The organism is Streptomyces sp. NPDC021749, assembly GCF_040640655.1.
In the GTDB taxonomy this organism is placed as follows: domain Bacteria; phylum Actinomycetota; class Actinomycetes; order Streptomycetales; family Streptomycetaceae; genus Streptomyces.
Genome location: NZ_JBFACE010000012.1, coordinates 1 through 56,777 on the forward strand (window position 1 = coordinate 1; position 56,777 = coordinate 56,777).

The 56,777-nt window shown below is 73.5% G+C and carries 48 protein-coding genes and 2 pseudogenes (1 of these 50 running past the window's edge); 25 read left to right on the forward strand and 25 right to left on the reverse strand.

Features of this window, described 5'->3' with window-relative positions; translation table 11 throughout:
* Positions 1-746 precede the first annotated feature (746 nt).
* Complete coding sequence (locus AB0G35_RS14205; RefSeq protein ID WP_360948255.1) at positions 747-2,111, reverse strand: dipeptidase; 1,365 nt, start codon at positions 2,109-2,111, stop codon at positions 747-749.
* Positions 2,112-2,313: 202 nt separating this feature from the next.
* On the opposite strand from AB0G35_RS14205, the gene AB0G35_RS14210 reads away from it, so the two are divergent.
* Positions 2,314-3,519: a geranylgeranyl reductase family protein gene (locus tag AB0G35_RS14210; protein WP_360948257.1), complete on the forward strand. Its 1,206-nt coding sequence runs from the start codon at positions 2,314-2,316 to the stop codon at positions 3,517-3,519.
* A 395-nt stretch (positions 3,520-3,914) separates the two neighbouring features.
* Here AB0G35_RS14210 and AB0G35_RS14215 read toward each other — a convergent pair whose 3' ends face one another.
* The gene (locus AB0G35_RS14215) at positions 3,915-4,355 is read right to left on the reverse strand and encodes a nitroreductase family deazaflavin-dependent oxidoreductase (protein ID WP_360948259.1); all 441 of its coding nucleotides are present in this window, start codon (positions 4,353-4,355) and stop codon (positions 3,915-3,917) included.
* A 277-nt stretch (positions 4,356-4,632) separates the two neighbouring features.
* On the opposite strand from AB0G35_RS14215, the gene AB0G35_RS14220 reads away from it, so the two are divergent.
* Both AB0G35_RS14220 and AB0G35_RS14225 read left to right on the forward strand, forming a co-directional pair.
* Positions 4,633-5,340 (forward strand): TetR/AcrR family transcriptional regulator, encoded by a 708-nt coding sequence (locus AB0G35_RS14220; RefSeq protein WP_360948261.1) that lies wholly within the window; start codon positions 4,633-4,635, stop codon positions 5,338-5,340.
* Between the two features lie 363 nt (positions 5,341-5,703).
* Positions 5,704-5,796, forward strand: a pseudogene (locus tag AB0G35_RS14225) (DNA-binding response regulator); the annotation flags it as partial.
* On the opposite strand, the gene AB0G35_RS14230 reads toward AB0G35_RS14225, so the two are convergent.
* From AB0G35_RS14230 to AB0G35_RS14240, 3 genes are all read right to left on the reverse strand, one after another.
* Positions 5,757-6,074: a DUF6332 family protein gene (locus AB0G35_RS14230; protein WP_360948263.1), complete on the reverse strand. Its 318-nt coding sequence runs from the start codon at positions 6,072-6,074 to the stop codon at positions 5,757-5,759. The pseudogene AB0G35_RS14225 and the gene AB0G35_RS14230 overlap by 40 nt on opposite strands.
* Positions 6,075-6,163: 89 nt before the next feature.
* Positions 6,164-6,982: a maleylpyruvate isomerase family mycothiol-dependent enzyme gene (locus AB0G35_RS14235; RefSeq protein ID WP_360948265.1), complete on the reverse strand. Its 819-nt coding sequence runs from the start codon at positions 6,980-6,982 to the stop codon at positions 6,164-6,166.
* A gap of 244 nt (positions 6,983-7,226) precedes the next feature.
* Positions 7,227-8,489: an MFS transporter gene (locus tag AB0G35_RS14240; RefSeq protein ID WP_360948267.1), complete on the reverse strand. Its 1,263-nt coding sequence runs from the start codon at positions 8,487-8,489 to the stop codon at positions 7,227-7,229.
* A 17-nt stretch (positions 8,490-8,506) separates the two neighbouring features.
* Here AB0G35_RS14240 and AB0G35_RS14245 point away from each other — a divergent pair, with 17 nt between their 5' ends.
* Positions 8,507-9,727 (forward strand): ROK family protein, encoded by a 1,221-nt coding sequence (locus AB0G35_RS14245; protein WP_360948269.1) that lies wholly within the window; start codon positions 8,507-8,509, stop codon positions 9,725-9,727.
* 249 nt (positions 9,728-9,976) lie between these two features.
* Here AB0G35_RS14245 and AB0G35_RS14250 read toward each other — a convergent pair whose 3' ends face one another.
* The 3 genes from AB0G35_RS14250 to AB0G35_RS14260 all read right to left on the reverse strand — a co-directional run bounded on the left by AB0G35_RS14250 (position 9,977) and on the right by AB0G35_RS14260 (position 12,366).
* Positions 9,977-10,942, reverse strand: a complete 966-nt coding sequence (locus AB0G35_RS14250; protein WP_360948271.1) for a phosphotriesterase — start codon at positions 10,940-10,942, stop codon at positions 9,977-9,979.
* Positions 10,939-11,532: a DUF4865 family protein gene (locus AB0G35_RS14255; protein ID WP_360948273.1), complete on the reverse strand. Its 594-nt coding sequence runs from the start codon at positions 11,530-11,532 to the stop codon at positions 10,939-10,941. The genes AB0G35_RS14250 and AB0G35_RS14255 overlap by 4 nt, the downstream gene beginning before the upstream one ends.
* A 183-nt stretch (positions 11,533-11,715) precedes the next feature.
* Positions 11,716-12,366 (reverse strand): TetR/AcrR family transcriptional regulator, encoded by a 651-nt coding sequence (locus tag AB0G35_RS14260; protein ID WP_360948275.1) that lies wholly within the window; start codon positions 12,364-12,366, stop codon positions 11,716-11,718.
* A 248-nt stretch (positions 12,367-12,614) separates the two neighbouring features.
* Here AB0G35_RS14260 and AB0G35_RS14265 point away from each other — a divergent pair, with 248 nt between their 5' ends.
* Complete coding sequence (locus tag AB0G35_RS14265) at positions 12,615-12,953, forward strand: SHOCT domain-containing protein (RefSeq protein ID WP_360948596.1); 339 nt, start codon at positions 12,615-12,617, stop codon at positions 12,951-12,953.
* A 119-nt stretch (positions 12,954-13,072) separates the two neighbouring features.
* Here AB0G35_RS14265 and AB0G35_RS14270 read toward each other — a convergent pair whose 3' ends face one another.
* Together AB0G35_RS14270 and AB0G35_RS14275 are read right to left on the reverse strand one after the other, a co-directional pair.
* The gene (locus tag AB0G35_RS14270) at positions 13,073-13,591 is read right to left on the reverse strand and encodes an ATP-binding protein (protein ID WP_360948277.1); all 519 of its coding nucleotides are present in this window, start codon (positions 13,589-13,591) and stop codon (positions 13,073-13,075) included.
* 173 nt (positions 13,592-13,764) lie between these two features.
* Positions 13,765-14,052 (reverse strand): hypothetical protein, encoded by a 288-nt coding sequence (locus AB0G35_RS14275; RefSeq protein ID WP_360948279.1) that lies wholly within the window; start codon positions 14,050-14,052, stop codon positions 13,765-13,767.
* Between the two features lie 546 nt (positions 14,053-14,598).
* On the opposite strand from AB0G35_RS14275, the gene AB0G35_RS14280 reads away from it, so the two are divergent.
* Positions 14,599-15,696 carry a PLP-dependent cysteine synthase family protein gene (locus AB0G35_RS14280; protein WP_360948598.1) on the forward strand — a complete coding sequence of 366 codons (1,098 nt, stop codon included), beginning with the start codon at positions 14,599-14,601 and terminating at the stop codon, positions 15,694-15,696.
* Between the two features lie 276 nt (positions 15,697-15,972).
* Here AB0G35_RS14280 and AB0G35_RS14285 read toward each other — a convergent pair whose 3' ends face one another.
* Together AB0G35_RS14285 and AB0G35_RS14290 are read right to left on the reverse strand one after the other, a co-directional pair.
* A complete protein-coding gene (locus AB0G35_RS14285; RefSeq protein ID WP_360948281.1) occupies positions 15,973-16,446 on the reverse strand; it encodes an SRPBCC family protein in 474 nt (157 codons plus the stop codon).
* Between the two features lie 311 nt (positions 16,447-16,757).
* On the reverse strand, positions 16,758-17,603 hold the full coding sequence (locus AB0G35_RS14290; protein WP_360948283.1) for a DeoR/GlpR family DNA-binding transcription regulator: 846 nt from the start codon (positions 17,601-17,603) through the stop codon (positions 16,758-16,760).
* Between the two features lie 1,607 nt (positions 17,604-19,210).
* Here AB0G35_RS14290 and AB0G35_RS14295 point away from each other — a divergent pair.
* The gene (locus AB0G35_RS14295; RefSeq protein WP_360948600.1) at positions 19,211-21,502 is read left to right on the forward strand and encodes a hypothetical protein; all 2,292 of its coding nucleotides are present in this window, start codon (positions 19,211-19,213) and stop codon (positions 21,500-21,502) included.
* On the opposite strand, the gene AB0G35_RS14300 is transcribed toward AB0G35_RS14295, so the two are convergent.
* From AB0G35_RS14300 to AB0G35_RS14325, 6 genes and pseudogenes are all read right to left on the reverse strand, one after another.
* Positions 21,472-23,901 (reverse strand): right-handed parallel beta-helix repeat-containing protein, encoded by a 2,430-nt coding sequence (locus AB0G35_RS14300; protein ID WP_360948285.1) that lies wholly within the window; start codon positions 23,899-23,901, stop codon positions 21,472-21,474. The two genes, AB0G35_RS14295 and AB0G35_RS14300, sit on opposite strands and share 31 nt — an antisense overlap.
* A 176-nt stretch (positions 23,902-24,077) precedes the next feature.
* Entirely contained in the window at positions 24,078-24,680 is a 603-nt protein-coding gene (locus AB0G35_RS14305) for a hypothetical protein (protein WP_360948287.1), read from the reverse strand.
* A 165-nt stretch (positions 24,681-24,845) separates the two neighbouring features.
* Positions 24,846-25,055 (reverse strand): annotated as a pseudogene (locus tag AB0G35_RS14310) (ATP-binding protein); the annotation flags it as partial.
* 22 nt (positions 25,056-25,077) lie between these two features.
* Positions 25,078-25,437: a hypothetical protein gene (locus AB0G35_RS14315; RefSeq protein WP_360948289.1), complete on the reverse strand. Its 360-nt coding sequence runs from the start codon at positions 25,435-25,437 to the stop codon at positions 25,078-25,080.
* 144 nt (positions 25,438-25,581) lie between these two features.
* Positions 25,582-26,406: an MOSC N-terminal beta barrel domain-containing protein gene (locus AB0G35_RS14320; RefSeq protein WP_360948291.1), complete on the reverse strand. Its 825-nt coding sequence runs from the start codon at positions 26,404-26,406 to the stop codon at positions 25,582-25,584.
* Positions 26,407-26,453: 47 nt separating this feature from the next.
* Complete coding sequence (locus AB0G35_RS14325) at positions 26,454-26,915, reverse strand: DUF6643 family protein (RefSeq protein ID WP_360948293.1); 462 nt, start codon at positions 26,913-26,915, stop codon at positions 26,454-26,456.
* A gap of 257 nt (positions 26,916-27,172) precedes the next feature.
* Here AB0G35_RS14325 and AB0G35_RS14330 point away from each other — a divergent pair, with 257 nt between their 5' ends.
* A complete protein-coding gene (locus AB0G35_RS14330) occupies positions 27,173-28,525 on the forward strand; it encodes a TerD family protein (RefSeq protein ID WP_360948295.1) in 1,353 nt (450 codons plus the stop codon).
* A 21-nt stretch (positions 28,526-28,546) separates the two neighbouring features.
* On the opposite strand, the gene AB0G35_RS14335 is transcribed toward AB0G35_RS14330, so the two are convergent.
* Entirely contained in the window at positions 28,547-29,695 is a 1,149-nt protein-coding gene (locus AB0G35_RS14335; RefSeq protein WP_360948602.1) for a glycosyltransferase, read from the reverse strand.
* A gap of 148 nt (positions 29,696-29,843) precedes the next feature.
* Between AB0G35_RS14335 and AB0G35_RS14340 the strand changes: the two genes are divergently transcribed.
* From AB0G35_RS14340 to AB0G35_RS14350, 3 genes are all read left to right on the forward strand, one after another.
* Positions 29,844-30,647 carry an aspartate/glutamate racemase family protein gene (locus tag AB0G35_RS14340; protein ID WP_360948297.1) on the forward strand — a complete coding sequence of 268 codons (804 nt, stop codon included), beginning with the start codon at positions 29,844-29,846 and terminating at the stop codon, positions 30,645-30,647.
* Positions 30,648-30,700: 53 nt separating this feature from the next.
* Positions 30,701-31,339: a hypothetical protein gene (locus tag AB0G35_RS14345; RefSeq protein ID WP_360948299.1), complete on the forward strand. Its 639-nt coding sequence runs from the start codon at positions 30,701-30,703 to the stop codon at positions 31,337-31,339.
* Positions 31,340-31,461: 122 nt separating this feature from the next.
* A complete protein-coding gene (locus AB0G35_RS14350; protein WP_360948301.1) occupies positions 31,462-31,944 on the forward strand; it encodes an NUDIX domain-containing protein in 483 nt (160 codons plus the stop codon).
* A 14-nt stretch (positions 31,945-31,958) separates the two neighbouring features.
* Here the strand turns inward: AB0G35_RS14350 and AB0G35_RS14355 are convergent, their stop codons facing one another.
* Positions 31,959-32,504, reverse strand: a complete 546-nt coding sequence (locus AB0G35_RS14355) for a hypothetical protein (RefSeq protein WP_360948303.1) — start codon at positions 32,502-32,504, stop codon at positions 31,959-31,961.
* A 286-nt stretch (positions 32,505-32,790) separates the two neighbouring features.
* On the opposite strand from AB0G35_RS14355, the gene AB0G35_RS14360 reads away from it, so the two are divergent.
* From AB0G35_RS14360 to AB0G35_RS14370, 3 genes are all read left to right on the forward strand, one after another.
* Positions 32,791-33,594 (forward strand): 3-hydroxybutyrate dehydrogenase, encoded by an 804-nt coding sequence (locus AB0G35_RS14360; RefSeq protein ID WP_360948305.1) that lies wholly within the window; start codon positions 32,791-32,793, stop codon positions 33,592-33,594.
* Positions 33,595-33,660: 66 nt separating this feature from the next.
* Positions 33,661-35,586 carry a helix-turn-helix domain-containing protein gene (locus AB0G35_RS14365; protein ID WP_360948307.1) on the forward strand — a complete coding sequence of 642 codons (1,926 nt, stop codon included), beginning with the start codon at positions 33,661-33,663 and terminating at the stop codon, positions 35,584-35,586.
* 192 nt (positions 35,587-35,778) lie between these two features.
* The gene (locus AB0G35_RS14370) at positions 35,779-35,976 is read left to right on the forward strand and encodes a CsbD family protein (RefSeq protein WP_360948309.1); all 198 of its coding nucleotides are present in this window, start codon (positions 35,779-35,781) and stop codon (positions 35,974-35,976) included.
* 77 nt (positions 35,977-36,053) lie between these two features.
* On the opposite strand, the gene AB0G35_RS14375 is transcribed toward AB0G35_RS14370, so the two are convergent.
* Positions 36,054-37,445, reverse strand: coding sequence for an MFS transporter (locus AB0G35_RS14375; protein ID WP_360948311.1), 1,392 nt, complete (start codon positions 37,443-37,445; stop codon positions 36,054-36,056).
* A 455-nt stretch (positions 37,446-37,900) separates the two neighbouring features.
* On the opposite strand from AB0G35_RS14375, the gene AB0G35_RS14380 reads away from it, so the two are divergent.
* From AB0G35_RS14380 to AB0G35_RS14410, 7 genes are all read left to right on the forward strand, one after another.
* Entirely contained in the window at positions 37,901-38,569 is a 669-nt protein-coding gene (locus AB0G35_RS14380; RefSeq protein ID WP_360948313.1) for a DUF6215 domain-containing protein, read from the forward strand.
* Between the two features lie 145 nt (positions 38,570-38,714).
* Positions 38,715-39,629 carry a cyclase family protein gene (locus AB0G35_RS14385; RefSeq protein ID WP_360948604.1) on the forward strand — a complete coding sequence of 305 codons (915 nt, stop codon included), beginning with the start codon at positions 38,715-38,717 and terminating at the stop codon, positions 39,627-39,629.
* Between the two features lie 139 nt (positions 39,630-39,768).
* Positions 39,769-41,349 (forward strand): GMC family oxidoreductase, encoded by a 1,581-nt coding sequence (locus tag AB0G35_RS14390; RefSeq protein ID WP_360948315.1) that lies wholly within the window; start codon positions 39,769-39,771, stop codon positions 41,347-41,349.
* Between the two features lie 166 nt (positions 41,350-41,515).
* Entirely contained in the window at positions 41,516-42,355 is an 840-nt protein-coding gene (locus AB0G35_RS14395) for an SDR family oxidoreductase (RefSeq protein ID WP_360948317.1), read from the forward strand.
* A 34-nt stretch (positions 42,356-42,389) separates the two neighbouring features.
* Positions 42,390-43,841, forward strand: a complete 1,452-nt coding sequence (locus tag AB0G35_RS14400) for a cytochrome ubiquinol oxidase subunit I (RefSeq protein WP_360948319.1) — start codon at positions 42,390-42,392, stop codon at positions 43,839-43,841.
* Positions 43,838-44,878 carry a cytochrome d ubiquinol oxidase subunit II gene (locus AB0G35_RS14405; RefSeq protein WP_360948321.1) on the forward strand — a complete coding sequence of 347 codons (1,041 nt, stop codon included), beginning with the start codon at positions 43,838-43,840 and terminating at the stop codon, positions 44,876-44,878. The genes AB0G35_RS14400 and AB0G35_RS14405 overlap by 4 nt, the downstream gene beginning before the upstream one ends.
* 27 nt (positions 44,879-44,905) lie before the next feature.
* Positions 44,906-46,693 carry a cation:proton antiporter gene (locus tag AB0G35_RS14410; protein ID WP_360948323.1) on the forward strand — a complete coding sequence of 596 codons (1,788 nt, stop codon included), beginning with the start codon at positions 44,906-44,908 and terminating at the stop codon, positions 46,691-46,693.
* Positions 46,694-46,703: 10 nt separating this feature from the next.
* On the opposite strand, the gene AB0G35_RS14415 is transcribed toward AB0G35_RS14410, so the two are convergent.
* The 3 genes from AB0G35_RS14415 to AB0G35_RS14425 all read right to left on the reverse strand — a co-directional run bounded on the left by AB0G35_RS14415 (position 46,704) and on the right by AB0G35_RS14425 (position 50,250).
* Positions 46,704-48,539 carry a glycoside hydrolase family 15 protein gene (locus tag AB0G35_RS14415; RefSeq protein WP_360948325.1) on the reverse strand — a complete coding sequence of 612 codons (1,836 nt, stop codon included), beginning with the start codon at positions 48,537-48,539 and terminating at the stop codon, positions 46,704-46,706.
* A gap of 119 nt (positions 48,540-48,658) precedes the next feature.
* Positions 48,659-49,618 (reverse strand): DUF389 domain-containing protein, encoded by a 960-nt coding sequence (locus AB0G35_RS14420; RefSeq protein WP_360948327.1) that lies wholly within the window; start codon positions 49,616-49,618, stop codon positions 48,659-48,661.
* A gap of 101 nt (positions 49,619-49,719) precedes the next feature.
* Positions 49,720-50,250: a hypothetical protein gene (locus AB0G35_RS14425; RefSeq protein WP_360948606.1), complete on the reverse strand. Its 531-nt coding sequence runs from the start codon at positions 50,248-50,250 to the stop codon at positions 49,720-49,722.
* 401 nt (positions 50,251-50,651) lie between these two features.
* Between AB0G35_RS14425 and AB0G35_RS14430 the strand changes: the two genes are divergently transcribed.
* From AB0G35_RS14430 to AB0G35_RS14445, 4 genes are all read left to right on the forward strand, one after another.
* A complete protein-coding gene (locus AB0G35_RS14430) occupies positions 50,652-51,215 on the forward strand; it encodes a hemerythrin domain-containing protein (RefSeq protein ID WP_360948329.1) in 564 nt (187 codons plus the stop codon).
* 169 nt (positions 51,216-51,384) lie between these two features.
* Positions 51,385-53,571, forward strand: coding sequence for a SpoIIE family protein phosphatase (locus AB0G35_RS14435; protein ID WP_360948608.1), 2,187 nt, complete (start codon positions 51,385-51,387; stop codon positions 53,569-53,571).
* On the forward strand, positions 53,564-55,957 hold the full coding sequence (locus tag AB0G35_RS14440) for a nitrate reductase (RefSeq protein WP_360948331.1): 2,394 nt from the start codon (positions 53,564-53,566) through the stop codon (positions 55,955-55,957). Before AB0G35_RS14435 ends, AB0G35_RS14440 begins: the two co-directional genes overlap by 8 nt.
* A complete protein-coding gene (locus AB0G35_RS14445) occupies positions 55,954-56,451 on the forward strand; it encodes a hypothetical protein (protein WP_360948333.1) in 498 nt (165 codons plus the stop codon). The genes AB0G35_RS14440 and AB0G35_RS14445 overlap by 4 nt, the downstream gene beginning before the upstream one ends.
* A gap of 147 nt (positions 56,452-56,598) precedes the next feature.
* Here AB0G35_RS14445 and AB0G35_RS14450 read toward each other — a convergent pair whose 3' ends face one another.
* Positions 56,599-56,777, reverse strand: the end of a protein-coding gene (locus AB0G35_RS14450; protein WP_360948335.1) for a nuclear transport factor 2 family protein. The gene runs 253 nt beyond the window's last position; the window shows 179 of its 432 coding nt (coding positions 254-432); the start codon falls outside the window, past its right edge; the stop codon is at positions 56,599-56,601.

Genomic DNA, 56,777 nt, shown 5'->3' on the forward strand with positions numbered 1-56,777 from the left:
CGGTGACGGTCCTGCGGGGCCGGTTGTGTGGACGTAAAGCGAAGCAGTCCACACAACCGGCCCCTCCGGCCCGTCCCCTCCCGTTGAGGGGGTGGGAATGCGGTGGGTGGGGGTGGACGTTGGGGCCTGCAAGGGGGCGTGGGGTCCCGTAGGGGTGGGTCGAACAGATCCCGTAGGGGGTGCGAGGGCCCCCTGCTGGGCCTCAACTCGACGGGCCGGGGCGGGTATTCCCGACACTGCGCGATGCAACGACCGGCCGGGGCGGGTATTCCCGACACTGCACGACGCAACGTACGGCCGAGGCGGGGTACGGCACGACGCGACGTACGACATGAGGCGACGCACGGCACGAGGCTGACGTACGGCCGAACGACAACGCCCGCCCCCACCGGCCCCTCACCCCCCACTCACGGGAGGGGACAGACCGGAGGACGAAGTCTGGAGGGCTGTCACCGCACCCACAACAAACCCAGCCCGCCGCTGGGGGCACCTCCCACGCCCTTCAGGCAGTGGGGGAGCAACGGCGAGCAAGCCCCACGGCGAGACGGCCGACCGCGTACGCTGCGCCGCAATGCGCGGAAAGGCGAACAACCCCCACGGCGGAAAAGCCAGCTACGTACGCTGCGCCGCAACGCACGCAACGGCGAACAACCCCCACGGCGGAAAAGCCGGCCACGTATGGGCGCCGCACAGCGCAGCGGAACGGTGAGGGACCAGTACGGCGCTGCAGCCGAGTACGTGGGGCTTCAGTCGACACCGTGGGCGGCGTACCTCCGGAGGAACAGCGCCTCGGCCAGGGAGAGGCGCTGCAACTCCTCCGGCGACACGCTTTCGTTCACCGCGTGGATCTGCGCCTCCGGCTCGCTCAGCCCGATGAGGAGGATCTCCGCGTCGGGGTAGAGCCCGGCGAGGGTGTTGCACAGCGGGATGGAGCCACCCATACCCGACGTTTGCATCTCCGCCCCGTCGTACGCCTCCCGCAGCGCCGCCGCCATCGAGGCGTACGCCGGGCTGCTGGTGTCCGCGCGGAACGGCTGGCCCTGGCCGACCTGTTCGACCGCCACCCGCGCGCCCCACGGCGCGGCGTTCTCCAGATGCGCCGCCAGCAGCTTCGTGGCCGCCGCCGCGTCCGTGCCCGGCGGGACCCGCAGGCTCACCAGGGCCCGCGCGCCGGCCTGCACGGACGGGGTGGCGCCGACCACCGGCGGGCAGTCGATGCCCAGCACCGTGACCGCCGGACGGGCCCAGATCCGGTCCGCGACCGACCCGTTGCCGATCAGCTCGACGCCGTCCAGGACCTTGGCGTCCCGGCGGAACTCCTCCTCCGGATACTGCAGGCCCTCCCAGGTCGCCTCCCCGGCCAGCCCGTTCACCGTGGTCGAGCCGTCCTCGGCGCGCAGCGAGTCCAGGATCCGGATCAGGGCCGCCAGCGCGTCCGGGGCCGCCCCGCCGAACTGGCCGGAGTGCAGATTGCCCTCCAGGGTGTCGACCTGGACGCGCACCAGGGTCATCCCGCGCAGCGTCGAGGTCACCGTCGGCAGCCCGACCCGGAAGTTCCCGGTGTCGCCGATGACGATGGCGTCCGCGGCCAGCAGTTCCGGATGCGCCTCGGCGTACCGCTCCAGCCCGCCGGTGCCCTGCTCCTCGGAACCCTCCACGATCACCTTGACGTTGACCGGGACCCCGCCGTGCTCCTTCAGCGCGCGCAGCGCCGTCAGATGCATGATCAGGCCGCCCTTGCAGTCCGCGGCGCCGCGGCCGTACCAGCGGCCGTCCCGCTCGGTCAGCTCGAACGGCGGGGAGACCCAGGCGGCCTCGTCCAGCGGCGGCTGCACGTCGTAGTGGGCGTAGAGCAGGACCGTCTTCGCGCCCTCGGGGCCGGGCAGATAGCCGTAGACGGACCGGGTGCCGTCCGGGGTGTCGAGCAGTGCCACGTCCTGGAAACCGTCCGCCCGCAGCGCCGCGGCGATCCACTCGGCGGCCGCCTCGCACTCGCTCGGGGGGAACTGGGCCGGATCGGCCACCGACTTGAAGGCCACCAGCTCCGCCAGTTCGGTCCTGGCGCGGGGCTGCAGCGCGGCGACGGTCTGCGCGAGCGGGCTGTCGGACATGGAACGCTCCTTGTGGGCGCGGCGTGTGGGGACCGGCCGCCCGGCCTCGTGAGCCGGCCGGGCCGGACGCAGGGCATGGTGTCCCGGAGTGGCCCTGCGGCTGTGCATTCCACCGATCTTCCCACAGGCCCCGTGCGCAACAGCGGCCCGTAGGATGCGAGGGCGGTACGCAGCCAGCCATCGAACGGGAGCAGAAGCACAGGTGAGCAGCGAGCGGGCAGCCGAGGACAACCAGCAGGTGTGGGACGTCGTGGTGGTGGGCGCGGGGCCGGCAGGCGCCTCGGCCGCACACGCCGCGGCCTGTACGGGGCGCCGGGTGCTCCTCCTGGAGAAGGCCGAGCTGCCGCGCTACAAAACCTGCGGCGGCGGCATCATCGGCCCCTCGCGCGACTCCCTCCCACCCGGCTTCGACCTGCCGCTGCGAGACCGCGTGCACGCCGTGACGTTCTCGCTGAACGGCCGGCTGAGCCGCACCCGCCGCTCCAAGCAGATGCTTTTCGGACTGATCAACCGTCCTGAATTCGACGCCCGGCTGGTCGAGTCGGCCAAGGACGCCGGCGCCACGGTCCGTACCGGTGTGACGGTCTCCCGGGTCGAGCAGCACGGCGCCGAGGTCCCGGACCGCCGTACGGTCGCGGTGGTGCTGGGCGACGGGGAGGTGGTGCTGGCCCGCGCCGTAGTGGGCGCGGACGGCAGCGCCGGCCGGATAGGGGCACACGTCGGGGTCAAGCTCGACCAGGTCGACCTCGGTCTGGAGGCGGAGATTCCGGTGCCCGAGCCGGTCGCCGAGGACTGGGCGGGCCGGGTGCTCATCGACTGGGGCCCGCTCCCCGGCAGCTACGGCTGGGTCTTCCCCAAGGGCGACACGCTCACCGTCGGCGTCATCTCGGCGCGGGGCGAGGGCGCGGCGACCAAGCGCTACCTGGAGGACTTCATCGGCCGACTGGGGCTGGCGGGCTTCGAGCCGAGCATCTCCTCGGGCCATCTGACCCGCTGCCGCGCCGATGACTCGCCGCTCTCCCGGGGCCGGGTGCTGGTGTGCGGCGACGCGGCCGGCCTGCTGGAGCCGTGGACCCGGGAGGGCATCTCGTTCGCCCTGCGGTCGGGGCGGCTCGCGGGGGAGTGGGCGGTACGGGTCGCGGAGGCGCACGACGCGGTGGACGCCCGTCGCCAGGCGCTCAATTACGCCTTCGCGATCAAGGCGGGCCTCGGGGTGGAGATGGGCGTGGGCCGGCGCATGCTCCAGGTCTTCTCCCGCCGCCCCGGCATGATGCACGCCGCGGTCACCGGCTTCCGCCCGGCCTGGCACGCCTTCGCGAAGATCACCCGGGGGACGACCACCCTCGCCGAGATCGTCCGCACGAACGGCGTGGCCCGGCGGGCACTGGAGGCGCTGGACCGGGGGTAGGGCGGCCCGCATCGGCGTGGGCTTCCGGCCGGCCCACATCGGTGTGGGCTTCAGGCCGGCCCGCATCGGCGTGGGCTTCCGGGCCGGCCCGTCGGTCGGCCGGTCGGTCGGCTCCGTCTCAGGCTTCCGTGCCGGTCGGGCTTCGGCTTGGCTGATGGTGAGGCTTCGGCTGATCGTCAGGCTTCGATGGTCGTTGCGGTTCGGCCGATCGCCACGGTTCGGCCGATCGTTACGCTTCGATGGTCGGCACGCTCCCATGGTCGTCACGCTCCCATGGTCGTCACGCTTCCATGGTCGTCACGCTTCCATGGTCGTCACGCTTCCATGGTCGTCACGCTGGTCGTCGGTCGTCACGCTGCGCCGATGGTCGCGTTTCGGTGAGCGTCAAGTGAGCGTCAGGCCTCGGTGATCCGGAAGACGGGGTGGCGGGGGGCCGCGGCGCTGAGTTCTGCGTCGGTGGAGGCGGCGGTTACCTCGCCGAAGAACGGCTTCACCTCCCAGCCCCAGCGTTCGAGGTAGGCGCGCAGCAGCTCGGGGGTCTCGGCGGGCGGCAACTCGACCGCGGTGAACGGGCGGACCCGGCGTCCGACCCGCAGTTCGCCGCCACCCGCCGCGCGGAGGTTGCGTACCCATTCGGAGTTGCCGCGGGCCGAGACCAGATAGCGGCCGTTCCCGTACGTCATCGGGTTGACCGGCACGCGGCGCCATTCACCGCTCTTACGGCCCCGGACCGCCAGGTCCGCCGAGCCGGCGAGGCTGATGCCGCGGCGCGCGAGCCAGCCGATGATCCCGTTGAGACGGGCGGCGAGGCGGCTGGGCTTGAGGTAGGGGGACATGGGGTGGGCTCCTCGGGTTCGGGGGCTGTCTGGTGGTCTGCGGGGCCTCGGTTGTTCGCGGGGCTCTGGTGGTCTGCGGAGCTTCGTTGTCCGCGGGCTGTGGTCGTCTACGGGGCTTGGGTCGTCGGGATACGTGTCGTGTAGGGCGCCGTCCGAGCGCCGATCTGATTCGAGAGCAGTGCTCTCGCTCGTGAACAGTGTGCACGTTATCGCCGCGCCAAAGCAAGAGCAGTGCTCTCGTTTTTGTGCGGCGCTCTGAAGATGGCACACTGCTCACATGACTGCGATCCGAGGAGCCAGGGAACGGGCCCGTAGCGAGATCACCGAAGCCATCAAGGCGGAGGCGCGCGCCCAGCTCGCCGCCGAGGGGGCCGCGAAGCTCTCCCTCCGGGCCGTCGCCCGCGAACTGGGTATGGCCTCCTCCGCGTTGTACCGCTACTTCCCCAGCCGCGACGACCTGCTCACCGCGCTGATCGTCGACGCCTACAACGCGATCGGCGAGGCCGCGGAGCGGGCCGGGGACCGCCGCGGTACCGCGGCCGCGACGCCCGTGGAACGCTGGGCCGCGATCTGTACGGGCGTCCGCGAGTGGGCGCTGGCCCATCCGCACGAGTACGCGCTGATCTACGGCTCACCCGTTCCCGGCTACCACGCCCCGCGCACCACCACGGAGTCCGCCGCCCGGGTGGGTCTGGCGCTGATCGGCGTGGTCCGCGATGCCCATGCCGCCGGTGCCCTGAAGGAGCCCGCCGAACCGCTGCCCGACCCGGTCGTGTCCGATGCCCTGGCGCTCGGTGCCGATCTCGGCGTCGAGCTGCCCGGTGCGGTACTGGCCCGGCTGGTCGGGGCCTGGGCGCAGCTCTTCGGGCTGCTGAGCTTCGAGCTGTTCGGCCAGTTCCGGAACGTCATCGAGGCCCGCACGGAGTTCTTCGATCAGGCCGTCCTCCAGCTGGCCCGCAGCGTCGGCCTGACCACGCCACACTGAATCCGGCCGCCCCCTCCCGGGCTGAAACCGGCCCGCCAATGCCGGCACCACCCCGTACCCACCCCGCACCATGCCCGCACCGCGGCCCGCCGTGCCGCTGCGGTCGTGCCGCCGGGGTCGGCTGGTCGCGCCGCCGTACCGTGCTCTTGGCCGTACCGCGCCCCCCGGCGTTCCGCTGTTCGTCGTTCCCTCCCCCTACCGGCCCGTTGTTCGTCGTTCCCCGTTATGTTTTTCGCGGTCCTGCAAGAGGGCCGCTGGCCTCCGGGTCCGGCATGACTGTTGCCCCCTGTCGATCGGATGACCTGGGGGGTGGTGTCACTGGGCCCGGGCGGTGCCGTCGGAGACGCTGATCAGAGGTCCGGCCGCACCATGGTCAAACTGGGCGCCCGCGACCGCGCCCAACTCGTCGTTCTGGCCTACGAGTCGGGGCTCGTCCGGCCCGGCTGGCTGGGCTGATACGGCCGCCACACGACGTCCTGGGCGCTCGGCCGTCCGCCGGACGCGACGTACGGCCGTCGCAACACCCGCACCACCTGGCCAACGCACAGCACCCCGCCCACCACGGCACTGACCGCGAGCCACGGCCCCTTCCACGCGCCGGCCAGACCGGCCCACAGCACCGGACTACCCAGCACCAGGAACCCGGTGGCACCCAGGAACCCGCCGCTGACCAGCGCGAACATGATCTCGACGGTGATCGCGTCACGCTCGGCGCGGCTACGGGTGGGCGACATCCCGTCAGTTTCCCACCCGCATCCTGCCGCCCGTCACCCCGGACACCCTCTCCGGACACCCCCTTCCGATACCCCTCCAGATCCCCCCTTCAGATACCTCCCTGCTCGCGCCACAGCTCGGCCAGTGCCTGGTCGCCCGTGACCGTGAGGGCGTCCCACGGCAGGCGGTTCCACAGGGCGAGGTACAGCTCTTCGGCGGGGCCCTCGATCGTGCAGTCGGCGGGCTTGACGTCGGCCGGCGGCCCGTCCACCGAGGTGCCCGATGCCGCTGCTGATGCGGACGCCGGTGCCGGTGCGGATGCCGGTGCCGGTGTCGTACGGATCGCGCGCGGCGGGGCGTCGGAGAGGTGCACGGTCCAGTCGGCGCCGGGCACGTTCGTGGCGCGCACCCGCATGGTCCGCGGTATGTCCGTGCGCAGCTTGCTGCGCTCCAGGGAGTGAATGCCCGTCAGGAGTTCGTCGACGCCGTCGGCGGCGAAGGCGGACGGCAGGGGCGTGAGGGAGGCGCCTGCCGCCTGCTGGGCGTCGACGCGGTGCACCGACGTCTCGTGTGCCTGCCGGCGGGCCCAGAACGCCAGCGGGGAGTCCGACGGCAGGAGGGTCCAGGCCGCCAGGTCCCGCGGGGCGCCGTGCAGCGCCAGGACGAGCTGGTGGTGGCCCTCGCGGAGCCAGGGCACGATTTCGTCGTCGGTCAGCTCCGGTGCCTCCGCGGGCCGGCTGCGCTCCTGCAGTCCCTGCGTCACGATTTCCGCCGCCCAGCGGTGGACCCGCCCTATATGGACGACCAGGTCCCGCATCCGCCACTCCGGGCAGGCCGGAATGGCCGCGTCCGGGCCGGCTTCCTGGGCGGCGTCGGCGAGCAGACCGCCGTCCAGACGCAGCGTTTCGACGAACTCAGTGATCTCCATGCCCACGAGTGTGCCAGCCGCCACTGACAACGCACCGGCGCGGGTCCACCGCCCCGAGCAGCCAGGAGAGGGAGGGCTCCCGGCTGGTCGGCGCACGCCCGGGCGCCGCATGCCCCGGCGCCGCCGCATGCCCCGGCCGCCGCATGCCCCGGCCGGCGCACGCCAGGCCGGGGGCGTCTGGCCGGGGGCGTTCGGCAGGGGCGCGGCCCCCGGCCGGCGCGGTGCAGGACCGGTGGAGAGTGCGCTAGCGGTCCGGGCGGTGCGTCTGCCGGGTCGCGTAGGCGATTCCGGCCGCGACCGCGGCGAGCAGGGCGACCGTCGTGAGGGCGATCGGCAGCGTGCTGGTCTCGGCGAGGAACCCGATGGCGGGCGGGCCGAGCAGCATGCCGCCGTAGCCGACCGTGGAGGACGCCGCGACCCCGTCGGCGCCGCCGGCCTCACCGGCCCGGGCGATGGCGATCGGGAAGATGTTGGCGAGCCCGATCCCGGCGACGGCGAAGCCGAGGCAGGCCGCCCAGGCGGTGGGGGCGAGCGCGCCGAGCAGCATGCCGGCGGCCGCCGTCGTACCGCCCGCCATCAGCGACCGGGTGGCCCCGAACCGCTGCACCACCGCGGTCCCCGACAGCCGCCCCGCGGTCATCGCCAGCGCGAACACCGCGTAGCCGGCGGCCGCGAGCCCCGGCCCGGCGGAGAGGTCCTGGGAGAGGTGCAGCGCACCCCAGTCCGCCATCGCGCCCTCCCCGTAGGCGGTGCAGAGCGCGATCAGCCCGAAGACGAGGACAAGACGGCGCCCCCGGGGCGGGTGGGCGCCCCGTCGGTGGTCCGCGGACGCCGGCATCCGCTCGGGGGCGACGGGGGCCGGGTGGGTGTGCAGCACCCGTCCCGCGACGGCCGTCACCAGCAGGCCGATCGCGGCGAGCAGCAGCAGGTGCACGGTGGGGGAGAGGCGGCCCGCGATCAGCCCTCCCAGGCCCGCGCCGAGCATGCCGCCGAGGCTGAAGGCCGCGTGGAAGCTCGGCATCACGGGGCGGCGCAGCGCCTCGATCAGGTCCACGGCGGCGCTGTTCATGGCGACGTTGAGCGAGCCGTAGGCGGCGCCGAAGACCAGGAGGACGAGCCCCAGCGCGGTGGCTGAGTGGGTGAGTGGCGGGAGCACGATGCTCAGCGCCATGGCGGCCCCGGAGGCGGTCGTCACGGCATGGCTGCCGAACCGGCGGCACAGTCGTCCGGTCAGCATCATGAACGCGACCGCGCCCGCCGACACGCCGAGCAGGGCGAGCCCGAGCGCACCGGCGCCGGCGCCGGTCTGCTGCTTGATCGCGGGGATCCGTACGACCCAGCCGGCGAAGAGGAAGCCGTCCATGGCGAAGAACGCGGTGAGGGCGAGGCGGAGTCGGGTCAGGGCGGTGCGGGACGGGTCGGAGGCGTACGGGGTCAGGTGTCGATCGGCGGGGACGGGGCCGTGGTGCTGCTTCCAGGCCCACCGTATTTTGTTTAGCGTCGGCACAAAGTCAGAATAGGGGGGTGACCCAGATTCGGACAACCAGGTTGGAGCGGGGCCGTGGCGCCCTCGGACCCGCACTGGAGCTCGTACACACCGGACGCGCGCCCACCCGTGCCGTGCTGACCTCGGAACTCGGCGTGACCCGCGCGACGGCTGGCGCGGTGGCCGCCGAGCTCGAAGCGCTCCGCCTGATTACCGTCGACTCCCGGCCGACCGCCTCGGCCGGCTCCCAAGGACGCCCGTCCCACCGGCTGTTCGTCAACGAGAACGGCCCGGTGGTGCTCGCCGCACAGATCCACGCCGACGGGTACCGGGTCGCCCTGGTCGGCCTCGGGGGGCGCATCGTGGCGACGACGAGCGGCTGCGGAACCATCCCCGCCGATCCGGCCCACGTCCTCACCGAGGCCGTCACGGCCGGCTCGGACCTGCTGCGCGAGACCGGGCGGCGCTGCCTGGGCGCCGGGTTGGCGGTGCCGTCCGCCGTCGCGGAACCGGACGGCGAGGCCCTCAACCCCCTGCACCTCGCCTGGCCTTCGGGCGCACCCGTACGCGCACTCTTCCTCCAGGCGCTCGCCGATGCCGGCATCCCCGGTGTCACCGAGGCGATCGGTTTCACCGGCAACGATGTCAACCTCGGGGCGCTCGCCGAGCACCGGCACGGCGCCGGCCGGGGCGCCCGTGACCTGCTCTGCGTGGCCTCCGGCCACCGGGGCGTCGGCGGGGCGCTGGTGCTCGACGGGCGGTTGCACAGCGGCAGTTCGGGGCTGGCGCTGGAGGTCGGGCATCTGACCGTCAACCCCGAGGGCGCGCCGTGCCACTGCGGCAGCCGCGGCTGCCTGGACGTCGAGGCCGACCCGCTCGCCTTCCTCGTCGCGGCCGGCCGCGAACCGGGCCCCGAGGTCTCGCTCCTCCAACAGGCCGCCGACCTGCTCCGGGACGAGTACGCCGACCCGGACGTACACGCCGCCGCCGACCTCCTCATCGACCGGCTCGGCCTCGGGATCGCCGGGCTCGTCAACATCCTCAACCCCGACCGCATCATCCTCGGCGGGCTGCACCGCTCCCTGCTGGAGGCCGATCCGGAGCGACTGCGCGCGGTGGTCGCCGACCGCAGCCTGTGGGGCCGCAGCGGCGGCGTACCGATCCTGCCGTGCAGCCTCGACCACAACAGCCTGGTGGGGGCGGCGGAACTGGCCTGGCAGCCGGTCCTGGACGATCCGCTGGTGGTGTTGGAGCGGTGAGGTCGAGGGTGCGGTGACAGTCGAGGGGCGCGGTAACGGTTGAGGGGTGCGGTGACGGTCGAGGGGCGCGGTAACGGTCTAGGGGCCGCGTCGCGGCACTGGACCACCGCACCCGCCCACCCCCCGAAGGGGGGTGGGCGGCGGGGAAAAAATAGGGCCAGGAAATCGGCGCCGGAAATCTGGACCGAGCCCGCACCCCTTGGGCCAAGCCCGCCACCCCGCCCCCTAGACGGAGCCCGCCCCCCGGCCCTAGCCGCAGCCCGCCACCTCCGCCACCCCCGCCTCCCACTCCGCCGCGAACGCCCGCGCCGGGTTGTCCGTCAGGAAACGGGTCACCAGCTCGGCGCCCAGGGCGAGTTCGAGCCGGGCCCGGTGGCGGCGGAGCAGATGCGGCATGCCGGGGCCGCCGTCGACCGAGCGCGCGGCGGCCGTCGTGGTGTCCCCGCCGAGCAGGATCCGGTCACCGAAGCCCGCCTCCGCCAGCGCGGCCAGCGCCTCGGGCAGCCGCCAGTCCGTCGCGTGGTGCGCCCGCGAGGGCCCGTCGAAGGCCAGATACGCCCCCGCCTCGGCGGCTGCCCGGTGGACCACGGGATCGGGCGAACGGTTGAGGTGCCCGAGGATCACCCGGTCCGGCGGCACCGCCAACTCGCCACAGAGGAGCTCCAGTACGTCCAGCGCTCCGGTGCCCAGCTCCAGATGGACCCCGATGGCCGCACCCGTTGCCCGCTGGGCCTCGGAGGCCGCGGCCATGGTGTACCGGGCGTGCGGGTCCAGGCCGTGGAACCCGCCGGCCACCTTGATCATCCCGGCTCGTGTCCCGGTGTCGCCGATCCCCTCGGTCAGCTCGGTGACGAACAACTCCGCCAACCCCGGACGGACGCGTTCCACCGTGCCGGGCGCGTAGTGCGCCTCTTGGTGCAGCCCGGTGGCGGCGACCAGGGTGACCCCCGATTCCCGTGCCAGCCGCGGCAGTTCGGCGGCGCCCCGGCCCATGCCGTACGGCGTCCACTGGATCACCGCGGCGCCGCCGGCCGCCCGGAACGCGGCCAGTTCCGCGGCCGCGGCACCGGCGTCGGCCAGCTCCTGCCCCGGAAGTTGGGGACTGCGCAGGAACAGGTGGTCGTGTGCGTTGCAGACGCCGAGGCGGGCGGGGGAGACGTCGCCCAGGACCGTACGGATCGTCGGCCCGGTCACCACTGTCGTCGGCCCGGTCACCACTGCTGCCCCGCACCGATCCGGGCGACGCCCGGGGCGGACAGATGCAGCACCTGATAGCGATCGCCCGCAGCCGGCGGAACGTCCGCCGCGGCGTCCGCCCACAGGGTGAAGCGGATCAGCTCCCAGTGCCGCGGATCGAGCGCCACCACGGCGCTGTGCACGCCGTCCGCCGTGGCCAACTCCTCCTGCTCGGCAACCGCCTCCGCCACTACGGCGGCCACATCGGCGCTCTCGGGAAGGATGTCGGCCCGCCGTGTGTACGCGCGGGGGACGGCACCGGCCGACGGGCCGGGCCGGTGGAAGAGCCCCCGCCAGTGCTGTACGACCGGCCGCCCGAAGTCCCGGATCACGCCGCGGAACCCGTCGCCCACCAGGAAGCCGTTCATCGCCTCCGGATCGGCCCAGAGGTAGAACGGCGCGTACTGGTTGACCGGCGAGCCGTCGACACCGCGCTCCCGCATCCCGTACGCCTTGAGGCCGAGCCCCGGGTAGTCATCCAGGAGGTGGCCCTTGGACCGCACCCGCTCCCGGATGATCTGCATGTCGTAGTCGGCGGGCAGCGTGATGGCGTACTGCATGGCGTGCATCGAGGTCTCCTGGGACTGGGCAGGGGAGGGGAACGGCGGACGGCGGGTGTCATCGGTCGTTTGCGGCCGGTGTGGGACCGGGGGGGCGGCGGGTGTCACCGGTCGTTTGCGGCTGGTGCGGGATCGGGGACGGCGGGTGTCATCGGTCGTTTGCGGCCGGTGTGGGGCCGGGGGCGGCGGGTGTCACCGGTCGGCTGCGGCCGGTGCGGGGCCGGGGGTGCTCCCGGTGGTCTGGGCCGCGAGCAGGGCCAGTACGCCGCGTACGGCCGCGTCGAATGGTGCGGTGTCGTCGGCCGCCTTGGCGAGCACGTAGCCGCCCTGGACGACGGCCGCGACGGTGGCGGCAGTGGCCACCGGGTCCAGTGCGGCGGCCAGTTCGCCGCGGCGCACCCCCTCGCCGAGCACCTCGGCGATCCGTTCCTGCAGCCAGCCGAACATCTCGTCCAACGGGCCCCGCAGTTCGGCGCTCTGCACCACGTCGCGGTCCTGCGTCATCCGCCCGATCGGGCAGCCGCGCAGCACCCGCCGTTCGCGCAGCAGATAGGCCGCCACCCGGTCGTAGGCCGTACCGGAAGTGGACAGGCACTCCTCGGCGGCCGCCTTCATGCCCTCCGCGGTCCGCCGGATGGCGGCCAGGGCGAGATCGGACTTGCCCGAGAAGTGGTGGTACATGCTGCCCTGTCCGACGCCGGCGCGCTCCAGGATCGCTTTCGGGCTGGTGCCGACGTAGCCGCGCTCCCAGAGGAGCTCCTGGGTGCTGCGCAGCAGCCGCTCCTGCGCGCCGGGCTGCTGCTGCCGCCCCGGAGGGGCGGACGCGTGCTCCTGAGTGTTCATGATCGCGACTGTACATACTAGTAGTTACAGAATTCAAGGGAGGGTGGGGGAAGGGGCGGGGGAGGGGTGTCGGGGTGCCGTACTGCGGCCGGTGAAGCAGTCATCCGGCCCCCGCGTACTCCCCGCGTGGTACCGGTGAAGCCGCTGGCCGTACGACGACGTACGGCCCCCGGGAGACCAGGCTCGGAAGGGCAACGGCGGCCGTCCCGCAGGGGCGGCGGTCCCGTCCTTCAAAGGAGCTGATGGCGATGTTCGAGCTGGCCCACCCCTGGTCCGGTGGCGGCCCCGGTCCCTGGATCCTCTTCGTCCCGTTCCTCTGGGCGCTGGCGGTCTTCGGCGTGGTCACCCTGCTGCGCCGCACGATCTGGCGCCACGGCGGACCGGGCCTCCGTTTTGGCGGCGGCCTCCGTTCCACCGCCCGCACGGCCCGTACCGCCGGTCCCTCCGGGGCGGACGTCCCGACCCCGATCGCCGTACTGGGACGCCGATTCGCGGCGGGCGAGATCGACGAGGAGGAGTACTGGCGCCGACTGTCCGTCCTGGAGGAGCACTTCGCCACCGGCGGCCCCGAGGGCGGCACGGCATGAGCCCTTCCCTCCGGGGCAGTTGACGGTGATCGCGCCCTGGTCGCGCCGGTCGCCCCCGGCCGCCTTCCTGGTCGGTCTGTAGACCGGAGGCGTCGCCGCCCGTACGACCCTCCCGGGGGTCAGCCAACCCGCGCGCCCCGTACGCCCCTCCCGGGTGCGGCCTCGGCGGGCGTGCGGGCGGGGGTGTCGTCCCTCGGCAACGGGTCCCAGCGGGAGCGGGCCGTACGGGCCTCGGCGGGCGCGGCGGTCAGGGCCGGAAGGGTGAACCACACCACCTTTCCGCCGCCCTCCGGACGCATCCCCCAGCTCTCGCTGAGCGCCGCGATCAGCGCCAGGCCGCGACCGCAGGTCTCCCAGTTGCCGGCGGTCCTGATCCGCGGCAGCCGGGGATCGTCGTCGTACACCGAGACCGTCAACCGGCTGAGGAGAAGGCTGAGTTCGACGGTGCAGCGTTTGCTGGGGCTCGCGTGCCGGTGGACGTTGGCGAGGAGTTCGGTCACCCCGAGCGTCACGGGGTCTATCAGGGCGTCGAGATGCCAGCGCCGCAGCTGAGAGGAGACGATTCTTCGCACATGTCCGATGCGCGCCGGAACGGCGTGGAGCTCCACCGAGCAGTGCCTGCTGGGCTGCGTGATCACGACCGCGACTCCCTGATGAGGCCGGGCGCCCCCCGTTCCTGGCAGGGCGAAGATCGGATCCAGCGATGCCCGCTGCACCACAGCGTCACCGCTGGTGAACCCTCAGTGATACGAGTCCAGGGTCAGTCAGACGGTGCGCTCCCGCAACCGCACCCCACCGGCCACGGCGGCGGTCAGGAACGCGGTGGACGGGCCGTTTCCAGGGCCTTGAAGAAGAGTTCCGGTGTGTCGAGGGTGAGCGAATAACGGTGGCCGTTGAGAGTGGCCAGCGCCCGGTCCCGCGCCGCGAACAGCGGTTTGTGTGCCTCGACCGACTGCAGCGGGGCGCTGTCGATCTCCGTGCCGTAGCTGGTCAGCAGCACCAGCCGGCCGTCACTGATGACCACCTGCCCGGCGCGGGTCAGCGACCGCAGCGCGCGCTCGATCCGTACGCCGGTCGCGGTGAACTCCGGCTCCGCCATGGCCGGCACCTCCTCGGTGAAACGGGCGGATCCCCTCCGCCGCCCCTTGTGGGAAGTTTGCCGGGAGGTCGCCCTGTGCACCAGTGCCACTGGTCCCGGGTAAGGGCGCGGCCCCTCGGGGACGCCGGTCGCGACGGCGCCGTCGGTCACCGGCGGCCGGCGTCCCGGCGCCCGGTCGGTCATCGGCCTCCGACGTCCCGGCGCCCGGTCGGTCATCGGCCTCCGGCGTCCTGGCCTCCGGCGTCCTGGCCTCCGGCGTCCTGGCCTCCGACGTCCCGGCCTCCGGCGCTCACCCACCGCCTGCCTCCGACCTCCGGCTCCGCCGGCAACTACAGCGGCACCCCCGCCGCAAATGGCCCGCCCCCAGCCCTCCTTGGGGTCTCTCAAAGTGATGTTTATGCAGGTGAGAAGGGTGCGACCGGTAGTTATAGTCGGAGTCGGGCCCGGCGTCGTGCGCGGGCGCACAAAAGTCTGAGGAGCGCGCCGGTGAGTACTGCACAGCACCCCACGGGCCTGCCCGGCGACGCGGTTGCGGCCGAGGCGCCGATGCCGACCGTCGACGTCGACCGCTCGGATCCGGACTACCGGAACTGGCTGAAAGAAGCCGTACGCAAGGTCCAGGCGGACGCCAACCGCACCGCCGACACCCACCTCCTGCGCTTCCCGCTGCCCGAGGAGTGGGGCATCGACCTCTACCTCAAGGACGAGTCGACGCACCCCACCGGCAGCCTCAAGCACCGACTGGCCCGTTCGCTGTTCCTCTACGGGCTGTGCAATGGCTGGATCCGGCCGGGCAAGCCCGTCATCGAGGCGTCCAGCGGCTCCACGGCGGTCTCCGAGGCGTACTTCGCCAAGCTGATCGGTGTCCCCTTCATCGCGGTCATGCCGGCCACCACCAGCCGTGAGAAGACCCGGCTGATCGAGTTCCACGGCGGCCGCTGCCATCTCGTCCAGGACCCGCGGACGGTCTACGAGGTCTCCGCCCGGCTCGCCGCCGAGTCCGGCGGCCACTACATGGACCAGTTCACCTATGCCGAACGAGCCACGGACTGGCGCGGCAACAACAACATCGCCGAGTCGATCTACCAGCAGCTGCGGCTGGAGCGGTACCCCGAACCGGCCTGGATCGTGGCCACCGCGGGCACCGGCGGCACCTCCGCGACCATCGCCCGCTACGTCCACTACATGCAGTACGACACCCGGATCTGCGTCCCCGACCCGGAGAACTCCTGCTTCTTCGACGGCTGGCTCACCGGCGACGCCGGAACCGACTGCGCCACCGCCTCCCGCATCGAGGGCATCGGGCGGCCGCGGATGGAACCGAGCTTCGTACCCGGCGCGATCGACCGGATGATGAAGGTCCCGGACGCAGCCAGCGTCGCCGCCGTACGCGCCCTGGAGGCGGCGATCGGCCGCAAGGCGGGCGGCTCGACCGGTACCGGGCTGTGGGGTGCCCTGAGGATCGTCGCCGAAATGGTCGCCGAGGGCCGTACGGGATCCGTCGTCACCCTCCTCTGCGACCCCGGCGACCGCTACCTCGACAAGTACTACTCCGACGACTGGCTGGCCGCCCAGGGCCTGGACATCACGCCCTACGCACGCACCCTCGACGAGTTCCTGACCACGGGGCGCTGGCCTGACTGAGGCGGCCTGGGCCGCTTGAAGGGCCCGTCCGGGCCTGCCTTGAGCTCGGCCGGGGCGCCTTGAGCTCGTCGGGCTGCGTGGGGGCGGGGCTGTCGGGGCTACGTGAGCCGGCCTGCGGCTGCGTGAGTCCGCCTGTGGCTGGGCTGGGTGGGCTTCCCCGTGGCTGGGTGAGCCCGTCGGGGGCGGGCTGCTTGACTCCTGCGTGGGGCCGCCGGGCCGCCGGGGCCGTGGGCCGTCCCGCGAACGGGCGCAACGGCCGACGGGGGAGAAGGCCAGCTACCGGCGAGCCAGGCGGCGGTCCAGGGCCCGCGTCGAGTCCCGGAAGGCCCGGGCCAATCCGGGCCTGGCCAGTGCCATCACCCAGCGGAACGGCGCTGCGCCGTCCGCCGCGAACGTCCACCGCAGGCGGGTGCCCTCGCCCGCCGGCGTCAGTCGCCAGTCCTCCAACAGGGCACGCAGCCCAGGGGCGTTGGTGGTGTCGACGCGGTAGGCGTAGCGCCCGTCCGGCTCGGCCGCCAGCACCGTCTCGGCGAAGCGGGTACCTCCCGTGAGCCGCACCTCGCGGCCCCGGCCGTCATGCGTCGACGTCGCCCACGCCACGCCCGTGAACCAGGACGACCACCCCGCCACATCGTCCACGAGCGCGGCATAGACCGCCTTGGGCGGCGCGGCGACCTCTCCGCTGAACACCAGCCGCACCGGTGCTGACTCGACGAAATCCAGCGCGACGGCGCGGAGTCGGCGTGCCATGGACGAGCACCCCCTGGGGGACGGGCCGGGCCGGGTGGGCCGGACGGGCTGGGACAGCACGGGCGATGGCGGGCGAGGTGGCGATGGGTCGCACACGCTACCTGACACACCATCAGGTAGCCAGAGCCTTGCCCGGTAGTCCGCCCGCTACCTGGCACGCCATCAGGTTGCCAGGCCCCGCCGATAGCCGCCCCCGGGTGACCGGCCATCCACCGGTAGTCGGCCCCCGGGCAGTCGGCCTCTTTCGCTGCCCCCAGGTGGGTATCGCAGCTCTCAGGGCTTGCCGTCCGCTCGTTAGCCTTCGCCGACGGTCAGAGCTCCCCGTCCTCCGGGAGTTCACCCGCGATCACCAGCTCCGGCGGCAGCTCCGCGAACTCCGCCCGGGCTGCCGTGGACAGCCCCGCGTCCGTCACCAGCACATCGACCTCGTCCAGCGTCGCGAACGAACTCAGCCCGACCGTGCCCCACTTGGTGTGGTCGGCGACCACCACCACCCGACGCGCGGAACGCACGAAATGCCGGTTGGTCTCCGCTTCCGCCAGATTCGGCGTCGAGAGCCCGGCTTCCACCGATATGCCGTGCACCCCGAGGAACAGCACGTCGAAATGGAGCGAGCGGATCGCAGCATCGGCCACCGGTCCCACGAGCGTGTCCGACGGCGTCCGCACCCCGCCCGTCAGCACCACCGTCGCGGCCCCGGCCCGCGGCGCCGTGCCGCCGCTGGCCGCCGCTCGCTGGGCGGTGTAGAACACATCGGCCACCCGGACCGAATTCGTGACCACCGTCAGATCCGGCACGTCCAGCAGCTGCTGCGCCAGCGCGAAGGCCGTCGTACCGCCCGCGAGCGCGATCGCGCTGCCCGGCGCCGCCATCTGGGCCGCCGCCTTGGCGATGTCCTCCTTGGCGCTCAGCTCCAGCCCGGACTTCGCCTCGAATCCGGGCTCATGGGCGCTCGGCTCGCTGACCGGCACCGCGCCGCCGTGCACCTTCTCCACCATGCCCTGGCGGGCCAGTGCGTCCAGATCGCGACGGACCGTCATGTCGGACACGCTCAACTTGCGGGTGAGCTCATTGACCCGCACCCCGCCGCGTCGCCTGACCTCGTCGAGAATCAGGGCCCGCCGCTGCTCCGCGAGGAGGTTCTGGTTGTCGCTCACCCCGCCCGTCCCTTCCGCCCGGCTCGCCGTCTCGGCTCGTATGCGCCGGCTCCCGCCTGCGATCACTGATGCCCTCATCCTCGCACGAGGCACTGACACCGACGCCGCCCCGACGCCCCCGACGCCCCCCGACGGAGACCGACGGACGCCCGAGATGGCAGAGGCTCGTGCTGCGCGCCGGCCACCAGGGGCGCGGGTCCGCTCGCGCATGCCCGCTGCCAAGGGTGCGGGTCCGCTCGCGCATGCCAGGCGCGAGTGTCCGGTGACACCTCAGGCGCCTTCCTGACCCCTTTCGGAGCCCTGCCACCCTGCCCCTCACGACCCCTGTCGCCCGCCCACCTCCTGGTGACCTGCGCCTTCCCGCGGCCCTGTCACACCCGCGGCCCTGTCTCTCCCGTGGCCCTGTCTATTCCGGGGCTCTGCCCCTCCCGGCGCCCCGCCGAGCCGGCCGTGGCCCCGCTGCCTCCCGGGCGCCCGCCGGCTCCTGGCGTTCCGCCGCCTCCCGGGTCCTGCCCTTTTCCGGCGTCGTTCTGCCTGTCACGTACCGGCGTCCCGCTGCCCCACAGCCCCTGCCGTCCCGTCGCCCCCGCCGCCTGTCGCGTATCGGCGGCTCGCCGCCCCCGCCGCCCCGCCGCCAGCCGCGCCGCTGATGCCCGCGCCCCCGTCACTGTCCGCGCGCTGCGCGTGCCCCTGCCCGTGCCCTTCCGCCTGCTGGGGGCCCGCCGCCCTGCCGACTCTCGCAATCCCCCGCCGCCTGCCGCCCTGCCCGCTCACGGAGCCCCGCGGCCCGCCGCCTCGCTGCTTTCCGCCGTCCTCTCCCTCCCGGCGCCCGCGGTCCCACCCGGCTCCGAGGGCTTCCCCCGCCCCCTCCCCCTCTCCCCCTTCGGGGGAGGGGGCGGGGGGTGGGTTCGGGGGTGGGGGGATGCGCAGCATGGCGCGGATGAGCCCAAGCGGGCCCACCGCGCCGGTCCGTGTCGCAGTTCGGGTGGATGTGCCCCCGCCGGAAAGGGACAATCCTTGGTGCGCCGCACCACGTTCGTCGGCCCACCAAGCCGCACCAACACGCAAGCCGCACCAAGACCCAAAGCCGCACCAAGACTCAAGCCGTAAGACCAAGGCAGCACCGAGACCAACGCAGCACGAAGGCCAAGTGCCGCATCACAACAGCCACAACAGGCACCACAGCCACCAGCCGCCGCACACGACAGTCGCCACTCACGCCAGGCACAGACCAATCGACACCGCACGCGCACCGCGCTCGGCCACATCGCGCCGCACCAGACGGACATCGGGGGATACCAGTGGAGACCGCGGAACCCACGCCGATCGACCCAACCAACCCAACCAACCCGCCCAGCCCAACCAGCCCAACCAGCCCATCCAACCCACCCAACCGACCCAAGCCCCCCAACCCGACCACCCCATCCAACCCCACCACCCCAATCGCCCCTCCAACCACCAACGCCGCCCCCACAACCACCACCCCCACCCCCTCAACCACCCCCTCAACCACCCCCACCCCCCACCAAGTTGCCCCACCCCCGCACGCCCCCCAGCTCTCCCTGGAGCTGCTGGTGCATGGTGTGGGAGGTACCACCGCGCAGGACATGCTCGGTGATCCGCGGGTGCAGTTGATCACCGGGGACGACACCGCGGCCTGTTACCGGCGTACGGAGGATGCCGATGCCGAGGAGCGGCCCGGGGACTACCGGGGCGAGCCGGTGCGGGAGGCGTACTGCTGGTCCAATCTGACCTCGGGCAACGGGGCCCGCGCCCTGTGGCTGGTCCTGTTGCCCTTCATGGTCGCCAACCTCGCGCACTGGATGCGCCCGGCCGCACCGCCCGACCACCGGGCGCAGCGGATCTACGACCTCCTGGTGCGGATGCTCGCGCTCACGCTGACCGTCCTGCTCGCCGCCGCGGCCTGTGAGGTCGCCCTGGACCTCACGGCCTGGCAGTGCGCCGGAACCCCCGTGTGCGTGGCCGGGAAGTCCTGGCTGGGATTCCTCAGCCCCGACAACGGCGGCTGGTGGAGCACCCCGGGCCGGCGCCTGGCGCTCGCCTCGGGAGTGCCGCTTCTCGTCATCGGCTTCCTGTGGTGGCTCTCGCACCGCACCTGGAGTGCCTATGAATCCGCCTCGCCGCCACCCCGGGTGCCCGGCAGCTCCCGCTACACCCCGGATGCCGAACGCACCGCGCTGAGCCTGGAGGGCTTCTGGTACGGCCGTCGGCTGGTCGCCCGGCTGCGTGCCGCGCACACCACCGCGGGGGTGCTCACCATCGCGGCGGTGCTGCGCGCCGCCAGTGCGAAGGCGGACGGGGTCGGAGGCCACTATTCCGTTCTCGCGGTCACCGGGCGGGTGCTGACCACCCTGGTCATCCTGCTCGCCGCGGCCACCCTGGTGGTCGTCTGGCGCACCGCGCGCAGCGAGGCGGTGCCGGACGAGGATTCCGACCGGTTCGTCGTCCGAGCGCTGCCGTACGCGGCCCTCGCGGTGCTCGGCCTGATCGCCCTGCACTCCGCCTGGGCGCGGCCCGGATCGCACAGTTACGGGCCGCTGCCGGGCGCCGCGGCCTTCGGCGGCATCGCCGTGTTCCAGGGCGTGCTGGTCCTCGCCCTCGCGGTGACCGCCTGGGTGCTGCAGCGCGCCGCCCGGAACGACGCACGGACCGCCCTGCGCGGCATGGGCGGCCCCGCCGTCGCCCTGCTGGCCTGCGCGGTCGGCGGGGTGCTCTCCGGGGGAGTGGCCCAGCGCTTCGCCGACTGGATGGACGGCGGGGCGACGCCCGGCCAGGCGCACGCGCCCATCCCCGGCCCGCCGGTGCTGCTGTCCTGGCAGGCGTCGGCCATCCCGGCGCTGCTGGTCGTGTTCGCGGTCGTCGCGGTGCTCGCCGCCGTCCGCGTGCTGATCGTCCGGCGCCGGGTCGCCGAGGACGTGCCCGGCCTCTACGACCCGCGCGAACACCCCGACGAGCGCCGTACGCGAGCGATCGCCGGGACCATCGCCCGGGCCGGCCTCACCGACGCGGCGCCCGTCCTGGTCGCCGCCACCTCCGCGGTCACCCTCGTCCTCGGCGCGGGCGCGGTGGCCGGCGCCTGGCTGACCGATCGCGCGCCCGGCCGTGCCACCGAGGGCGCACCGCCCGTGCTGCACGCCGCCGCCGAGTCCGCCGAGTCCCTCGGCTCCTGGCTGATGGGCGCCGGCGTCATACTGCTGCTCGCCATGGGGCGGCGCGCCTACCGCGACCACTCCGCCCGCCGCACGATCGGCATCCTCTGGGACGTCGGCACCTTCTGGCCGCGCGCCGCCCACCCCTTCGCGCCGCCCTGTTACGCGGAGCGCGCCGTACCGGACCTCACCTGGCGGATGGCCACCTGGACCGAGCGGTTCGACGGCCGGCTGGTGATCTCCGGGCACTCCCAGGGCAGCGTGCTCGCGGCCGCCGCCGTCTGGCAGCTGGACCTGGTCACCCGCAGCCGGGTCGCCCTGCTGACGTACGGCAGCCCCCTGGAGCGCCTCTACGGCCGCTGGTTCCCGGCCTTCTTCGGGCCGCCCGCGCTCACCGGACTCCACCGCGAGATGGACGACTGGCGCAACCTCTGGCGGTTCACCGACCCCATCGGCGGGCCGATCCAGCTCACCTGCGAGGACGGCCGCCGGGTCGACCAGGGGCCGCTGCGCGACCCGCTCGCCTTCGGCCGCACGCTGCAGAACCCGCTGCCCGCCCAGATCCTGGGCCACGGCGACTACCAGGCCGATCCGGTCTTCGACACCGTCCGGGCCGAGCTGATCGCCCGGCTCGGCCCGGGGCTGCCGGGGATGCCGGAGCAGCGGCCGGCCGGCGGGCACCCGGACGGGCGGCCCGCTCAGGGCAGTTCGGGCAGGTCCTCGGCGTAGAGGAGGGTCAGGTCGTCGGTGCTCGGGTCGGTCAGCTGCGCCACCCGGCCCGCGTGCCGCTCGACCATCGCCTCGAACGTCTGCCGTGCGGTGCGGCCGTTGCCGAACGACGGGCCCTTCGGCAGCGCGGTGAAGTACTTCAGCAGCGCCTCGCCGGCCCCGTCGGCGAGGTGGTACTCGTGCTCCTCGCCCTGCTGCTCGACGATCCGCAGCAGTTCCTCCGGGGCGTAGTCGCCGAAGGTGATGGTGCGTGAGAAACGTGATGCCACACCGGGGTTGACCGCCAGGAAGCGCTCCATCTCGGCGGTGTAGCCGGCCACGATCACCACCACGGCGTCCCGGTGGTCCTCCATCAGCTTCACCAGGGTGTCGATGGCCTCCTTGCCGAAGTCCCGACCGGAGTCCTCGGGGGAGAGGGCGTACGCCTCGTCGATGAACAGCACTCCGCCACGCGCCCGGTCGAACGCCTCCTGGGTCCGGATCGCGGTCGACCCGATGTGCTCGCCGACCAGGTCCACCCGGGACACCTCGACCAGATGGCCGCGCTCCAGTACCCCGAGGGAGGCCAGGATCTCGCCGTAGAGCCGGGCCACCGTGGTCTTGCCGGTGCCGGGGGAGCCGGTGAAGACGAGGTGGCGGCGGACCGACGCGGCCTTCAGGCCGGCCTCCTGCCGGCGGCGGCCCACCTCGATCATGTTGATCAGGCTGCGCACCTCCCGCTTGACGCTCTCCAGCCCCACGAGGGTGTCCAGTTCGCCCAGCACCTCGCCGGACGGCCGGCTGGTCACGGCCGCCTCCGGGGGCGCGGTGGCGGCCGGCGGGGAGCTCTGCGCCGGGATGTTGCCCAGCAGGCCGGCGGTCTGCGTCGCGTGCTGCACGGCGGGCGCGGTGCCGGTTCCGGGCGCGGGGACGGCCCGGCTCTCGTCGCTGGTGCAGTCCTGGACGGTCGGCCCGTCGCCCTGCCCGGCGCCGCCCTCGGCGAACTCGTAGCCGCCGCGCGCGCACCGCTCCGTACGGCACCGGGTCAGCGTCGTCCGGCAGCCGTCGATCACATGGAAGCCGAAGCCGGAACTGCCGGTGACCCGGCAGCCGTGGAAGGTGCCGCGGCCCTCGGCGGAGACGTAGAACCCGGCCTCGGCCGGCGAACTGACCGTGCAGCCCTCGATGGTGGGGTCCGCGCCCTTGGTGACGATCACGCCGGTCTGGGCGCCGTCGATGGTGCAGTTGGCGAGCGTGCCGCCGCTGCCGTGGTCGCGGAACCAGGCACCGGTGGCGGCCTCCCGGATCCGGCAGTCGTCCAGCTGGACGGTGGCCCCGTCGCTCACCGACACCGCGGTGTTGCGCACCTGGGCGAGGTCGCAGTCCACCACGTCCGCCCGGGAGCCCCGGTCCAGGACGAACAGCGCGTCCGGTACGTCGTGGACCCGGGTGGCGTCCAGTACGGCGGTGGCACCGTCGCTGACCCACACCGCCGGGTAGTCGCCCGTGCTGTCGTGGATCTCGCACTGGTTGGCGTCCACCCGGGTGCCCGGGTCCCATACGGACAGGCCGTTCCGCCCGAAGTGGCGCACCGTGCTGCGGGTCAGCGTCAGCACCGAACGGGACCGCAGATCGACCGCGTTCTCCGGGATGTCGTGGATGTCGCAGTCGGCGAGGGTGAGCACCGCGTCGGTGTCCAGGGTGACGCCGTCGGCGGAGGTACGGTGGACCGTGCAGTCGGTGAGATGGCCGGTGGCCCGCGCCGCGACCTGGATCCCGGCGCCCTTGATCTCGTACAGCTCGCAGCCCACCGCCTCGACCGCGCTGCCCTCGCCGTTGACCGCCAGGCCGGCACCCGAGGCGTGGTGGACCTTGCAGTTCTCCAGCCGCGGGTGGGCCCCGTCGCGCACCGTGATCCCCGTCTGGCCGGCGGCCATCACCTCGCAGTCCTCGAAGAGCCCGCCGGCGCCGTCCAGGACGCTGATGCCCACTCCGCCCGCGTTGTCGACGGTGCAGCGGCGCACCGTCGGGCGGGCCCCGCCGCGCACCTCGATGCCGGACGCGGACCGGGTCACCACCCGCAGCCCGGACAGCTCGGGGGCGCCGTCCTCCACCAGCAGCGCGGGCGCGGCCGAATCGGTGGCCTCCAGATGGAGGTCGTGCACGGTCGCCGACGCCCGTATCGTCAGCGCCACCCCGTCGGGCGGCACGATCCGCACCGAGCCGCGCGAGCCGTCCGCGCCGCGCAGCGTCACCGCACGCGCCAGCACCAGGTTCTCGCGGTACGTACCGGCCGGGACCGTCAGCACATCACCGTCCCCGGCGGCCTCCAGGGCTGCGGCGAGCGAGCTGTACTCGCCTGTACGGCGCCGCCACCGCGACGTGCCGGAGTGCGTCACCTGGACCGAGCCCTGTGCCATGGCGCTGTCGTGTCCCCACTTCGTGCGGCTGATGTCGGCCCGGCACCCTCCGTCCGCGGATGTCCGCATTCGGGTCCGCCGGGCCCCAGCCGGGAGGCTGGCGCCACCACCGTAGCGCGCCCGGCGGGCGCCGGTTGACACGGTCAGCTGCTGGTCGGTTGCCGGGTCCGGAAGCCTCAACTCCCGGCGTCCGCGCGGCCCCAGGTCTGGCCGGCGCGCTCCCACTCCTCGTCCCACCGGCGGAAGCGACGCACCATCAACTGCCCGACGACCAACCGCCGGCCGGCCTCGATCAGTCCGCCGGCCGCGGCGGCGGTGCCCAGCCCGGCCAGCACCGCATGCGTACCGGCCGTGCCGACGTCCATCGGGCGCGGCATCACCCGGCCACGGCCGTCGGTCCAGATCCGGAACCCCTCGCCGGGCTCCACCGGATGCGGCGCCGCGATCTGCCCGACGTGCGGACTGCCGTCGACGGCCGTCCACCGGGCGATGACCCGCAGATGCGCATCGCGCTGCGACGACGTCTCCGGATCGGGGTCGAGCGGGGCGCGGGACACCAGCCGGTCGACCGTGACCCGGACCAGGTGCCGCTGCTGGTGCTGCAGCCGTACGGTCTCCAGCAGCGCGCCGTGCGCGGCCCGGCCGGTGAACCAGCCCGCCAGGGGCGCGCCGAGGACGATCAGGAGCGCGGCCGCGAGGGCCACCCAGGCCTCGATCCGGTCCGTGCGGCGCCGCAGCGGATTCCGCCGCCAGCGCCAGACTCCTGTCATCGCGCGCATCGTCGCCCCCTCTCGTGTCCGTTGAATACCGCATCCGGGGTGGTCCACGCGAGGGTTGTGCGGAGAGAGAGCAACATCACGCCCCCCGGAACGCCACAAATCCGGGCGCGGGGCGAACGGTGGTTCGGCCGTGCGGTACGGGCCCGCCGCACCGCATCGGCGGGTTCAGCGCAGGCGGACGGCGAGGGTCACCTCGGCGCCGGGCATGCCCGTCCCGGCCGGCCCCGAGGCGACCGCGAACCGGTCCGCCACCAGGCGCGCCAGCCACAGCCCGCGCCCCTTCGGTGCGCCGTCCAGGCCCGGCAGCAGCTCGGGGATCACCGCCTCGCTGAACCCGGGGCCGGTGTCGCTGATCCGGCACTCCAGTTCGTCGCCTGCAGCCCGGTCAGATGCACCGTCAGCCGCCCCGCCGGTGCGGTGTGTGCCAGCGCGGTCTGCAGCGCCCGGGTGAGGCGTCCTGCCGGGCGGCGTCCGCCTCACCGATGAAGCGCGGCGCGCCGTCCGGCTCGCGCTCCCGGCGCAGGCTGCCCAGCCGCTCCAGCAGTGCGCGCGGATGCGCCCGTTCCACGGCGGTGAGCACCACTCGGTCGAACCGGCGGCGGTCGCAGACGCAGCTCTCGGTGTACGGCCGGCCGGTGAAGAGTTCCTCGGGCACGTCGGGGCAGGGCAGCACCAGGGCCTTCTCGCCGCGGGACGGTCCGAGCCGTACGAACGCCGTGACCACGTCCCGGCGCACCTCGTCATGGCGGTGACTCACGAAGGCGTGGTCCCCGGGGCGCAGCTGCTGGACGGGAAGGAGACGGTCGCTCCGAGGGGCGTTCGCAGCATCGACACGCAGTTCTTCGTCTCCCGTCGCGCTCCGCCGGCGGCGGGCGCGGCCGCCGAGGGCCGCGCCGGCCCGTCAGTCGAGTATCTCGAACGGGTCGCCGATCCGGATCCTGCCGACCTCGCGGGGTATCAGGTTCTGGCCGAAGACCAGCCGGTCACCGAAGCGGCGGTGCCGGGCGAGGGTGCGCAGCGGTTCCTTGCCGCGCTCGGCGGTGCGCTGGTCGGTGGTCGTGACGACACAGCGGGAGCAGGGCTTGACGACCTCGAAGTCCACCTCGCCGATCCGGACCCGGCGCCAGTCGTCCTCCGCCCAGGGAGCCGTGCCGTCCACCACCACATTGGGCCGGAAGCGGTTCATGGGCAGGGGGCCCTCGTCGGCGTGGTCGCCCTGTGCGATGAGGGAGTTGAGGGCGTCGAGGGAGGACGTCGTGGTCAGCAGCAGCGGAAAACCGTCCGCGAAGCCGACCATGTCACCGGGCTCGGAGTACTCCGGATCGACCGGCCGGCGCTTCTCCGGATGGTCGAGGTACATCAGTTGGCACTCGACGCCCAGATACCCGCTGAACCACTCCGCGGCGGCGGTGCCCGCGGGCACCGCCTCGACCACGTCCCGCCAGACCTCCACCGGGAGGGTCCCGGTGCACGCGGGCACCTCGACCGTCAGCGGCTCCCTGCCGGGCGCGGTGAGGCGGAGACCGCCGCCCGGCAGCTCCTCGGCACGCGCCAAGGCCAGCGCCGGCTGCTGCCGCTGGGTGATCTGCCGGCGCGCGGCGTCCACCAGCAGCCACCGTCGGTCCCCGGCGAGCCCCCACGGCTCCACGACCGCCTCGCCGGGACCGGACCCCGCAATGGATTTGACCGGATAGAGATGGATCGACTGGAGCGCAGGCTTGAGCATGCGTTCCATCCTGCCAGGCACCTCTGACAGCGGATCCGGTGACCGGGTCAGTACCCGCGCGGATACTGCCGGCCGTACGGATCGTCGTACGCCGGGGCCGGCCGGGGCGCGACCGGAGCGGCCGGCCGCATGGCCTCGTACCCCGTGCCCGTGCCCGGGGCCGGGCGCTGGGGCTGTGGTGCCTGCTGCGGCTGGTAGCCGCCGCGGGCACCCGCCTGCTGGGGGATGTAGGGCGCCGGCGCCTGCTGCAGCGGGGCGACCGGATGCGCGGCGGCAGCCGGGTAGCCCTGTGCGGGCGAGGAGGAGGACGGAGCGGCCGGAAGTGCCGGCAGCGCCGAGGGCAGCGCCGGCAGATACGACGAGCCCGTGTCGTAGGGCGAGGGGTTCACCCTGATCGGCGCGATCTGCGGCGTGCCGCGCTCGGCCACGAGGCTGTCGTAGATCGGGGTGTCGGGGAAGGAGGGCGAAGCGTAGTAGCCGCCGCCGTAGGTAGAGCGGGGGGAGGTCATGCGTCATAAGTTAAGCCCACGATGTGTCGATTGGGGAGCCTGAAAAGAGGGTTGTTTTACGTGTGCGGAGTGGCCATGGATCCCCAATGGGAGCGAACTCGGGAAAATCGGTCGCGATCGCCCGTTGGATTCGTGTAAAGACCTCGCTTCTCGCGGGTGAACAGCGGGCGTTCGGCGCTGTCCGGGGCACGTTAGGTTGAGGGGTGCCGCGGGATGCCACCACGCACACGGCACCGCCGACGAGAGGAAGGCGCAGCATGTCGATGCCCAAAAGCGGCAACGTTCCGGTCCCGGCCCCGGCGGTACGGGTGGAACTGGGCTGGCGGGCCGGCCCCGGCACACCGGACGTCGACGCCTCCGCGCTCCTCCTGGCGTCCGGAAAGGTCCGTAACGACGGCGACTTCGTGTTCTACAACCAGCCGGCGCACGCCACCGGAGCGGTGCGGCACGAGGGCAGGCGCACCACGGACGGCGCTTGGACGGACGGCCTGACCGTGCACCTCGACGCCGTGGAGCCGGCCGTCGACAAGGTGGTGCTGGCCGCCTCCGCCGACGGCGGCACCTTCGGAAGCGTCCCCGGGCTCCACATCCGCGTCCTGGACACGGCCGACGGCAGGGAACTCGCCCGGTTCGACAGTCAGGACGCCACCACGGAGACCGCGTTCGTGCTCGGGGAGCTCTACCGGCGCCAAGGGGCGTGGAAGTTCCGCGCCGTCGGGCAGGGTTACGACAGCGGACTCGCCGGTCTGGCCACCGACTTCGGCATCAGCGTCGAGGAGCCGCCCCAGGCCCCGGCCGCCCCGGCCGCCCCGGTGGCCCCCGCGCCCCCGGTGGCGCCGCCCTCCGCGGCCTTCGTGCCCCCGTTGCCGGCCGGTCAGCCGGTGGTGTCAAGGGAGCGCCCGCCGGGGCAGCCCGCGCCGGCCCCCGCACCCCCTGCCGTTCGTCTGACGAAAGTCACCCTCACGAAGGAGGCGCCCGCCGTCTCGTTGACGAAGCAGGGCGGCACCTCCGGCGTGATGCGGGTGAACCTCAACTGGAGCGGCGGCAGCGCCGGCAAGCGGCTGACCCGGAAACTCGGCCGCAAGGCGATGCAGGCCATGGGTGCGCGCGGCGCCCTGCTGCCCCCGTCCGGCGAGCTCGACCTCGACCTGTGCGCGCTGTACGAACTCACCGACGGCGCCGCCGGGGTGATCCACCCCCTGGGCAACAACTTCGGCACCCTGCACGCCCCGCCGTACATCCAGCTCGACGGGGACGACCGCACCGGCGCGGTCGCGGCCGGCGAGAACATGACCGTCAACCTCGACCACCAGGCGCGCATCAGGCGCATCCTGATCTTCGTCACCGTCTATGCCGGCGCCCGCACCTTCGAGGGCCTGAACGCGACGGTCACCCTCCAGCCGCAGCACGGCGCCCCGGTCGACTTCACCCTCGACGCCTGCACGGTCCCGTCCAACGTCTGCGCACTGGCCCTGATCACCCACACCGGCGGCGAACTCGTCGTCCAGCGTGAGGCCCGCTACCTCGTCCCCGCGCCCGGCGTCAGCCCGCAGCGCACCGTCGACCAGGCCTACGGCTGGGGCCTCAACTGGTCGCCGGCCAGCAAGTGACCGCACACCGGCGGGCGCGGCTCACGGCGCCCCGTACGTCCGGCCCTTCCAGGCCGCGCCGCGCCCCCGGTAGTGCTGCACCGCCGAGTCCACCGTCATCAGGAGGTAGAGCAGCGCCGTGAAGGGCAGCAGCGGCGCGGTCCACGGCGGCTGACCGTAGTAGCGCAGCATCGGCAGGTACGTCCCGCACATCACCGCCCAGGCCGCCCCGCCCAGCGCCGCCGGCAGCGCCGCACCGCCGGCCAGCCCCGCCACCAGCGCGACCGGCGGCGCCAGATAGACCAGGGCCAGCCCCAGGACCGTGCCGAGCAGCAGCAGCGGCCGGTGCAGCAGCTGGGCGTAGGCGCTGCGCGAGACCATCCGCCACAGCTCGGCCAGCCGCGGGTACGGCCGCACGCTGTCCACCCGGTCCGCCAGCCCCAGCCAGATGGCGCCGCCGGACCGCTTCACCGCCCGCGCCAGCGTCACGTCGTCGATCACCGCGTGCCGGATCGCCTCCGGGACGCCCGCCCGCTCCGCCGCCTCCCGCCGCAGCAGCACACAGCCGCCGGCCGCCGCGGCGGTCCACGCCCCCGGCCGGTTGACCCGGCGGAACGGGTACAGCTGCCCGAAGAAATACACGAACGCCGGCACGATCAGCCGCTCCCAGAACGTCACCACCCGCAGCCGCGCCATCTGGGACACCAGGTCCAGGTCCGCCGACCGGGCCGCCGCCACCAACTCCCGCAGGCTGTCCGGGGCGTGCGCGATGTCCGCGTCGGTCAGCAGGAGGTACTCCGGCGCCATCCGCTCCCGCGTGAGCGCGATCCCGTGCCGGAGCGCCCACAGCTTCCCCGTCCACCCCGGCCCCGGTTCCCCGGGCGAGGTGACCGTCAGCGGCAGCCCGCCGCGCGCGGCCGCCAGCTCCCGCGCCAGCGCCCCGGTCCCGTCACTGCTGCCGTCGTCGACCAGGAACACCTCCGCCCGGCCCGGGTACTTCTGGCCGAGCAGCGAGGGCAGGCTCTCCGGCAGCACCGCGGCCTCGTCCCGCGCCGGCACCACCACCGCGACCGACGGCCAGCGGTCCGGGTCCCGGCGCTCCGGAAGCCGCACGTCGGTCCGCCAGAAGAAGCCCTGGCCCAGCAGCAGCCACACCCAGGCCAGCAGCGACCCGGCACCGATCCACTCCATCGCTCCCACGGCCGCAGTCTGCCGCACCGGCCCCCGCGCGGGACGTCCCCGGACCGTACGTGTCCTGCCCGGGCGGGCCCGCCCGGCGGGCCGTCGCCCGGCCGGGCCGGTATGACAAGTCGGAGCTGCCGCCCGGTAAAGTGTCCGGGTGAAGATCGCGCTGATGGACTCCGGAACCGGCCTGCTCGCGGCGGCCGCGGCCGTACGGCGGCTGCGGCCCGACGCCGATCTGGTCCTCTCCTCCGATCCCGACGGCATGCCCTGGGGCCCGCGCACGCCCGAGGACGTCACGGCACACGCCCTCGCGGTGGCCCGGGCGGCCGCCGCGCACCGCCCGGACGCACTGATCGTGGCCTGCAACACCGCGTCCGTCCACGCCCTGCCCGCGCTCCGCGCCGAACTGGAACCGGACGTCCCGGTCATCGGCACGGTCCCCGCCATCAAGCCCGCCGCGACCGGCGGCGGCCCGGTCGCCATCTGGGCCACCCCCGCCACCACCGGCAGCCCCTACCAGCGGGACCTGATCGAACGCTTCGCGCGCGGCGTGGACGTCACCGGCGTCGCCTGCCCGGGGCTCGCCGACGCGGTCGAGCAGGCCGACGAGGCCGCCATCGATGCGGCCGTCGCCGTCGCCGCGAGCCGCACCCCGCGCGAGGTGCGGGCCGTCGTCCTGGGCTGCACCCACTACGAGCTGGTCGCCGAACGCATCCGCGCCGCCCTCCAGCAGCCCGGCGCCCCGGCGCTCGTCCTGCACGGCTCGGCCGAGGCGGTCGCCGCCCAGGCGCTGCGCCGTATCGGTGCCGAGCCGGCGCCCGCGGCCACCCCGGCCGGCGGACTCACCGTGCTCCTCAGCGGCCGCCCGGCGGACCTCCCCGCCGCCACGCTCGCCTACGACGAGGGCCGGCTGCTGGCGCAGTCCCGTACGGACGCCGCCGGGGCGCTGAGCGGCTGAACGGGGCGTACGACACCCTGCCGTGGCGTGCGAAGACGCGTACGCTGCGTCTCATGAGGGACCACCCCCACGAGGGGGCAGCAGCCCCCGGCGCAGACGGCCCTTCGGACGCCGGTACCGACGGCACCGGCCGGCCCGCGGGGCCGGTACGCGTGCCCGGCGGCTCGCACGCGGAGATCCCCGAGGTCTGGCACGGCAGCGCCAGCAACCGCGTCCAGTGGCTGCTGGCCGGGATCGGGGCGGCCTGTCTGGCGCTCGGCATCGAGCTGGCCGTCGACAGCAGCTGGACCTCCGGCCTGGCGCCGCTGGTGATGGCGGTGGTCGGCTGTGTCGCGGCCGGCCTGCTGGTGCTGTTCGGCACGCTCGCCTTCGTCCACGTCGGGGTGCGGGTCGACAAGGAATGCCTGGAAGTGCGCTGCGGCTACATCGGGGTGCCGCGCCGCCGGATCCCCCTCGACACCGTCGTGGAGGCCGACTTCGCGCCCCAGGTCACGCCCCGCCACTGGGGCGGCTGGGGCTACCGCTGGCGCCCGGAGCAGGGCACGGCGGTGGTCGTCCGCCGCGGCGAGGCCCTGGTCCTCCGGCTCGGCGACGGGCACACCTTCACCATCACGGTCGACGACGCTGAGGGCGCGGTCCGGGCCGTCCGCGGCCGGCTGCGGCCGCGCAAGGGGAGTCCGGCGGGCGCCTGAGCGCGCGGTGCGGCGCCGGCGCGGAGACGGCGGGCGCGGGCGTGCGGTGAGGGGCGGGGGCCTGCGCGGGGGCTGCGCTTCCGGATCGGGGAGCTCTCCGGGACGTCCCGTAGGGTCGGAGCATGGCAACCCCCGAATTCATCCGTGACCTCCGGAACTCCATCGGCCAGCAGCTGTTGTGGCTGCCCGGGGTGACCGCGGTCGTCTTCGACGACGACGGGCGGGTCCTGCTGGGCAAGCGGGCCGACACCGGCGGCTGGTCGGTGATCGGCGGCATCCCCGAGCCCGGTGAGCAGCCCGCCGAGACCGCGGTGCGCGAGGTCTACGAGGAGACCGCGGTCCGGGTCGTCCCCGAGGGGGTGGTCCTCGTCGAGACCATGCCGCCCACGCAGTACCCCAACGGCGACGTCTGCCAGTTCATGGACGTGACCCTGCGCTGCCGCGCGATCGGCGGCCGGCCCCGGGTCAACGACGACGAGTCGCTGGAGGTCGGCTGGTTCGCCATGGACGCCCTGCCGGAGCTGGACGCGTACGCACTGACCCGCATCCGCCGGGCCGTCGCGGCCGGGCCGACCTGGTTCCACGGGATGGGGGAGGAGTCCTGAGCCCCCGGGCTCCCTTACAGCTCCTCCGTCGACGGGTCGTCCATCGGGGCGGAGGGATCACCGGGAAGTGGGGGCAGCTGCGAACCGTCCGGGGACTCGGGCTCCTCCGGCCCGTCCGGGCCGGTGTCCTGGCCGTCCGCCTCCTCCGTGTGCATCTCCCGCTCGTCCTTGCTGCAGACCGAGATCCAGGTGCCGGTCGGCCCGCTCTCGTAGTGGCAGAGCCAGCCCCGTACGGACAGGGTGCCGCGGTCGTCACCGGCCTCCCGCGGCGCCCGCAGGAAGAACTCGGTCATCACGTCCCGGGCCTGCGCGCAGGGCACCGTGCCCCCGGCCCCCGGGTCCGCGTACAACGCCACGTCCCCCTCCTGGCCCAGTGCGTCCCGGAGCCGCCCGCAGCTCACCGGCTGGCCGGGCACACCCGGCGAGCCCTCCCCGGTGCGCTGCGGCCCCGGCCCGCTGCCGGTGGACGACGCCGAGCCGGACCCGCTGTCCTCCCCGTCCGCGCAGCCCGCCGCGGCCAGCGCGAGCAGCACGGTCGGCACGGTGATCAGCCTCCGCATGTGGGACTCCCTCGGGGCGGCGGTGCAGGCGGCGCGCTGCGTCGTACGACGCTAGGAGCCCGGGGGGAGCGCGGCGAACCAGGACGGCCGATCAGGTGATCCGGCGCGTCGCGCCCGTCGGCCGGCTCGCCGGCCCGCTTCCCGGCCGCCCTCCTCCGCCTCATCACCCGGCCGGCCGGTCCGCGTCCTTGGCCGCACCACCCGGTGGGTGGCCCCCACATCCGGTGCACGAACTGTGGTGCCGCGGCACATCGGTGCCCCGCCCGCCCGTGCCTAGGGTGCGGACATGACCACGATCGGCACCCCGGGCCCGGTATCCCTCGACCTCGGCGGCCGCACCGCCCTCGTCACCGGCGCGGCCGGCGGCATCGGACGTGCCTGCGCGCTGCGGCTGGCGGCGGCCGGTGCCACGGTGCGGGCGGTCGACCGGGACGCCGGCGGCCTGGCCGCGCTGGCCGCGCTGGCCGCGGACCTCCCGGACGGCGCCGGCGGCACCGTCGAGCCGCTCGTCCTCGACCTGACCGACCTCGACGCCGCCGAGCGGGCCGCGGCCGGCACCGACCTGCTGGTGAACAACGCCGGCCTGCAACTGGTCCGCCCCATCGAGGAGTTCCCGCCCGAGGCCTTCCACCAGGTGCTGACCGTGATGCTGGAGGCGCCCTTCCGGCTGCTGCGCGGCGCCCTGCCCCACATGTACGCGCAGGGGTGGGGCCGGGTCGTCAACATCTCGTCCGTGCACGGGCTGCGGGCCTCACCGTTCAAGTCCGCCTATGTGGCGGCCAAACACGGTCTGGAGGGCCTGTCGAAGACCGCCGCCCTGGAGGGCGCCCCGCACGGCGTCACCAGCAACTGCGTCAACCCCGGCTACGTCCGCACCCCGCTCGTCGAACGGCAGATCGCCGACCAGGCAGCGGCGCACGGCATCCCCGAGGAGCGGGTCGTGGCCGACGTCCTGCTCGCCGACGCCGCCCTGAAGCGGCTGCTCGAACCGGAGGAGGTCGCCGAGGCCGTCGCCTACCTCTGCACCCCGCAGGCGTCCTTCGTGACGGGGGCGTCGCTGACCCTGGACGGCGGCTGGACCGCGCACTGACGGCCCGGGGCGCAAGCGGCACAGGCCCCTGGCGCACGGCGACGACCCGGAGGTATCCCTGTGACCATGCCCACCGATCCGCCCGCGCCCGCACCCGCCACCGAACCCGCCGAGGCACCCTTCCTCGCCCTGCTCGCCGCCGACGCCCCCGCCGAGGACTACGAGCGGCCGGTGCTGCGGGCCCGTGCCGAGGGCGCCGCGCCCGGCCGGCTCGCCGCCCTGGAGCGCGCCAAGCGCCAGGCGCTGCGGATACGCACCGAACTGGAGGGCCGCCGGCGCCGCGAGGCCGAACTGTCCGCGCTCCACGCCACCGCGCACGACCTGGCCGGGCTGCGCGACACGGACGCCGTGCTGCGGGCCATCGTGCGCCGGGCCCGCTCCCTCCTGGGCACCGAGGTCGCCTACCTCACCCTCAACGACCCGGCCGCCGGCGACACCTACATGCGGGTCACCGACGGCTCGGTCTCCGCGCGCTTCCAGCAGCTGCGGCTCGGCATGGGCGAGGGACTGGGCGGACTGGTCGCGCAGACCGCCCGCCCGTACGTGACCGACAGCTACTTCCACGACGAGCGGTTCCGGCACACCGGCACCATCGACGCCGGGGTCCGCGACGAGGGTCTGGTGGCGATCCTGGGCGTGCCGCTGATGCTGGGCAGCGGCGTCATCGGGGTGCTGTTCGCCGCCGACCGCCGCGAGCGGGTCTTCGAACCCGGCCAGATCGCCCTGCTCGCCGCCCACGCGGCGCACGCCGCGGTCGCCCTCGACACCGCCCGTCTGCTCGCCGAGACCCGTAAGGCGCTCACCGAGCTGGAGGCGGCCAACGAGATCATCCGCGACCGCAGCGCGGTCATCGAACGGGCCTCGGACGTCCACGACCGGCTGACGGAGCTGGTGCTGCGCGGCGGCGGGGTGCAGGACGTCGCGGCCGCCGTGGCCGAAGTGCTGCACGGCCAGGTGGAGTTCACCGAGCCCGCCGACGCCCCGGCGGCCGCCCTGGACCGCTCCCGCGCCGACGGGCACGCCGTACGGGACGGCACCGACTGGGTCGCGGCCGTATCGGCGGGCGGGGAGGTGCTCGGTGCGCTGGTCCTCCGCGGGCACCCGGCGCTCGACCCGGTCGACCAGCGGACCCTGGAGCGGGCCGCGGTGGTCACCTCCCTGCTGCTGCTCGCCCGCCGGACCGCCGGTGAGGCCGAACAGCGGGTGCGCGGCGAGCTGTTGGACGACCTCCTGGACGCCGCCGGGCGCCACCCCCTTCTGCTGCGGGAACGCGCGGCCCGGGTGGGCGCCGACCTGGACGCGCCGCAGGTCGTGCTGGCCGCCCGGGTCGACGCCCCCGAGGGGCAGGACGCCGCCGGCGACCGGCGGCGCCTGTGGTCGGCGGCCTCCCACCTCGCCGCCACCCGGCACGGACTGGCCGCGGTCCGGGACGGCGGTGCCGTCCTGCTGCTGCCGCTCGGGCCGGACGGCGATCCGGCGCAGCAGGCCCGGGAGACCGCCGCCCGGCTGGGCGCCGCGCTGCACGTGCCGGTCACGGTCGGTGCCTCGTCCCCCGTCCCGGCCCCCGCCGGGCGGCCCGCGGCGGTCACCGACGCCTACGCGGAGGCCCGACGCTGCCGGGAGGCCCTGCGGGTGCTGGGCCGGGCCGGCCAGGGCGCGGCCGCCGCCGACTTCGGCTTCCTGGGCCTGCTGCTCGCCGACACCCGCGACGTCGACGGCTTCGTGCGCCGTACGCTCGGCGTGGTCGCCGACTACGACGCCCGCCGCGGGACGGAGCTGCTGCGCACCCTCCGGGCGTACTTCGCCTGCGGGATGAGCCCGGCCCGCACCAAGGACGAGCTGCACGTGCACGTGAACACCGTGGCGCAGCGCCTGGAGCGGGTGGGCCGGCTGCTGGGACCCGACTGGCAGAGCCCGGCACGCGCCCTGGAACTCCAACTGGCGCTGCGGCTGCACCAGCTCTCGTCCGCCGTGGAGCACGGGACGGAGTAGCGGCGCGTCGGACGGCCCGCCGGGGCGGGCGAAACGGAGGAGTAATGGGCCGTGGCTCCGGGTGCGCGCCGGCGGGGCGTGCGGCAGCGTGGTTCCCGAGCCCTCCGATTTCGCGAGCGCTCCGCCCCACGTCCCGTGGCCCTCCGCCCCTCCGCGGACCACGGGTCAAGATCACGCACTAAGGAGTTCGACATGGCCGGCAAGGGTGCCAAGGACAAGATGAAGGGCAAGGCCAAGCAGGCCGCCGGAAAGATCACCGGTGACGACCGCCTGAAGGCCGAAGGCCGGATGGAAGAGGCCAAGGGCAAGGCCAAGGACACCGTCGACGAGGCCGGGGAGAACATCCGCGGCACCAAGGAGTCCCTGAAGCGCAGGACCGAGCGGTCCTGACGTCCGGCGGGGGCGCGGCGGGCGAGCTTGCCCCGTCTCCCGGAGCGTCCCAGGGCCCGCCGCGCCCCCGCCGCACATCAGACCCTCAACTCCCGCCCGTCGCCGGTCCTCCCGGAGGCGGGCCGCGGCTCGTCCTCCGCCACCGCCGCCAGGTCCCGGCTGCGGGTCTCCCGGGCCGCGCCCACCGCGACCAGGGTCAGCAGCGCGGCGGCGATGACATACAGCGCGATCGGCGCAGGGCCGCCGAAGTCGGCGAGCAGCGCGGTCGCGATCAGCGGGGCCGGCGCACCGGCCGCGACCGAGGCGAACTGCGCGCCGATCGAGGCACCCGAATACCGCATCCGGGTCGCGAACATCTCCGCGAAGAAGGCCGCCTGGGGCGCGTACATCGCGCCGTGGAAGAACAGCCCGACGCCCACCGCGAGCAGCAGCGGACCGAACCGTCCGGAGTCCACCAGCGCGAAGAACGGGAACGCCCAGGCGCCGACGCCGGCCGCGCCCAGCAGATAGACCGGGCGGCGCCCGATCCGGTCCGAGAGCGCGCCCCAGGCGGGGATCACCGCGAAGTGCAGCGCCGAGGCGATCAGCACCGCGTTCAGCGCGCTCTGTTGCCGCACCCCGGCGTGCGAGGTCGCGTAGACCAGCACGAACGCCGTGAGGACGTAGTACGAGATGTTCTCGGCCATCCGCGCGCCCATCGCGATCAGCACCTCGCGCCAGTGGTGCCGCAGCACGGCGAGCAGCGGCGGCCGCTCCGCCCGCGGGGCCGCCCCCTGCGCCCGGCGGGCCTCGGCACGCTCCAACGCCGCCCGGAACACGGGTGATTCGTCCACCGAGAGCCGCATCCACAGCCCGACCAGGACCAGGACGCCGGAGAGCAGGAACGGCACCCGCCACCCCCAGGCGGCGAACGCCGCGTCCGGCAGCAGCGCCGTCATCAGCGAGAGCACGCCGGTGGCCAGCAGTTGTCCGGCGGGCGCGCCGGTCTGCGGCCACGAGGCCCAGAACCCGCGCCGCCGCGCATCACCGTGCTCCGACACCAGCAGCACCGCACCGCCCCACTCACCGCCCAGCGCGAACCCCTGGACCAGCCGCAGCACGGTCAGCAGCACCGGCGCCGCCGTACCGATCGTGGCGTGCGTCGGCAGCAGTCCGATGGCAAAAGTGGCACCGCCCATCATCACCAGGCTCAGCACCAGCAGTTTCTTGCGTCCCAGCCGGTCGCCGAAGTGCCCGAAGACCAACGCGCCGAGGGGCCGGGCGGCGAACCCGACCGCGTACGTCAGGAACGCCAGCAGCGTCCCGACGAGCGGATCGGATCCGGGGAAGAACAGCTTGTTGAAGACCAGCGCGGCGGCGGATCCGTAGAGGAAGAAGTCGTACCACTCGACGGTGGTGCCGATGAGGCTGGCGGCGACGATGCGGGTGAGGTCGGCGGGTGGCGGGGGAGCGGTTGCTGCGCGGGCCATGTGCACCACTTCCAGGCGGTCGGCGGGACGTGCTCGTGCCGCCACACGGTAGGAACGGGCAGGTCAGCGGCACATGTGGCGGGACGCCACAGTTCCGGCCACGGGAGTGCGCGCCCCCACCATGAGGGACCCGGCCATGGCGGCCCGACGCCTCCTCGACCGCCCTGGACCTCCGCGCCGGGAAAATCCTGCTCCCGCGCGCGTCCGGCGTGCCCCCGGGCAGGTCCGGCAGACCAGGCGACGCCGCCCGAAGCGGCCCGGCGGTCCCGCACAGCCCCGGAGCCCGCGACGGTTTTTGCTGTGCTGCGGAACGATCACCGGTTAGGCTCCCCCGGCGCGCAGGGGGCGCGAATCAGCCAGTGGGGGAAGTGGGGGAAGTGGGGGACATGGGCGGTGAATTCGACAGATCCGCGAACGGATCGACCGGCTCCGAGAAGGCGAGGAAGGCGCCGGAGATGAACGCAGGGGCCCAGGTGGTCGCTGCGGTGGTGCTGGTCGGTGGCCTCGCCGGCGGCATGTGGGCCATGGCGAAGACGTCGGGGCAGGAGAGCGAGGAGAGCAGGCCGGCCACCTGCTCGGCCGGCCATGACGACGCCCGGCACGGGAAGCGCGTCTCGGGGGCACAGCTGTGCCGGGCGCTGAACCGCAGGGACCTGCCGGAGCTCCTCGGTACGCCGGCCGAGCGCGCGGAGTCCGCCGACGGCAGCGAGAGCTCGACCAAGTTCGCCGGCGGTACCAAGGTCGTCACCCCCGAGGCGAAGGTCACGCTGAAGACCTACACGGTCCAGCTCTCGGCCTCCTACGACGACTTCACGGTCTCCCGGATGACCCGCCTGCTGGGCAGTGCCGCGGAGAAGCGCACGGTTCTGGGGCGGCCGGCGGTGCTCTCCTCGGACCGGACCATCGCCATCCGTTTCAACGTCGACGGCGGCAAGATCGGCAAGGCCGACAGCGCTCCGGGCGGTATCGCCCGCCGCCTGATGGTCGCCCGGAACGCCAAGGACGGCGGCGGCTCCTTCGAGGTCGTCGTCTGGCGGCAGGACGAGGGGATGCCCGATGACGCGGCGCTGCTCCGCGTCGCCGAGAAGGTGCTGCCGACGATCCCGGGCTGGCACGGCGGCTGACGGCGCCGGGGCGCCGCCTCCGGGATGCGGGGGCCTCGGAGGGGGCCGACCCTGGGAGCGGGGCCCTGCGCCGGACGGGGAGGAGCTCATCGTGGCGGATCGTGCGCGCACCGGCGCGACGTCGCAGCCCGGGGCCCGGCACCGGATGTCCGAGGAGGCCTTCCGCTCGCTGTACGACCGGCTGCGCGAGCAGGCCCTGAACGGTGCGGACCCCGGGCGCGGAGCGCTCGGCCACCTCACCCCGGAGCGGGTGGTGGCCGCCGCCGCCGGGGTGCGCTCCGGACGCACCGTGTCGCTGGCGGCGCCCATCGAGACCACACCGGGGCCGGACGACCCGCAGCCCGCGTCCCACCGGATGACCGCACCGGCGCCCGGCGAGACCGGCGCCCCGGGACTGCATTTCGCCCTGGACCGGTTCGCCATGAACGTGCACGGGGACGCGGACAGCCATCTCGACGCGCTGTGCCACGTCATCTTCGACGGCGAACTCTACGGAGGAGTCCCGGCGAGCAGCGTGACGCCGGACGGTGCCGGTGCGCTCACCTCGGACCTGGTGCGCGACGGCATCGTCGGCCGCGGAGTCCTCCTGGACGTCCCGCGGCTGCGCAAGGTGGCGTGGCTGGAGCCCGGCGACCACGTGACCGCCGACGACCTCGTGGCGGCCGAGGAGGCGCAGGGCGTCACGGTCGGGCCGGGGGACCTGCTGTTCGTGCGCGTCGGGCACCGCCGCCGGCGCCGGAGCCTCGGCGCCTGGAACGCGGCGCGGGAGCGGGCCGGCCTGCACCCGGCGGCGGTGCCCTTCCTCGCCGAGCGGCGGGTGGTCGCCCTGGGGTCGGACGGCAACAACGACACGGCCCCCAGCGCGGTGGCCGAGGTCCCGTTTCCGGTGCACGTGCTGGCCATGAACGCCATGGGGCTGCACCTGATGGACTACCTGGACTTCGAGGACCTCGTGCCGGTGTGCGAGCAGCTGCGCCGCTGGCACTTCCTGTGCGTGGTCGCCCCGCTGCGACTCCCGGCGGCCACCGGCTCCCCGGTGAACCCGATCGCCGTCCTGTGACCCTGCCGGGCCGCGGCCCCTCCGCCGGACCGTTCCAGGTGCCGTGCCGCCCCGGGACGTATACGTTCGAAGAGGGGAGAAGGCTACCGGCAGGTCCCGGCGGCGGCCCGGGACCACAACGGCAAGGACGGTGGTCGCCGTGGGCGGCTCCTCCCATTACGACGTCATCATCATCGGCACCGGCGCCGGCGGCGGCACGCTCGCCCACCGGCTTGCCCCCTCCGGCAAGCGGGTGCTCCTCCTCGAACGCGGTGGCTACCTGCCGCGCGAACGCGACAACTGGGAATCCACCGCCGTGTTCGTCAAGGCCAAGTACCGGGCACCGGAGTTCTGGCTCGACCGGCACGGCAACGAGTTCCCACCCGAGGTCAACTACTACGTGGGCGGCAACACCAAGTTCTACGGCGCGGCGCTGTTCCGGCTGCGGCCCGAGGACTTCGGCGAGCTGCGCCACCACGACGGCATCTCGCCCGCCTGGCCGCTGCGTTACGAGGACCTGGAGCCGTACTACACCCAGGCGGAACACCTCTACCTGGTGCACGGCCGGCACGGCGAGGACCCCTGGGAAGGGCCGTACAGCGAGCCGTACGCCTATCCGCCGGTCCAACACGAGCCGCGCATCCAGCAGTTGAGCGACGACCTGGAGAAGCGCGGACTGCATCCCTTCCACCTGCCCATCGGCGTCGACCTCACCCAGGACGCGAACGGGCGGGCGGTCCCCTCCAGCGCCTGTATCCGCTGCAACCGGGTGGACGGCTTCCCGTGCCTGGTCCGCGGCAAGTCCGACGCCCAGGTCATCTGCGTCGAACCGGCACTGCAGCACCCCCGCGTCGAGATGGTCACCCACGCCCGGGTGACGAGACTGGAGACCGATCCGACCGGGTCCAGCGTCACCGCGGTCGTCGCCGAGCTCCCCGACCAGGAGCAGGCCCGGTTCTCGGCCGACATCGTGGTCGTGGCCTGCGGGGCGGTCAACTCCGCCGCCCTGCTGCTCGCTTCGGCCAACGACCACCACCCCCGCGGGCTGGCCAACAGCTCGGACGTGGTCGGCCGGCACTACATGCGGCACAACAACCTCGCGCTGATGGCGATTTCGAAGGAGCCCAACGACACCCAGTTCCAGAAGACCCTCGCCCTGCACGACTGGTACCTGGGCGCGGACGACTGGGACTACCCGCTCGGCGGCATCCAGATGCTCGGCAAATCGGACGCCGAGCAGATCCACGGCGAGGCCCCGCGCTGGGCCGGCGCGGTGACGCCGGACATGCCCTTCGAGGTCCTGGCCCACCACGCCGTCGACTTCTGGCTGTGCGGGGAGGACCTGCCGCAGCCGGACAACCGGGTCACGCTGGACGCCGACGGCCGCATCCACCTCGCCCTCGACGAGAGCAACAACATCGCCGGCCTGACCCGGCTGCGGCGCAAGCTCCAGCACATGCTCGGCCATCTGGGCATGCACGAGCACCACCTGCTGTCCCACAGCATCTACCTGCACAAGGGCATGCCCATCGGGGCCACCGCCCACCAGGCGGGTACCGTGCGGTTCGGTGCGGACCCGGCGTCCTCGGCCCTGGACCTCAACTGCAAGGCCCACGACCTGGACAACCTCTACGTCGTCGACACGAGCTTCTTCCCGAGCATCGGCGCGGTCAATCCGTCCCTGACGGCCATCGCGAACGCCCTGCGGGTGGGCGACCACCTCCTGGCACGGCTCGGCTGACCGGCCCGCGACGACACGCCTCCGACCGGGCGAAGATCGTCAGCCGGGCAGCGCAATGCGGACCGCTCCGGCGCGCCGTCGTCCCGCCACGGTGATTGTGTGACGCCTGCACCTCCGGGCCGCGGCCCGGCTGATTCCGGGTCACGCAGTGGAGGAGAGAGTCATCGTGAGTTCCCCGGAGGGCGCGCCCCAGGACGTGGTCCCCGCGCATCTCTTGAAGGGCCAGAAGGCGCTGGTCACCGGCGCGAATTCGGGAATCGGGCGGGCCACGGCGGTGGCCCTGGGCCGGGCCGGCGCCGATGTGGTCGTCAACTACGTGGCCGGCCGCGAGGCAGCCGAGAAGGTGGTCGAGGAGATCGCCTCCTTCGGGGTGCGGGCCGCGGCCTACGAGGCGGACGTGTCCGACGAAGGCCAGGTCGTCGCCATGACGGACCGGATGGTCAAGGAGTTCGGCACGATCGACATCCTGGTGGCCAACGCCGGACTGCAGCGTGACGCGTCGTTCACCGACATGACCCTCGCCCAGTGGCAGAAGGTCATCGACGTCAACCTCACCGGCCAGTTCCTGTGCGCCCGCGAGGCGACCAAGGAGTTCCTGCGGCGCGGCGTCGTCCCGGAGGTGTCGCGTGCGGCCGGCAAGATCATCTGCATGAGCTCGGTGCACCAGATCATCCCGTGGGCCGGGCACGTCAACTACGCCTCGTCCAAGGGCGGGGTGCAGATGATGATGGAGACGCTGGCGCAGGAGCTCGCCCCGCAGAAGATCCGCGTCAACGCGATCGCCCCCGGAGCCATCAAGACCCCCATCAACCGCGACGCCTGGGACACCCCGGAGGCCGAGAAGGACCTCCTGCGGCTGATCCCTTACGACCGGGTCGGCGCCCCGGAGGACATCGCCTACGCGGCCGTCGCCCTCGCCTCCGACCTCCTGGACTACGTCGTGGGCGCCACCCTCTACGTGGACGGCGGGATGACCCTCTTCCCCGGTTTCGCCACCGGCGGCTGACCGATCTCGCGCACGTCGGTCCCGAGGAGACTCCATGCACACCACGCTCACGCTGCTGGCGGACGCACCGGCACAGACGCTCCCGGCCAGATCGCTGATGGCCTTCACCCTCGCCTCGCACATCATCCTGGTGCCCCTGGGCGTCGCGCTGCCGCTGATCACGCTCCTCATGCACGGCTACGGACTGCGCCGGAACGACCCGACCGCCCTGCTGCTGGCCCGGCGCTGGTCGGCCGTCATGGCGGTGCAGTTCGCGATCGGCGTGGTCACCGGCACCGTGCTGTCCTTCGAGTTCGGGCTGCTGTGGCCGGGCATGATGGGCCGGTGGGGCGATGTCTTCGGGATCGGTTTCGGCGTCGAGGCCTGGGCCTTCTTCCTGGAAGCCGTCCTGATCGCCATCTATCTCTACGGCTGGCGCAGACTGCCCGCCCGGACCCACTTCCTGCTCGGGCTGCCGCTGCCGTTCGCCGCCCTGCTCGGCGCCTTCGGGATCCTGGCCGCCAACTCCTGGATGAACACGCCCCGGGGCTTCCGCCTCGACTCCGCAGGCAACCCCGTCGACGTGAAGATCTGGAAGGCGGTCTTCACGCCCATGTTCGGCCCGCAGTACTGGCATTTCGTGGTGGCCATGCTCGTGACCGCGGGCTACGTCGTCGCCGGTGTCTACGCCGTCGGCTGGCTGCGCGGCCGCCGCGACCGCTACCACCGGCTCGGCTTCACGATCCCCTTCACGCTCGCCGCGGTGTTCACCCCGGTGCAGTTCGTGCTGGGCGACTCCATCGCCCGGCAGGTCTTCCACAAGCAGCCGGTGAAGTTCGCCGCGATGGAGATCGTCTGGAAGACCGACACCCACGTGCCGGAATACCTCTTCGGCCGGATGCACCCGGACGGGACCATCTCCGGCGGCATCAAGATCCCCCAGCTCGACTCCATCCTCGCCGGCTTCCGCCCGGACACCAAGGTCACCGGGCTGACCTCGGTCCCCGCCGCCGACCGGCCGACGGCCACTCAGGCCACCATCGCCCACTGGACCTTCGACATCATGGTCGGCATCGGCTCCCTGCTCGTGCTGCTCGCCCTCTGGTACGCGCTGATCTGGCTGCGCCGCCGCGGGCTGCCGGCCTCACCGTGGTTCTACCGGTGCGCCGCCGTGGCCGGCGTCGCCTCCGTCGTCGCCGTCGAATGCGGCTGGATCACCACCGAGGTGGGCCGCCAGCCGTGGATCGTCTACCAGAACATGCGGGTCGCGGAAGCGGTGACGGCGACCCGCTCCACCAGTCTGTGGATCATGTTCGGCCTGGTCGTCGCGGTGTACGTGGTGGTCTTCGGCTCGTTCCTCGCGGTGCTCCTGAAGATGCGCGCCCGCTGGCGGCTCGCCGACGCCACGGGTGAGAGACCACCGCCGGCGGAAGGACCGGGGACGGATGCGGAGACGCCGGAGACGGACACGCCGTACGGGCCGCGCTCGGCGGGGAGCCGGCCGTGATCGCCGGGGTCATCGCCGTCGTGCTGCTGCTCGCGGTCGCCGCCTACGCCTGCGCCGGCGGCACCGACTACGGGGCCGGGTTCTGGGACCTGGTCGCGGGCGGCGCGGAACGCGGCAAGCGCCCCCGCCGGCTGATCGACCACGCCATGGCGCCCGTATGGGAGGTCAACAACGTCTGGCTGATCTTCGTGCTGGTCATCATGTGGACCGGCTTCCCGGTCTTCTTCCAGCGGGCGTTCACGGCCATGTGGCTGCCGCTGGCGCTGGCCGCCGTCGGCATCGTCCTGCGCGGCGCCGGCTTCGCCCTGCGCAAGCCCACCGGACGGCTGGCCGGCCGGCGCCTGTACGGCGCGATGTTCGCCGTCTCCTCGCTGCTGACCCCGTTCTTCCTCGGGGCCGCGGTCGGCGGAGTGGCCTCGGGACGCGTGACCGCGGCGACCACGGCATCCACGGACGCCTGGGCCAACCCCACCTCGGTCCTCTTCGGTCTGCTCGCCATCGCGACCACGGCCCTGCTCGGCGCGGTCTTCCTGGCGGCGGACGCCCGCCGCTTCGCCGCGCCGGACCTCGACGGCTACTTCCGGCGGCGGGCGCTGACCGCCCTGGCCGTCGTCGCCGTACTCGCCGTGATCACCCTGTTCGTCACCCACGGGGACGCGCCCCACGTCTGGCACGGGCTCACCCACGGCGTGGGACTCTTCTTCGTCGTCCTGTCGGCACTGGCCACGCTCGCCACCGCCTGGCTGCTGATCCGCCCCTCCGGGGCCTGGACCCGGGTCACGGCCGTAGCAGTGGTCGCGTCCGCCGTCCTCGGCTGGGGCATGGCACAGCGCCCGTACCTCATCCCGACCACACTGACCGTCGCGGAGGGCGCGGGCGCGCACACCACGCTCCGCTGGCTCGGGCTGGTCACCCTGGTCGCCGTCGTGCTGATCGTCCCCGCGGTCGCCCTGCTCTACTGGCTCGACACCCACGGTGAGCTGGAGGGTCTCACCGATGCCGACCTGCGGCGCACCGGTGCCGGTGACGAGGGCTGACCTCGTCCGCCGAAGGACGACGGACCGGTGACCGCGAACGACGTCCTGCTGGGCGTCGGCCTGACCGTGGCCCTCGCGGTCGGCTCCCAGATCCTCGCGAGCCGGCTGCGGATCCCCTCCCTGATCGTGCTGCTGCCGGCCGGCTTCGCCGCCGGAGCGGTCACCGACGTGGTCCGTCCCGACAAGCTCCTGGGGCCGGCCTTCGCACCGCTGGTGTCGCTGTCGGTGGCGCTGATCCTCTACGACGCCGGCCTGGGACTGGACCTGCGCCACCTCAAGGGCGCCACCCGGAGCGTCGTCGTGCGCCTCATCGTGCTGGGCGTGCTGCTCACCGCGGGGACCGTCATGGCCCTGGGGCCGGCCCTGTACGGCGTGCCGTTCGCCGCCGCCTGCATGCTCGGCGTGATCCTCGTGGTGTCCGGGCCGACCGTCGTCGCTCCGCTGCTCGAACACGTCCGGCCGTCGGACAAGGTGCGGCGGGTCCTGCTGTGGGAAGGGTCCCTGGTGGACCCGGTCGGCGGCATCCTCGGCGCCGTCGTCTTCCACTCCGTCGTCTCCGGCGGCTTCCGGACCGGCCACGGCTTCCGGGCCGCCGACTTCCTCGCCGGTCTCGCCCTGGGGCTCGCGGGCGGGGTGGTCGGTGCCGCCCTGCTGTGGTTCACCCTGCGGTGGCTCGAACTCGGCGAGACCCTCGGCACGCTCGCCCAACTGGCCACCGTCGTCGTGGTGGCCGCGGCCTGCGACACGGTCTACGACGACACCGGGCTGATCGCGGCGATCGTCACCGGGCTGATCGTCGCGAACCTCCCCGGCTTCGACATGCCCGCCCGCCGCCCGTTCTTCGAGACGCTGGTCCAGCTCATCATCGGCCTGCTGTTCGTCTCCATCTCGGCGACCGTGACGCCGAGGTCCGTGGTCCCCGTGCTGCTGCCCACCCTCGCGCTGGTCGCCGTGCTCGTCCTGCTGGTCAGGCCCCTGGCCACCGTGCTGTCCACGGTGAGGACCGAACTCACCACCCCGGAACGCGCCTTCCTCGGCTGGATGGCGCCGCGCGGCATCGTCGCGGCGTCCACCGCCACGACGTTCTCCGCCTCGCTCACCGCCGCGGGACTGCGCGGCGCCGACAAGATCCTGCCCGTCACCTTCCTGGTGATCGTGGGAACGGTCGTGGTCTACGCGCTGACGGCGAAGCCGGTGGCCGCCGGGCTGGGCGTCGCCCGTCCCGCCCGGGCCCGTCCGCTGCTGGTGGGCGGCGATCCCTGGGTGATCGATCTGGCCCGGTCGCTGCGCACCGCCGGACTCGACGTGCTGATGTGGGCCGGCCCCGCACCCCAGAGGGACCGCATCGCGGAAGCCGGAATCGAGCTGGCCGCCGGGGAGTTGATGGCCGCGGCCACCGATCCGCGGGCGCGGCTGGAGGGGGTCACCGCGGTCTTCCTGCTGACCGAGGACGACGACTTCAACGCCCTCGCCGCGATCGTCATGCGGGACAGCGTCGACGGGCCCGTGCACCGCGTCGGCCCGCCGCCGGACGGCCGCGGCGTCGTCGCCCCCTACACGGCCGGTGACACCCTCTTCGGCGCCGGCCTGCTCCGCCACGCCCTGGCGGCCCGGCACGGACAGGGCGCCCGCTTCCACGTACAGCCCGGGTCGGTCCCGCCCCCGCCGGGGTACGACACCCTGTTCGTCGTCCGGCGCGACGGCCGGCTGGAACCGGCCACCGCGGCCCTGCCGGTCACCGCGGAGGAAGGCGACACGCTGATCCTCCTCGGACCCGCGCCCGCGGCGGCTACGGATCCGGATCCGGCCGGGTGATCCCGGTCCGCTACCCCCGGTCGAGCGCCGCGTTCAGCGTGAGGGCCGCGTCGATGAGCGCGAGGTGGGTGAACGCCTGGGGGAAATTCCCCAGTTGACGTCCCGTCAGGTCGATTTCCTCGGAGTACAGGCCCAGGTGGTTGGCGTACCCCAGCATCTTCTCGAACACCAGCCGCGCCTTGTCGGTGCGTCCCGCGCGGGCCAGGGCGTCGACGTACGTGAACGTGCACAGCGAGAAGGTCCCCTCGGAGCCGCGCAGACCGTCCGGCGAGGCCCCGGGGTCGTAGCGGTAGACCAGGCTGTCGCTGACCAGCTCCCGCTCCATCGCGTCCAGGCTGGAACGCCACATGGGGTCGTCGGGCGTGACGAACCCGACCGTCGACATCCGCAGCAGCGACGCGTCCAGGACGTCACTGCCGTAGTGCTGCACGAACGCCTGCCGGCCCTCGCTCCAGCCCTTCGTCATGACCTGCTCGTAGATCTCGTCCCGGGCGCGCTGCCAGCGGTCGGCCGCGGCCGGACGGCCGTTGGACTCGGCGAGCCGCAGCGCGCGGTCGAACGCCACCCACGACATCACCCGGCCGTACGTGAAGTTCTTGCGGCCGCCGCGGGTCTCCCACAGGCCCTCGCCCGCCTGGTCCCAGTGGTCGGCCAGCCAGGCCAGGTTGGTCAGCAGCGCGTTCCAGCCCCGGTGCCCCAGCTGGATACCGTGCCGGTGCGCGAAGTAGATGCTGTCCAGGGCCTCGCCGTAGATGTCCAGCTGGAGCTGTGTGGCGGCGCCGTTGCCGATCCGGACCGGCGCGGAACCCGCATAGCCCTCCCAGTGGTCGAGGATCTGCTCGTCCAGGCCGGAGGAGCCGTCGACCTTGTACATGATGTTGAGGGGGTCGGCGTTCTCGTCGGTGCCGGCCCGTTCGTCGACCCGGTCGCCCAGCCACCCGATGAACGCCTTGGCCTCTTCGGTGAAGCCCAGCCCCAGCAGGGCGTACACCGAGAAGGAGGCGTCCCGGATCCAGGTGAACCGGTAGTCCCAGTTGCGCTCGCCGCCCAGCTGCTCGGGGAGCGCCGCCGTCGGGGCGGCCACCAGGGCGCCGCTGGGCGCGTACGTCATGAGCTTCAGCGTCACCGCGGAGCGCTCCACCGCCTCCCGCCAGCGTCCCGCGTAGCGCGACTGGCCCAGCCAGGAGCGCCAGAACGCCACGGTGTCGTCGAAGAGCCGCTGGTATTCGGCGAGCCGGATCTCCCTGGGCGGCCCGTCGGCGGCCCACGCCAGCACCACGCCGCGCTGCTGGCCCGCCCGCAGGGTCAGCGTGAAGCGCAGGTCGTCCCCGTCCGGCCGGGGGTCCACCAGCCGCTCGTCCTCGGGTTCACGGATGGGATGCAGGGTGAGTTCGGTGCCGTCGTCCGCGGCGAACACGGCACCGTGCTCGGTGACGTGCACCTGGTGGCCGGTGCGCCCGTAGTTGAAGCGCGGGGCGATCTCGACCTCGAACGACATGCTGCCGCGCACACAGCGGACCATCCGCACCAGCCGGTGACCGGCGGTGACCGTCGTCCCGGTCACGGGCATGAAGTCGACCACCTCACCGGCGCCTGCCTCGGTCATGAACCGGGTGACCAGGACCGCCGTGTCGGGCTGGTACAGCTGCTTGGTCGCTTGCGTCGCGTGCAGCGGCCGGACCGTGCAGTGCCCGCCCTTGTCCTTGTCCAGCAGTGCCCCGAAAACACTGGGGGAGTCGAACCGCGGGAAGCAGAGCCAGTCGACCGTCCCGTCCGTGGTCACCAGGGCCGAGGTCTGCAGATCACCCAGCAGGCCGTGGTTCTCGATCAGTGGGTAGTCGTCCATCGGGGCGCCCCTTTCGGCGTGCGGTCCACCCGGATGCCGCCCCCCGCCCAGCGTAAGCGGGGGCCCGGGCCCTGGCGCGCCGAGCCCGGGCCGCGCCGGGGACGGGCCGGCCGCCGAGGTCACGGACCCCTGCTGCCGGGCTGCGCCGTGGCCCGTCGGCCCGCGCGGCGCCACAGGCGTCGCTGCAGGCGGAGGGTGAGCACGCCGACCAGGACGAGCACGACGACGTTGAGCAGGAGCTGGACCAGCGAGCCCCAGGCCTCGTGCCAGTCGGCGAAGGCCAGCGAGACGGCGACGTCCGAGGCGGCGGGGATCGTGGTCACGGAGATGAAGACGCCCAGCAGGGCGCTGCCGCGCGCCTCGGTCAGCGAGACGATGCCGACCACGCCGGCGAGGAAGGCGACGACGACCGAGAAGAAGTCCGGTGTGTCGATGAGGTGGGAGACCGGCCGCAGGCCCAGGTCGAAGGCCTCGGACTGCAGATGCGCGGCCCGCGCCAGCGCGGCGAAGCCCAGCGTGACCACGATGGCCAGCGTGAAACCCACGGCCAGGGCGCGGGCCCCGTCCCGGACCCGGCGCCGGTTACCGCGGTCGAGGCCGAGGGCGATGCTGGTGATCGCGTTGTACTCGGGCCCCACGACCATGGCCGCCACGATGAGGATCTGCGAGTTCGTCATGATGCCGACCGAGCTGATCAGGCCGGCGATGACCAGGAACAGGTAGAAGGACGGCAGATAGGTGCCCTCCGACCTGATGTGCGCCTCGACCGTGGCCCACAGCGGTGCGTGGACCAGTGCGCTCGGCTGGTCCGCCTCGACCTGCTCGGCGCGGTGCGAGAACATCATCTCGACGCCGTCGACGGCGATCGACCCGGTACGGTCCACGCCCAGTTTGCGAAGGTCGCCCAGCACGCCGTTCGCGGCGCCCTTCATCACGTCGCATTCGAGGGCGTCGCCCTCCGGGAGGTGGGCCGAGCGCACGACCATGAGGTTGAGGACGCGGTCGTCCGAGCTGAGCAGGCCGACGGCCGGCTGGGTGAGTGCGGGCGGCATGACCATGCGCAAGTGGATCAGGTCCATCCGGGCCTCCGGCAGCAGTCGGACACCGGCACACGTCCACTATCACCCGCCGGGCCGTCCCGCGCCGCACGGGCACTTCCCGCCGCTCGGGCCGGGCGGCCCTAGGCGCAGTCCGCGTCGAGCCGGTCGCCGTGCAGCTGCCGTACGAGCGCGTCGCGGTGCAGATCGGCGACCGGGGCCAGGAGGTCGGGGTGGCGCAGCAGGGCCGCCGCCCGTCGGTCGCGTTCGTCGGGGTGGGTCAGCCGGCGGAAGTCGGGGGAGATCCCCGTGACGTGCTCACCGTCCGCGAGCGCGGCCACCGCGTCCTCGGCGAGCCCGGGCGTGGTGAGCAGGCAGGCGGCCCAGCTGGCCACGACCTCGTCGACCCAGCTCCGCCAGGCCTCCTCGGGGGCGTCCGGCCCGGACGCGTCGGCACCGGTGAGCCAGTCCAGCCGGGCGGAGCCGCCGGGGCCGACCAGCGCGACCAGTGCGGCGTCCGCCGCCGTGGGGTAGCGCAGCCAGGCGGCGACGGTGGCGGCCTGCCGGGCCTGGGCCTGTGCGAGGGCCGTGTCGAGGGCGCCGCCGGTGACGGGGTAGGAGCGCAGCAGCCACTGCGCGGTGGAGGCTATGACCGGCGAGATATCGGCGGACAACGGCACGAGGTCCCTTCTGTGACGTCTTCGTGGTCACGGGCGTCTGTGGCGTCTTCGTGGGGGGGCGTCCCTGGCGTCCCGGGCGGAACGGGGGCGTAGCCGGCCCGGGAAATCGGGCCTCCGGAAGCCTAGGCGCCCGGCCTATCGGGCGAAATGACGCAGCTCACGCGAAAGCCGCGAAGTGCCTTCCGGGGCCCCGGACGAGCCCCCCGCCGGCTCGCCCTCCGGGTCCCCGCGGCCCCCGCCCTCCGCCGTCCCGTCCGCGCCTCCGGGTGACAACGCGGCGCCAACCAGGGCCTGGACATCCGTCTCGCCGTTAGGGAGTGACGTGCCCGGGAACCCGTGATGACGCCCGCCGCACGGTGCGCGGGCAGCGCGGCCCGCCGTTTCAGGAGGCACTCATGGCACACGGCGGCAACATCATCGACGAACTGACCACCGACCACCGCGAGGTCGAGGACCTCTTCCGGCGGATCGAGGCCATGCCCAGCGGCCACAAGGACCGCAAGAACCTCATCGGCCAGGTGACCATCGAGCTCGTACGGCACTCCGTCGCCGAGGAGCAGTACCTGTACCCGGCGGTCCGCGAGCACGTGACCGACGGCGGCCCGATGGCCGACAAGGAACTCAAGGACCACGCCGAGGTCGAGAAGATCCTCAAGAAGCTCGAAGGCTGTTCCGCGGACGACCCGCAGCTGGACCAGCTCTTCATGAGCCTGAAGGACTCGGTCACCAGCCACGTCCAGGACGAGGAGGCCGATCTCTTCCCCCAGTTGCGCGCGGCCTGCTCCGCCGACGCGCTGGACACCCTCGGCGACAAGATCCGTACCGCGAAGAAGATGGCCCCCACCCGCCCGCACCCTTCCGCGCCCGACACCCCGCCGGCGAACAAGCTGCTGGCGCCGGGGGCCGGACTGGTGGACCGGGCCCGGGACTTCGTCACCGGCCGTGGGAAGACGATGTAGCGGCGCTGCCGGGCGGCGGCAGGGCGCCCGGCCGGGCGCAGACGCACGCCCGATTACGGGCGTATCGTCCCGATATGGTGAATGCGCGGTGCGGCAGATGCGGCAACCGGCCGGGGAGGCTGACGCGGTGACGGAGGTCTTCGGGTCCGCCGCCGCCGGGGGCTCCGACATGCTGCTGGACGCCCCCTTGGTCCAGGCCGTCCAGGAAGCGGAGGCCTCCGCCGGCCTGGTGTTCCTGCTGCCGCCGGGCGACAGCCGGCTGCACCTGACCGTCATGACGGGCATCTCCCAGCGGATCGTCGCCCCCTGGGAACGGATGCGGCTGGCCGGACCGGTACCGGTGTCGGACGCGGTCCGCGAGCGGCGCCTGGTGTGGGTCGCCGGACACGAGGACATGGCCCGCCGGTACCCCCGGGCCGCCCTCGCTCTGCCGTACGCCTTCGCGGTGGCCGCCGCGCCGATCACCGCCGACGGGGCCGAATGGGGCGGCCTGGCCCTGCTCTGGCCCGGCTCGCACCCGCCGGAACTCTCCCCGCGCGAGCACGACGGCCTCCGCGCCTGCTGCCACCACCTGGGACTGCTGCTGCAGCACGCCGCCGACACCGGCCACCCGGTCCTCCCGGGGCCCGAACCACGGATCATCCCGGCACTGCGGACCCGCGCGCCCGGTACGGCCGAGGCGCTGGCCGCCTTCGACTTCGCCGAGCGGCTGCCCGAGGGCTGCTGCGCGCTGGACCTCGACGGCCGGATCACCTTCATCACCGCCACCGCCGCGGAGCTCGTCGGCGCCACCGTCGCCGAGCTGCGCGGCGCGCTGCCGTGGGAGGCGCTGCCCTGGCTGCACGACCCGGTCTTCGAGGACCACTACCGCGCCGCGGTGATCAGCCGGCAGCCGGAGTCCTTCACCGCGCTGCGCCCGCCGGACCGGTGGCTGTCCTTCCACCTCCACCCCGACGCCGGCGGCCTCAGCGTCCTGATCACCCCGGCAGCCACCGACCGGCTGACGGACCGGCCCGCCGACCGGAGCACCGCACCGGACCTCCCCGCGGCCGGCTCCCGGCACAGCCGGCCGGCCGCCCCCGCCGCAGCCGGCCGGGCGGACGTCCTCTACCACCTGCTGCACCTGGCCGCCGCGCTGACCGAAGCGGTCGGCGTGCAGGACGTGACGGAACGGGTCGCCAACCAGATCATGCCGGCCTTCGGCATCCAGGCCCTCGCCCTGACGACCGCCGTGGAGGGACGGCTGCGGATCGTCGGCCACCGCGGATTCACCGACGAGGTCCTGGACCGCTTCGAGGGCCTGCCGCTGACCGCCGACACCCCGGTCGTCCGCGTCCTGTCCAGCGGCGTCCCCAGTTTCTTCGGCACGTTCGAGGACCTCAGACGGGCCTACCCCGATGCCGTCCTGCACGACGACACGGCCGCCTGGGCCTTCCTGCCCCTGATCGCCTCCGGCGCACCCGTCGGCTCACTGGTCCTCGCCTACGACCGGCCCTTCCCCTGGGGCCCGCAGGAGCGCGCCATGCTGACCTCCCTCGCCGGGCTCGTCGCCCAGGCCCTGGACCGCGCCCTGCTCTACGACACCAAACACCGGCTCGCCCGCAGCCTGCAGGCCGGACTGCTGCCCACCGCCCTGCCCCGGATCCCCGGACTGGACGTGGCCGCCCGCTACCTCCCGGCCGGCCGCGTCACCGACATCGGCGGCGACTTCTACGACCTCATCCGCCTCGGGGACCGCGCCGCCGCCGCGGCCATCGGCGACGTCCAGGGCCACAACGTCAACGCCGCCGCCCTGATGGGCCAGGTCCGCACCGCCGTCCACGCCACCGCCGGCGCACCCCCCGGCGAGGTCCTCGCCCGCACCAACCGTCTGCTCACCGACCTGGACGCCGGACTGCTGACCAGCTGCCTCTACGTCCACCTCGACCTCGCCGAGCACCGCGCCCGGATGGCCAGCGCCGGCCATCCGCCCCCGCTGCTGCGCCACCCGGACGGACACACCGAGATCCTCACCCTGCCGCCCGGTCTGCTGCTCGGCATCGACCCCGACACCGACTACCCGACGACCGAGATCACCCTGCGTCCCGGCAGCGTGCTCGCCCTGTACACGGACGGACTCGTCGAAGCGCCCGGCGGCGACATCGAGGAGGAGATCGCCGACCTCGCCGGCCACCTCGCCCGCTCCGGGCCCCCGCCCATGGAGACCCTCGCCGACGAGCTCCTCCGCCGCGCCGGCCTCCCCTCACCGCTCCACGACGACGTCGCGCTCCTCCTCATCGCCGCCCGGGCCGACGACGGCGGTACGGCCGCCGGCACCGGACGTGACACACCTGGAAGGGACCGCTCCGATGGCTGACCGGATCACCGACGTATGGGGACCACGCACGCCGTTCGGCGCCGGCGACCGGTGGCCGCGCCGCCCGGACCGGTACCTGACCGTGCCGGACGACGAGGTCGAGCGCTGGGTGCCGTCCGCCTGCGTGCTGTGCTCGAACGGCTGCGGCCTGGACATCGCGGTCGCCCACGGGCGCATGGTCGGCGTCTGCGGCCGGGAGGACGACCGGGTCAACCACGGCCGGCTGGGACCGAAGGGCCTCTACGGCTGGCAGGCCAACCACTCCGACGACCGGCTCACCCGGCCGCTGGTACGGTCCGGCGGCGCCCTCCGGCCCGCGGACTGGGAGACCGCGATGCGTGCGGTGACCGACCGTTCGAAGAGGGTGCTCGCCGAGCACGGGCCGCTGGCCATGGCGTTCTACACCAGCGGCCAGCTGTTCGCGGAGGAGTACTACGCCCAGGCACTGATCGCCCGCGCCGGCATCGGCACCCCCCACCTGGACGGCAACACCCGGCTGTGCACCGCCACGGCGGAATGGGCGCTGATCGAGAGCTTCGGCAGCGACGGCGCCCCCGGTTCGTACACCGACATCGACGTGTGCGACACCCTGCTGCTGGTCGGCCACAACGTCGCGGAGACCCAGACCGTGCTGTGGTCGCGGATGCTCGACCGGCTGCACGGCCCCGACCGCCCCCGCCTGGTCGTGATCGACCCGCGCTCCACCCCCACCGCCCGCGCGGCCGACGTCCACCTGGCCCTCCGGCCGGGCACCAACGTCCCCCTGCTCAACGCCCTCCTGCACGAGCTGATCACCCACGACCGGATCGACCGGGCCTTCCTCGACGCGCACACCGTCGGCTTCGAGGAACTGGCCGAGGTGACCGCGCAGTACCCGCCGGAGAGGGCGGCGGACCTCTGCGCCGTCCCGGCCGACGACATCCGTGCGGCCGCCCGGATCATCGGCGCCGGGCAGCGGCTGGTCTCCACCGTGCTGCAGGGCGTCTACCAGTCCCACCAGGCCACCGCCGCGGCCGTCCAGGTCAACAACATCAACCTGGTACGCGGCATGATCGGCCGCCCCGGCTGCACCGTCTTCCAGATGAACGGCCAGCCCACCGCCGAGAACACCCGCGAGACCGGCGCCGACGGCACCCTGCCGGCGTACCTCAACTGGCAGAACGACGCGCACGTCCGGCGGCTCGCCGACGCCTGGAACGTCGACGCCCTGCAGATCCCGCACTGGTCACCGCCCACCCACGCCATGGAGATCTTCCGGCACTGCGAGAACGGCTCGATCAGGTTCCTGTGGGTCACCGGCACCAACCCCGCCGTCTCCCTCCCCGAACTCCACCGCATCCGCGCCATTTACGGCTCCGACCGGCTGTTCCTCGTGGTCTCCGACGCCTTCCCCACCGAGACCACCGCCCTGGCCGACGTCGTGCTGCCGGCCGCGATGTGGGGCGAGAAGACCGGCTGCTTCACCAACGCCGACCGGACCGTGCACCTGTCCTCCCGGGCCGTCGACCCGCCCGGCGAGGCCCGCAGCGACTTCGACATCCTCCTGGACTACGCCCGCCGGATGGACCTCACCGACCGGGACGGCCGGCCGCTGCTCCCGTGGACCCGGCCCGAGGACGCCTGGCACGACTTCATCGCCCTCACCCAGGGCCGCCCCTGCGACCAGTCGGCCCTCACCTACGACAAGCTGCGACACGGCGGCGGCATCCAGTGGCCGTGCACCGACCGGGCGCCCGACGGCACCGAACGCCTCTACACCGACCACCTCTTCCCGACCGCTGCCGACCGCTGCGAGGACTACGGCCACGACCTGACCACCGGCGCCCAGAAGGACCCCGACACCTACCGCGCCCACGACCCCGGCGGCCGGGCCGTCCTCAAGGCGGCGCACCATCTGCCGCCGCACGAACCGGTCGACGAGCGCTACCCCCTGCAGCTCACCACCGGCCGCACCGTCCACCACTGGCACACCCGCACCAAGACGGCGCGTACCCCCCAACTCCAGGACGCCGCCCCCGAGATGTGGGTCGAACTCCACCCCGACGACGCCGCACGCGCCGGCATCGCCGAGGGCGACCTGGTGCGCGTCGCCTCCCGCCGCGGCGACCTCGTGGCCCTCGCCCTCCTGGGCGGGCCCCGCCCCGGCGTGGTCTTCGCCCCGTTCCACTACGGCTACTTCGACCAGGCCGACCCCGACCGCCACAACCGGGCCGCCAACGAACTCACCCGCACCGAATGGGACCCGGTCTCCAAACAGCCGGTCTACAAGGTCACCGCCGTCCGCATCGTCAAGGTCGCCGATGCGGCCGCCGGCGGCCGGCCCGTCGTCATCAGCGAACCCGGCCTCAGCGCCATGACCCCGCCGCCCCCGAAGGAGCGTCCATGAGCAAGACCGGCCTCCTGCTGAAGGAACTCCACGCCTCCGAAACCGAGTTGGCGGCCTCCTACCACGCCGTGGCGGAACGCCACACCGCCGACCACGGCACGTACCACCCCTGCCACACGCTCGCCGCCCAGTGCGACGCACACGCCGAGCAGATCCGCGGCTGGGGCGAGCGCCACGGAGTCGCCCTCCACCCGCCGGTCCACTCCGACCTGCTGACCGCGGCCCGCGACGCGCTACGCCACGAAACCTCCGAACTCCGCGGCCGCCGAACCGAGTCCGGCCTCCTCCTGCTGCGCGATCTGCGCCGGCTGTACGTCAAGGCCGAGACCACCCACATCAACTGGATCATGCTCGGCCAGGCCGCCCGCGCCCTCCGGGACCGGCCGCTGCTGACCGCCCTCACCCCGCTCCAGCAGCAGACCCGCACCCAGGCCGCCTGGATCACCACCCGCATCAAGGAAGCCGCGCCCCAGATCCTGCTGGCCACCGACTGAGCGGGCCGCACGGCGACGGCCGGCCGCGCCTCCTCCTACGAGGCCCGGCCGGCCAGGGGCGTCCCGCGCCACCACGACAGCTTGGCCGGGGCCCGCCGGGCGGACGTCAACCGTCCGCCCGGCGTTCCTCCGGCCGGTGTGCGCGGCTCACGCGCCGCCGGAGGAGGGGGAGTCGACGAGGTCCGGGAAGAGGGTGCGGGCGACGTGGTGGGTGTCGGCGTACTCGATGACCGAGGTGATCCTGCCGTCGCGGACGGTGTAGATGCCGAGGCAGCGGTTGTCGTAGCGGTCGCCGTGCACGGTCGTGGCCCTGGCCGTCCACTCGG

Bases quoted from the DNA above. Each gene is read 5' to 3' on its own strand.
- AB0G35_RS14205 (WP_360948255.1), bottom strand. From the start codon at position 2,111: ATGTCCGACAGCCCGCTCGCGCAGACCGTCGCCGCGCTGCAGCCCCGC.
- AB0G35_RS14215 (WP_360948259.1), bottom strand. From the start codon at position 4,355: ATGTCCCCCTACCTCAAGCCCAGCCGCCTCGCCGCCCGTCTCAACGGG.
- AB0G35_RS14220 (WP_360948261.1), top strand. From the start codon at position 4,633: ATGACTGCGATCCGAGGAGCCAGGGAACGGGCCCGTAGCGAGATCACC.
- AB0G35_RS14230 (WP_360948263.1), bottom strand. From the start codon at position 6,074: ATGTCGCCCACCCGTAGCCGCGCCGAGCGTGACGCGATCACCGTCGAG.
- AB0G35_RS14235 (WP_360948265.1), bottom strand. From the start codon at position 6,982: ATGGAGATCACTGAGTTCGTCGAAACGCTGCGTCTGGACGGCGGTCTG.
- AB0G35_RS14255 (WP_360948273.1), bottom strand. From the start codon at position 11,532: ATGCACGCCATGCAGTACGCCATCACGCTGCCCGCCGACTACGACATG.
- AB0G35_RS14260 (WP_360948275.1), bottom strand. From the start codon at position 12,366: ATGAACACTCAGGAGCACGCGTCCGCCCCTCCGGGGCGGCAGCAGCAG.
- AB0G35_RS14265 (WP_360948596.1), top strand. From the start codon at position 12,615: ATGTTCGAGCTGGCCCACCCCTGGTCCGGTGGCGGCCCCGGTCCCTGG.
- AB0G35_RS14275 (WP_360948279.1), bottom strand. From the start codon at position 14,052: ATGGCGGAGCCGGAGTTCACCGCGACCGGCGTACGGATCGAGCGCGCG.
- AB0G35_RS14280 (WP_360948598.1), top strand. From the start codon at position 14,599: ATGCCGACCGTCGACGTCGACCGCTCGGATCCGGACTACCGGAACTGG.
- AB0G35_RS14285 (WP_360948281.1), bottom strand. From the start codon at position 16,446: ATGGCACGCCGACTCCGCGCCGTCGCGCTGGATTTCGTCGAGTCAGCA.
- AB0G35_RS14295 (WP_360948600.1), top strand. From the start codon at position 19,211: ATGCTCGGTGATCCGCGGGTGCAGTTGATCACCGGGGACGACACCGCG.
- AB0G35_RS14300 (WP_360948285.1), bottom strand. From the start codon at position 23,901: ATGGCACAGGGCTCGGTCCAGGTGACGCACTCCGGCACGTCGCGGTGG.
- AB0G35_RS14305 (WP_360948287.1), bottom strand. From the start codon at position 24,680: ATGCGCGCGATGACAGGAGTCTGGCGCTGGCGGCGGAATCCGCTGCGG.
- AB0G35_RS14320 (WP_360948291.1), bottom strand. From the start codon at position 26,406: ATGCTCAAGCCTGCGCTCCAGTCGATCCATCTCTATCCGGTCAAATCC.
- AB0G35_RS14325 (WP_360948293.1), bottom strand. From the start codon at position 26,915: ATGACCTCCCCCCGCTCTACCTACGGCGGCGGCTACTACGCTTCGCCC.
- AB0G35_RS14330 (WP_360948295.1), top strand. From the start codon at position 27,173: ATGTCGATGCCCAAAAGCGGCAACGTTCCGGTCCCGGCCCCGGCGGTA.
- AB0G35_RS14335 (WP_360948602.1), bottom strand. From the start codon at position 29,695: ATGGAGTGGATCGGTGCCGGGTCGCTGCTGGCCTGGGTGTGGCTGCTG.
- AB0G35_RS14345 (WP_360948299.1), top strand. From the start codon at position 30,701: ATGAGGGACCACCCCCACGAGGGGGCAGCAGCCCCCGGCGCAGACGGC.
- AB0G35_RS14350 (WP_360948301.1), top strand. From the start codon at position 31,462: ATGGCAACCCCCGAATTCATCCGTGACCTCCGGAACTCCATCGGCCAG.
- AB0G35_RS14355 (WP_360948303.1), bottom strand. From the start codon at position 32,504: ATGCGGAGGCTGATCACCGTGCCGACCGTGCTGCTCGCGCTGGCCGCG.
- AB0G35_RS14360 (WP_360948305.1), top strand. From the start codon at position 32,791: ATGACCACGATCGGCACCCCGGGCCCGGTATCCCTCGACCTCGGCGGC.
- AB0G35_RS14365 (WP_360948307.1), top strand. From the start codon at position 33,661: ATGCCCACCGATCCGCCCGCGCCCGCACCCGCCACCGAACCCGCCGAG.
- AB0G35_RS14370 (WP_360948309.1), top strand. From the start codon at position 35,779: ATGGCCGGCAAGGGTGCCAAGGACAAGATGAAGGGCAAGGCCAAGCAG.
- AB0G35_RS14375 (WP_360948311.1), bottom strand. From the start codon at position 37,445: ATGGCCCGCGCAGCAACCGCTCCCCCGCCACCCGCCGACCTCACCCGC.
- AB0G35_RS14380 (WP_360948313.1), top strand. From the start codon at position 37,901: ATGAACGCAGGGGCCCAGGTGGTCGCTGCGGTGGTGCTGGTCGGTGGC.
- AB0G35_RS14385 (WP_360948604.1), top strand. From the start codon at position 38,715: ATGTCCGAGGAGGCCTTCCGCTCGCTGTACGACCGGCTGCGCGAGCAG.
- AB0G35_RS14400 (WP_360948319.1), top strand. From the start codon at position 42,390: ATGCACACCACGCTCACGCTGCTGGCGGACGCACCGGCACAGACGCTC.
- AB0G35_RS14415 (WP_360948325.1), bottom strand. From the start codon at position 48,539: ATGGACGACTACCCACTGATCGAGAACCACGGCCTGCTGGGTGATCTG.
- AB0G35_RS14420 (WP_360948327.1), bottom strand. From the start codon at position 49,618: ATGGACCTGATCCACTTGCGCATGGTCATGCCGCCCGCACTCACCCAG.
- AB0G35_RS14430 (WP_360948329.1), top strand. From the start codon at position 50,652: ATGGCACACGGCGGCAACATCATCGACGAACTGACCACCGACCACCGC.
- AB0G35_RS14435 (WP_360948608.1), top strand. From the start codon at position 51,385: ATGCTGCTGGACGCCCCCTTGGTCCAGGCCGTCCAGGAAGCGGAGGCC.
- AB0G35_RS14440 (WP_360948331.1), top strand. From the start codon at position 53,564: ATGGCTGACCGGATCACCGACGTATGGGGACCACGCACGCCGTTCGGC.
- AB0G35_RS14445 (WP_360948333.1), top strand. From the start codon at position 55,954: ATGAGCAAGACCGGCCTCCTGCTGAAGGAACTCCACGCCTCCGAAACC.